Origin of the sequence: Sphaerisporangium sp. NPDC005289 (genome assembly GCF_040607455.1) — a bacterium.
In the GTDB taxonomy this organism is placed as follows: domain Bacteria; phylum Actinomycetota; class Actinomycetes; order Streptosporangiales; family Streptosporangiaceae; genus Sphaerisporangium; species Sphaerisporangium rhizosphaerae.
Map to the genome: position 1 here is coordinate 286,693 of NZ_JBEXGS010000008.1, position 57,525 is coordinate 344,217.

Annotated in this window: 51 protein-coding genes (2 of these 51 cut by a window edge); 39 read left to right on the forward strand and 12 right to left on the reverse strand. The window is 71.0% G+C overall.

The genetic code is table 11. From position 1 onward, the window contains the following. The 3 genes in view from ABZT47_RS17000 to ABZT47_RS17010 are tightly spaced (each overlapping or abutting the next) and all read right to left on the reverse strand, a layout consistent with a single transcriptional unit that may run on beyond the window. Positions 1-158 carry the 5' portion of an ABC transporter permease gene (locus ABZT47_RS17000; protein WP_354842171.1) on the reverse strand. 709 nt of this gene lie to the left of the window's left edge, so only the first 158 of its 867 coding nucleotides appear in the window; it begins with the start codon at positions 156-158; the stop codon falls past the left edge of the window. Further along, entirely contained in the window at positions 155-928 is a 774-nt protein-coding gene (locus ABZT47_RS17005) for an ABC transporter permease subunit (protein ID WP_354842174.1), read from the reverse strand. The genes ABZT47_RS17000 and ABZT47_RS17005 overlap by 4 nt, the downstream gene beginning before the upstream one ends. Beyond that, on the reverse strand, positions 925-1,914 hold the full coding sequence (locus ABZT47_RS17010) for an ABC transporter substrate-binding protein (protein WP_354842177.1): 990 nt from the start codon (positions 1,912-1,914) through the stop codon (positions 925-927). The genes ABZT47_RS17005 and ABZT47_RS17010 overlap by 4 nt, the downstream gene beginning before the upstream one ends. A gap of 544 nt (positions 1,915-2,458) precedes the next feature. Here ABZT47_RS17010 and ABZT47_RS17015 point away from each other — a divergent pair. From ABZT47_RS17015 to dprA, 18 genes are all read left to right on the forward strand, one after another. After that, positions 2,459-5,680, forward strand: coding sequence for a nitrate- and nitrite sensing domain-containing protein (locus ABZT47_RS17015; RefSeq protein WP_354842179.1), 3,222 nt, complete (start codon positions 2,459-2,461; stop codon positions 5,678-5,680). 5 nt (positions 5,681-5,685) lie between these two features. Continuing rightward, a complete protein-coding gene (locus ABZT47_RS17020; protein ID WP_279339489.1) occupies positions 5,686-6,099 on the forward strand; it encodes a roadblock/LC7 domain-containing protein in 414 nt (137 codons plus the stop codon). Between the two features lie 5 nt (positions 6,100-6,104). Continuing rightward, positions 6,105-6,488, forward strand: coding sequence for a DUF742 domain-containing protein (locus ABZT47_RS17025; protein WP_354842392.1), 384 nt, complete (start codon positions 6,105-6,107; stop codon positions 6,486-6,488). 10 nt (positions 6,489-6,498) lie between these two features. Continuing rightward, complete coding sequence (locus tag ABZT47_RS17030) at positions 6,499-7,059, forward strand: ATP/GTP-binding protein (RefSeq protein ID WP_354842182.1); 561 nt, start codon at positions 6,499-6,501, stop codon at positions 7,057-7,059. 124 nt (positions 7,060-7,183) lie between these two features. Then, the gene (gene ffh, locus ABZT47_RS17035) at positions 7,184-8,737 is read left to right on the forward strand and encodes a signal recognition particle protein (RefSeq protein ID WP_354842185.1); all 1,554 of its coding nucleotides are present in this window, start codon (positions 7,184-7,186) and stop codon (positions 8,735-8,737) included. A gap of 242 nt (positions 8,738-8,979) precedes the next feature. Beyond that, positions 8,980-9,447 (forward strand): 30S ribosomal protein S16, encoded by a 468-nt coding sequence (rpsP, locus tag ABZT47_RS17040; protein ID WP_354842188.1) that lies wholly within the window; start codon positions 8,980-8,982, stop codon positions 9,445-9,447. Between the two features lies 1 nt (position 9,448). Beyond that, complete coding sequence (locus ABZT47_RS17045; protein WP_354842190.1) at positions 9,449-9,691, forward strand: RNA-binding protein; 243 nt, start codon at positions 9,449-9,451, stop codon at positions 9,689-9,691. Positions 9,692-9,834: 143 nt separating this feature from the next. Continuing rightward, positions 9,835-10,350, forward strand: coding sequence for a ribosome maturation factor RimM (gene rimM / locus ABZT47_RS17050; protein WP_354842193.1), 516 nt, complete (start codon positions 9,835-9,837; stop codon positions 10,348-10,350). Positions 10,351-10,390: 40 nt separating this feature from the next. After that, the gene (gene trmD / locus ABZT47_RS17055) at positions 10,391-11,236 is read left to right on the forward strand and encodes a tRNA (guanosine(37)-N1)-methyltransferase TrmD (protein ID WP_354842395.1); all 846 of its coding nucleotides are present in this window, start codon (positions 10,391-10,393) and stop codon (positions 11,234-11,236) included. A 378-nt stretch (positions 11,237-11,614) separates the two neighbouring features. Further along, positions 11,615-11,980: a 50S ribosomal protein L19 gene (gene rplS / locus ABZT47_RS17060; protein ID WP_354842196.1), complete on the forward strand. Its 366-nt coding sequence runs from the start codon at positions 11,615-11,617 to the stop codon at positions 11,978-11,980. 268 nt (positions 11,981-12,248) lie between these two features. Further along, entirely contained in the window at positions 12,249-13,070 is an 822-nt protein-coding gene (gene lepB / locus ABZT47_RS17065) for a signal peptidase I (protein ID WP_354842198.1), read from the forward strand. Positions 13,071-13,220: 150 nt separating this feature from the next. Beyond that, the gene (gene lepB / locus ABZT47_RS17070) at positions 13,221-13,997 is read left to right on the forward strand and encodes a signal peptidase I (protein WP_354842201.1); all 777 of its coding nucleotides are present in this window, start codon (positions 13,221-13,223) and stop codon (positions 13,995-13,997) included. Between the two features lie 130 nt (positions 13,998-14,127). Continuing rightward, entirely contained in the window at positions 14,128-14,823 is a 696-nt protein-coding gene (locus ABZT47_RS17075; protein WP_354842203.1) for a ribonuclease HII, read from the forward strand. Between the two features lie 39 nt (positions 14,824-14,862). Beyond that, a complete protein-coding gene (locus ABZT47_RS17080) occupies positions 14,863-15,186 on the forward strand; it encodes a DUF2469 domain-containing protein (protein WP_012888569.1) in 324 nt (107 codons plus the stop codon). A gap of 508 nt (positions 15,187-15,694) precedes the next feature. Continuing rightward, complete coding sequence (locus ABZT47_RS17085; RefSeq protein WP_354842208.1) at positions 15,695-17,866, forward strand: CehA/McbA family metallohydrolase; 2,172 nt, start codon at positions 15,695-15,697, stop codon at positions 17,864-17,866. A 327-nt stretch (positions 17,867-18,193) separates the two neighbouring features. Beyond that, on the forward strand, positions 18,194-18,547 hold the full coding sequence (locus ABZT47_RS17090) for a YraN family protein (protein ID WP_354842211.1): 354 nt from the start codon (positions 18,194-18,196) through the stop codon (positions 18,545-18,547). Then, positions 18,548-20,095: a YifB family Mg chelatase-like AAA ATPase gene (locus ABZT47_RS17095; RefSeq protein WP_354842214.1), complete on the forward strand. Its 1,548-nt coding sequence runs from the start codon at positions 18,548-18,550 to the stop codon at positions 20,093-20,095. A gap of 685 nt (positions 20,096-20,780) precedes the next feature. After that, positions 20,781-21,911, forward strand: a complete 1,131-nt coding sequence (gene dprA, locus ABZT47_RS17100; protein ID WP_354842217.1) for a DNA-processing protein DprA — start codon at positions 20,781-20,783, stop codon at positions 21,909-21,911. A 348-nt stretch (positions 21,912-22,259) separates the two neighbouring features. Here dprA and ABZT47_RS17105 read toward each other — a convergent pair whose 3' ends face one another. Continuing rightward, a complete protein-coding gene (locus tag ABZT47_RS17105) occupies positions 22,260-22,982 on the reverse strand; it encodes a peptidoglycan DD-metalloendopeptidase family protein (protein WP_354842220.1) in 723 nt (240 codons plus the stop codon). A 123-nt stretch (positions 22,983-23,105) separates the two neighbouring features. Here ABZT47_RS17105 and ABZT47_RS17110 point away from each other — a divergent pair, with 123 nt between their 5' ends. Next, positions 23,106-24,929 (forward strand): CoA transferase, encoded by a 1,824-nt coding sequence (locus tag ABZT47_RS17110; RefSeq protein ID WP_354842223.1) that lies wholly within the window; start codon positions 23,106-23,108, stop codon positions 24,927-24,929. Positions 24,930-25,301: 372 nt separating this feature from the next. Here ABZT47_RS17110 and ABZT47_RS17115 read toward each other — a convergent pair whose 3' ends face one another. Continuing rightward, positions 25,302-26,795 carry an MFS transporter gene (locus ABZT47_RS17115; protein ID WP_354842226.1) on the reverse strand — a complete coding sequence of 498 codons (1,494 nt, stop codon included), beginning with the start codon at positions 26,793-26,795 and terminating at the stop codon, positions 25,302-25,304. Between the two features lie 289 nt (positions 26,796-27,084). Between ABZT47_RS17115 and ABZT47_RS17120 the strand changes: the two genes are divergently transcribed. The 6 genes from ABZT47_RS17120 to ABZT47_RS17145 all read left to right on the forward strand — a co-directional run bounded on the left by ABZT47_RS17120 (position 27,085) and on the right by ABZT47_RS17145 (position 32,830). Then, the gene (locus tag ABZT47_RS17120) at positions 27,085-27,663 is read left to right on the forward strand and encodes a helix-turn-helix domain-containing protein (protein WP_354842229.1); all 579 of its coding nucleotides are present in this window, start codon (positions 27,085-27,087) and stop codon (positions 27,661-27,663) included. Between the two features lie 665 nt (positions 27,664-28,328). Next, on the forward strand, positions 28,329-29,318 hold the full coding sequence (gene rpsB / locus ABZT47_RS17125) for a 30S ribosomal protein S2 (RefSeq protein WP_354842231.1): 990 nt from the start codon (positions 28,329-28,331) through the stop codon (positions 29,316-29,318). A gap of 114 nt (positions 29,319-29,432) precedes the next feature. Further along, on the forward strand, positions 29,433-30,266 hold the full coding sequence (gene tsf / locus ABZT47_RS17130) for a translation elongation factor Ts (RefSeq protein WP_354842234.1): 834 nt from the start codon (positions 29,433-29,435) through the stop codon (positions 30,264-30,266). 129 nt (positions 30,267-30,395) lie between these two features. Next, complete coding sequence (pyrH, locus tag ABZT47_RS17135) at positions 30,396-31,094, forward strand: UMP kinase (protein WP_248960581.1); 699 nt, start codon at positions 30,396-30,398, stop codon at positions 31,092-31,094. Between the two features lie 9 nt (positions 31,095-31,103). Then, the gene (gene frr, locus ABZT47_RS17140; RefSeq protein WP_354842238.1) at positions 31,104-31,661 is read left to right on the forward strand and encodes a ribosome recycling factor; all 558 of its coding nucleotides are present in this window, start codon (positions 31,104-31,106) and stop codon (positions 31,659-31,661) included. A gap of 167 nt (positions 31,662-31,828) precedes the next feature. Further along, the gene (locus ABZT47_RS17145; RefSeq protein WP_354842241.1) at positions 31,829-32,830 is read left to right on the forward strand and encodes a phosphatidate cytidylyltransferase; all 1,002 of its coding nucleotides are present in this window, start codon (positions 31,829-31,831) and stop codon (positions 32,828-32,830) included. A gap of 9 nt (positions 32,831-32,839) precedes the next feature. Here the strand turns inward: ABZT47_RS17145 and ABZT47_RS17150 are convergent, their stop codons facing one another. After that, complete coding sequence (locus ABZT47_RS17150) at positions 32,840-33,868, reverse strand: suppressor of fused domain protein (protein WP_354842244.1); 1,029 nt, start codon at positions 33,866-33,868, stop codon at positions 32,840-32,842. A 108-nt stretch (positions 33,869-33,976) separates the two neighbouring features. Between ABZT47_RS17150 and rlmN the strand changes: the two genes are divergently transcribed. After that, entirely contained in the window at positions 33,977-35,077 is a 1,101-nt protein-coding gene (rlmN, locus tag ABZT47_RS17155) for a 23S rRNA (adenine(2503)-C(2))-methyltransferase RlmN (protein WP_354842251.1), read from the forward strand. Between the two features lie 2 nt (positions 35,078-35,079). On the opposite strand, the gene ABZT47_RS17160 is transcribed toward rlmN, so the two are convergent. Continuing rightward, positions 35,080-35,334 carry a hypothetical protein gene (locus ABZT47_RS17160; protein ID WP_354842254.1) on the reverse strand — a complete coding sequence of 85 codons (255 nt, stop codon included), beginning with the start codon at positions 35,332-35,334 and terminating at the stop codon, positions 35,080-35,082. A gap of 312 nt (positions 35,335-35,646) precedes the next feature. Here ABZT47_RS17160 and rnhA point away from each other — a divergent pair, with 312 nt between their 5' ends. From rnhA to ABZT47_RS17175, 3 genes are all read left to right on the forward strand, one after another. Beyond that, positions 35,647-36,132: a ribonuclease HI gene (rnhA, locus tag ABZT47_RS17165; protein ID WP_354842255.1), complete on the forward strand. Its 486-nt coding sequence runs from the start codon at positions 35,647-35,649 to the stop codon at positions 36,130-36,132. A 120-nt stretch (positions 36,133-36,252) separates the two neighbouring features. Further along, positions 36,253-36,402: a hypothetical protein gene (locus ABZT47_RS17170; RefSeq protein WP_354842258.1), complete on the forward strand. Its 150-nt coding sequence runs from the start codon at positions 36,253-36,255 to the stop codon at positions 36,400-36,402. Between the two features lie 38 nt (positions 36,403-36,440). Next, the gene (locus ABZT47_RS17175) at positions 36,441-37,322 is read left to right on the forward strand and encodes an LLM class F420-dependent oxidoreductase (protein WP_354842261.1); all 882 of its coding nucleotides are present in this window, start codon (positions 36,441-36,443) and stop codon (positions 37,320-37,322) included. Here the strand turns inward: ABZT47_RS17175 and ABZT47_RS17180 are convergent. The 3 genes from ABZT47_RS17180 to ABZT47_RS17190 form a co-directional block, all read right to left on the reverse strand. Beyond that, positions 37,306-38,112, reverse strand: a complete 807-nt coding sequence (locus ABZT47_RS17180) for a methyltransferase domain-containing protein (RefSeq protein ID WP_354842264.1) — start codon at positions 38,110-38,112, stop codon at positions 37,306-37,308. The two genes, ABZT47_RS17175 and ABZT47_RS17180, sit on opposite strands and share 17 nt — an antisense overlap. Before the next feature lie 207 nt (positions 38,113-38,319). Continuing rightward, positions 38,320-39,003, reverse strand: coding sequence for a hypothetical protein (locus tag ABZT47_RS17185; protein WP_354842267.1), 684 nt, complete (start codon positions 39,001-39,003; stop codon positions 38,320-38,322). Then, entirely contained in the window at positions 39,000-39,962 is a 963-nt protein-coding gene (locus tag ABZT47_RS17190; protein WP_354842270.1) for an ATP-binding cassette domain-containing protein, read from the reverse strand. Before ABZT47_RS17190 ends, ABZT47_RS17185 begins: the two co-directional genes overlap by 4 nt. A gap of 112 nt (positions 39,963-40,074) precedes the next feature. Here ABZT47_RS17190 and ABZT47_RS17195 point away from each other — a divergent pair, with 112 nt between their 5' ends. Next, entirely contained in the window at positions 40,075-41,208 is a 1,134-nt protein-coding gene (locus ABZT47_RS17195; RefSeq protein WP_354842272.1) for a DivIVA domain-containing protein, read from the forward strand. A gap of 31 nt (positions 41,209-41,239) precedes the next feature. Here ABZT47_RS17195 and ABZT47_RS17200 read toward each other — a convergent pair whose 3' ends face one another. Then, on the reverse strand, positions 41,240-41,740 hold the full coding sequence (locus ABZT47_RS17200; protein ID WP_354842274.1) for an Lrp/AsnC family transcriptional regulator: 501 nt from the start codon (positions 41,738-41,740) through the stop codon (positions 41,240-41,242). Positions 41,741-41,956: 216 nt separating this feature from the next. On the opposite strand from ABZT47_RS17200, the gene ABZT47_RS17205 reads away from it, so the two are divergent. The 6 genes from ABZT47_RS17205 (at position 41,957) to ABZT47_RS17230 (ending at position 49,102) form a co-directional block, all read left to right on the forward strand. Beyond that, positions 41,957-43,390 carry a gamma-aminobutyraldehyde dehydrogenase gene (locus ABZT47_RS17205; RefSeq protein WP_354842277.1) on the forward strand — a complete coding sequence of 478 codons (1,434 nt, stop codon included), beginning with the start codon at positions 41,957-41,959 and terminating at the stop codon, positions 43,388-43,390. A 64-nt stretch (positions 43,391-43,454) separates the two neighbouring features. Then, the gene (locus ABZT47_RS17210) at positions 43,455-44,606 is read left to right on the forward strand and encodes an ABC transporter ATP-binding protein (RefSeq protein WP_354842280.1); all 1,152 of its coding nucleotides are present in this window, start codon (positions 43,455-43,457) and stop codon (positions 44,604-44,606) included. An 8-nt stretch (positions 44,607-44,614) separates the two neighbouring features. After that, entirely contained in the window at positions 44,615-45,886 is a 1,272-nt protein-coding gene (locus tag ABZT47_RS17215) for a spermidine/putrescine ABC transporter substrate-binding protein (protein WP_354842283.1), read from the forward strand. Positions 45,887-45,890: 4 nt separating this feature from the next. Continuing rightward, entirely contained in the window at positions 45,891-46,745 is an 855-nt protein-coding gene (locus ABZT47_RS17220) for an ABC transporter permease (protein ID WP_354842286.1), read from the forward strand. Further along, on the forward strand, positions 46,742-47,641 hold the full coding sequence (locus tag ABZT47_RS17225; protein WP_354842289.1) for an ABC transporter permease subunit: 900 nt from the start codon (positions 46,742-46,744) through the stop codon (positions 47,639-47,641). The genes ABZT47_RS17220 and ABZT47_RS17225 overlap by 4 nt, the downstream gene beginning before the upstream one ends. Positions 47,642-47,707: 66 nt before the next feature. Continuing rightward, entirely contained in the window at positions 47,708-49,102 is a 1,395-nt protein-coding gene (locus tag ABZT47_RS17230) for an FAD-dependent oxidoreductase (protein WP_354842398.1), read from the forward strand. 130 nt (positions 49,103-49,232) lie between these two features. Here ABZT47_RS17230 and ABZT47_RS17235 read toward each other — a convergent pair whose 3' ends face one another. Beyond that, positions 49,233-51,689 (reverse strand): N-acetylmuramoyl-L-alanine amidase, encoded by a 2,457-nt coding sequence (locus ABZT47_RS17235; RefSeq protein ID WP_354842292.1) that lies wholly within the window; start codon positions 51,687-51,689, stop codon positions 49,233-49,235. Positions 51,690-51,945: 256 nt separating this feature from the next. Here ABZT47_RS17235 and ABZT47_RS17240 point away from each other — a divergent pair, with 256 nt between their 5' ends. The 3 genes in view from ABZT47_RS17240 to ABZT47_RS17250 are tightly spaced (each overlapping or abutting the next) and all read left to right on the forward strand, a layout consistent with a single transcriptional unit that may run on beyond the window. Then, a complete protein-coding gene (locus tag ABZT47_RS17240; RefSeq protein ID WP_354842295.1) occupies positions 51,946-54,504 on the forward strand; it encodes a carboxylate--amine ligase/circularly permuted type 2 ATP-grasp protein in 2,559 nt (852 codons plus the stop codon). Then, a complete protein-coding gene (locus ABZT47_RS17245) occupies positions 54,504-56,333 on the forward strand; it encodes an N-acetylglutaminylglutamine amidotransferase (protein WP_354842298.1) in 1,830 nt (609 codons plus the stop codon). The genes ABZT47_RS17240 and ABZT47_RS17245 overlap by 1 nt, the downstream gene beginning before the upstream one ends. Beyond that, on the forward strand, positions 56,293-57,525 hold the 5' portion of the coding sequence (locus ABZT47_RS17250) for a prolyl oligopeptidase family serine peptidase (protein ID WP_354842301.1). The gene runs 555 nt beyond the window's last position; the window shows 1,233 of its 1,788 coding nt (coding positions 1-1,233); the start codon lies at positions 56,293-56,295; its stop codon lies beyond the right edge, outside the window. Before ABZT47_RS17245 ends, ABZT47_RS17250 begins: the two co-directional genes overlap by 41 nt.

Below are 57,525 nucleotides of genomic sequence, written 5' to 3' on the forward strand. Positions count from 1 at the left end.
GCCTGCCGGGTGGCCAGCTCCCAGGCGGCGATCGCCACCGGGATCAGCCAGACCCGGGTCAGCACCGTGGCCAGCGAGAGCCGCAGGCTCCTGGAGCGGGAGGAGGGGGAGGGACCGGTGGAGCCCCGCAGATCCTCGGGGACCGTCGTGACGCTCATGTGGCGCCTCCAGACTTCACCACGTGCCATCGGAACGCCCAGCCGTGCACCTTGACCAGCAGGGCGTTCGCCAGGAGCCCGAGCGTTCCGGTCCAGACCGTGGCCGCGAGCACCAGGTCGGTGCGGAACCCGGACTGGGCGCGGATCATGTAGGTGCCGATGCCGTCCACCCCTCCGGCCAGCAGCTCGGCGCTGACGGTCACGATCAGGCCGATGGAGGCGGCGACGCGCACACCGGTGAGCACGAACGGCGCCGCGCTGGGCAGCGAGACCCGTGCCAGGACGGCGAGCCTGCCGAACCCGAAGCTGCGCAAGGTCTCCTTGGCGACCGGGTCGACGTCCCGCAGGCCGTACATGGTGTTGATGAGGATGGGCCAGATGGCGCCGTACACGACGATCGTCATCTTGGTGCCGTGGTCCCAGGCCATCAGCAGCGTGACCAGCGGCAGCAGGACGACCGACGGGATCGGGCGCATGAACTCGACCAGCGGCCGCACCGCGAGCTCGACCTTGGGAAGGCTTCCGAGCAGCAGGCCGAGGGGGGTGCCGAGCAGCACGGCCACGAGCAGTCCACCGCCCCAGACCTCCAGGGTGCCGCTCAGGTAGGACAGGAACTCCGGGTCGACGATGAGCCGGCCGGCGGCCGGAAGCACCGTGGAGACCCGTGGGAGGAGGGCGGGGTCGACCAGTCCTGACCGCCCCACCAGCTCCGCGACGACCAGAAGGCCCGCGACGCCGATGGCGCCGCGGACCGCTCGTGCTCGGATCATTGAGGCAACGGCACCAGGAGCGGAGCGGCCTCCATCTTGCCCTTGAGGAAGCCGTACTCCAGCATCAGGTCCGGGACCCGCTGGATGCGCGTGGCGTTCAGCGAGGTCGGGAAGACGCCCAGTTTCATGACCGCGGCGACGTCCGGCTTGATCTGGGTGTAGTCGGGCAGCACGGCCTCGACCGCCTTGCGGTCGGACGCGGCGACCTGCTGTCCCTTGAGGATGGCGCGCTGGAAGGCGGCCATGGTCTTCGGGTACTTCTTGGTCCACTCGGCGGTGGCGGCCCAGCCGGCGATCGGGAAGTCCGCCATGGCGCCGGTCATGGTGTCGGCGATCACCCTGGCGCCGTTCTCGCGCTGGATGTTGGACAGGAAGGGCTCGGGCAGCCAGGCGGCGTCGATCTCACCGGAGATGAGCTTGGCCGGCATCTCGGGGAAGGCCAGGGGAACCCAATGGACGCTCTTGTTCGGGTCGAGCCCCGCGGTCTTCAGCGTGGCGCCGACCGCGAGCTGGCCGACGCTGTTCGGCGCCGCGATGGAGACCCGCTTGCCGTCGAGTTCCTTGACCGAGGTGATCTTGGAGTCCTTCGGTACGACCAGGTCGATGACGTCCGGGCCGGCCTGGTAGGCGTCGGCGACCACGCGCCAGTCGCCGGCCTTGGCCTCCTGGGAGGAGAAGATGGAGAAGTAGGCGAGGGCCGCGACGTCCAGGCTGCCGTTGATCAGCCGGGGCAGGGTGGCCGCGGTGCTGGGAGTGATCTCCGTCTTGACCGTCAGCCCTTCCTCTTTGAAGAAACCCTTCTTCTGGGCGATGTAGAGAGCGGAGTGGTCGGCGATCGCCGAGGTCGAGACGTTGATGGTCGTCTTCTCCAGCCCGCTGCCGTTCGCCGGCGCCGCGGAGGATTTCGGCTCGTTGCTCCCGCATGCCGCGAGCGCCAGGCTGGCCAGTAGTCCGACGACGAAGGTACGACCCCTAAGGCTTCTCATTGAGGTGTCCTTTTAGTTGTGGGGGAAGAGTGCCTAGCCCGCCTCTGGGGAAGGCAAAGGTGGCACGGCGAGCGTGAAGCCTAGCGGAGGAAGATCTGCGGTCACACGAAAGCGTGCCCTATGTGGAGGAAGTTGTAGCAAAATCCGCTTTAGCGTGAAAAATTGCGATATGTCTGTTTTTGGGACTTTGGAACGGTGTAGACGGCGATGTATGAGCGTGACGCGGGTCCGGAGGCGCGGCCGGGGCAGTGATCTCGCACGGCCCCTTTGGCGAGGATCCGTCCGGGCCGAATAATGCTTTGGACCGTTCTAATTACCCATAGCTATTGGTCGACCTCGTAGGCTTATGCTCCAATTGCCCCTTGACTTGCCACGTGTAACACGCGCGTGGCCTTCCCCCCCATGAAGCAGACCAGCTGGCGAGAGGTTGCGACCAGTGAGGACAGCAACAATCGAGAGCGGTCGCCGTACCACGCCGGACGCAGCCCAACCGCCTTCGGATCCGGGTGCGCCCACCGACCAAGGAACCAAACCCGAACGGTCGATGGCTCTGCGTAACTGGCGGGTGCGAACCCGTCTCATCGCGCTCATCCTGGTGCCCACCACGGTGGCCGTCCTGCTCGGTGGACTCCGAGTGGCCACCTCCATCCAGAGCGCCACTGAATATGAACGCGTACGGACCGTCGCCGAGTTCGTCACGACTCTGAGCGACCTTGTCCACCAGCTCGACCTCGAACGCGACCTCACCAGCAGGTTCGTCGCCAACGGTCGCCGCGGGACGCAGGCACGCCTGCTCATCCGCGAACAGCAGAACGACGTCGACGTCGCCGTGCAAAGAGTGCTCGATCGCAAGTCGACGGTGCAGCAGGCCCTGGGCGAGGTCGGCAAGCAGGAGTTCTCCCGCGTCCTCGACCGCCTGTCGGAACTGCACACGCTGCGCGACATCGCGGTGAGCTCCCAGCTCCCGCCCCTTCCAAGCCTTAAGAAGTACGACTTCGTCATCGACGACCTGCTCGCGGTGTTCGACGAGACGGCGCGAGGCAGCACCAACGAAACGCTGGGCTCCAGCGCCGCCGCCTTCGCGGCGTTGTCGCGCTCCGCCGAGCAGGCGTCCAGGCAGCGAGGGCTGATGCTGACGGCGCTCGTGGTCCGCGCCTTCGACAAGAACACGCTCAGCGCCTTCCAGACCGCCAAGTCCCAGCAGGCGAGCGAGTACAACTCCTTCCTCTTCCTGGCCACGCCGGCCCAGCGCCAGGCGTACTCCGACACGGTCAGCGGCCGGCAGATCGACCTCGCCGCCGCCATGGTGGACCGCGCCCTGTTCATCACTCAGTCCGGCCCCGTCCGGTCACTGGCGGGAGGCCCGCCGCAACCCGGATCCGCCGCGCTCGACCTCATCGAGGGCGGAAACGACGTGCAGGCCTGGTTCGACGCCGCGAGCGACGGCCTGAACCGCATGCACGAGGCCCAGCGGACGCTGGGACGTTCCATCGTCGACCAGGCCGCCGATCTGGCGCGCGCCGACCAGAGCCAGGCCGCCGTCAACATCGGCGTCGTCGCCCTGCTGCTCATCCTGGTGCTGGTCATCACCACCGTCATGGCGCGGTCGCTGGTCAGCCCGCTGCGCCAGCTCCGCCGCGAGGCCCTGGAGATCGCCGGCCGCCGCCTGCCCGAGATGGTGCAGAAACTGCGCGAGTCGGAGGGCAACTCCGGCCCGCCCGACGTGCGCCCGATCGGCGTCGGCTCCACAGACGAGGTCGGTGAGGTGGCCCGGGCCTTCGACGAGGTCCACCGCGAGGCGATCAGGCTGGCGAGCGACGAGGCGCAGCTGCGGAGCAACGTCAGCGCCATGTTCGTCAACCTCTCCCGGCGCACGCAGACCCTCGTGGAACGGCAGATCACCCTGATCGACGGCCTCGAGCAGGGCGAGCAGGACGACAAGCGCCTCGGCGACCTGTTCCGCCTGGACCACCTGGCGACCCGCATGCGCCGCAACAGTGAGAACCTCCTGGTCCTCGCCGGCCAGGAACCCGCCCGCCGCTGGAGCCAGCCGGTGGCGCTCCTCGACGTCACCCGGGCCTCGCTGTCGGAGGTCGAGAACTACGAGCGCGTCGCCATGAACGTCCCGGGCGGCGTCTCCATCGTCGGCCAGGCCGTCAACGACGTCATCCACCTGCTGGCCGAGCTGGTCGAGAACGCCATCTCCTTCTCACCGCGCGAGACCAGGGTCAGCGTCACCGGCAACCGCATCGACGGCGGCGGCGTGATGATCTCCATCACCGACGCCGGCATCGGCATGACCGACGAGGAGCTCGCCCAGACCAACTGGCGGCTGGCCAACCCGCCGGTCGTGGACGTCTCGGTCTCCCGCCGCATGGGCCTGTTCGTGGTCGGCCGCCTCGCGCTGCGCAACGGCATTCGGGTGCAGCTACGGCGGCACGACACCGGCGGCCTGACCGCCATGGTGCTGCTGCCGGAGTCCCTGATGGGATCTCCCACGCATCTCGGCGGCGCCCCGGGCGCGCATTCCGGAGCGCAGGCCCCGGCCTGGTCCGCGATGGGAGGGCAGCCCGCGGGGCAGGGCATGTTCGGCGCGACCCCGCAGACCAGCGGCGCGTTCGACGTGCCGGCGGGCGCTGGCGCCTTCGGCGGCTCGTTCGCCGACGCGGGGGCCTTCGGCGGCCCCAACGGCGCCGGCCCCATGGGCCCGACCACGGGCGGCGGCTTCGGCGGCCCGAGCACCGGCCCCGGCGCCTTCGGCGGCCCGGCGACCGGCTCCGGCGGGTACTCCGGACCCCCCACCGGATCGGGTGGTTTCTACGGCCCCGGATCCGGCGGCTTCGGCGGCCCTCCCACGGGCGGCGGCTACGGCGGACCGCCGAGCGGCCCGAGCTCCTTCGGCGGCCCGGCCACCGGCGGCGGCTACGGCGGCCCGGCCTCGGACGCCTTCACCCGCGGTCCCGCCCCCGACGCCTTCGGCACCCGTAACGGCCCGCCCTCGGACGCCTTCGGCACCCGTAACGGCCCGCCCTCGGATGCCTTCGGCGCCCCCACCGGCGGGCAGGGGAGCTTCGGCCCATCGGCCTTCGGCGGTCCCCCCACCGGGCCCGGGTCCTTCGGCGGTCCGGCGACGGGAGCGGGGTCCTTCGGCGGCCCGGCGGCCGGAGCGGGCTCCTTCGGCCCGCCCACGGGACCGGGTTCCTTCGGCGGCCCGCCCACCGGGCCGGGCGCGCGGGGCGGCGAGGCGGGCGAACTGCCAGGGCGCCTGCGCCCGCGCCGCTACGACTCCTCCGACCTCGACGCCGTCACCGGCCCCCTGCCCGCCGTGCACACCTCGCCCATGGAGCAGGAGGAGGAGTTCTTGCCGATCTTCGCTTCCGTCGAGTCGGCCTGGTTCCGCAGGGTGGACAGCGAGCAGGAGAAGGACAAGGATCTCCCGGGATGGCAGCAGATCCCCGCCGACGCCGGCTGGCAGGCGGCGGCCGTCGTCCAGGAACCGGTGCGAGACGGCACCACGGCCGCGGGCCTGCCCAAGCGCGTGCCCAAGGCCAACCTCGTCCCGGGGTCGGCGGGCATGCAGGAGGCCGCCGCGTCGCCGCCACCCGCCATGCCGGCGCTCTCACCCGACCGGGCGCGCAGCCGCCTGTCGAGCTTCCAGCAGGGCATCCGGCAGGGCCGGGCGGTCGCCCGCGGCGAGCTGAGCGAGGACGAGGTGGCGTACAACGCCGAGCTGCGGCGCATTCAGGGCGACAAGGAGGACAAGTGAGAGAGCTGAGCCAGGCCGCCCGCGGAGTCAACTGGTTGATCACCGACTTCGTCCGGGGGGTCCCGGGAGTGGCGCACACGGTGGTGGTCTCCTCGGACGGCCTGCCACTGGCCTACTCGGAGGGGTTCCCCAAGGACCGGGCCGACCAGCTCGCGGCGGTGGCCGCGGGTCTGATCAGCCTGACCCAGGGCGCCTCCCGGGTGTTCGAGGGCGGCGCGGTCACCCAGACCGTGGTGGAGATGCAGCGGGGCCTGCTGCTGATCATGTCGATCAGCGACGGGTCCTGCCTGGCCGTACTGGCCGCTCCTGACTGCGACATGGGTCTGGTGGCCTACCAGATGACGCTGATGGTCGAGCGCGCTGGGCAGGTGCTGACGCCGGCCGTGCGCGCCGAGCTTCAGGCGTCGTCCCCGCGGTGACCTCCATGGGCGGCCCGGGCTGGGAGGACGGGTTACGACGCTACCAACAGGAGCCGTCGTCGCCGGTCCGGCCTTTCACGGTCACCGGCGGCAGGACGACGCCGCGGACGCACTTGGCCATGGAGACGCTGGTACATTCCACGATTCCGCCATACCAAGATATTTCCGGCTTGATCCCGGAGTACCAGGCGATCAACACGCTGTGCCGCCAGGTGCGCTCCGTGGCCGAGATCTCCGCGCTACTGCGGGTCCCGCTGGGCGTGGCCCGCGTGCTGATCTCCGACATGGCCGCGGAAAACCTCGTCCAGCTGCACCAGCCGCAGCTCGACGCCGGCAAGCCGGATCTCAACTTGCTCGAAAGGGTTCTCAGTGGACTTCGCAGGCTCTAGCCGTGGCGGGTTGACCTCGACGAAGATCGTCGTCGCCGGCGGTTTCGGCGTCGGCAAGACGACCTTCGTCGGGGCGGTGTCGGAGATCGTGCCCCTCACCACCGAGGCCGTGATGACCGACGCCAGCGCGGGCATCGACGACCTGGGCCTCATCCCGCAGAAGACCACGACCACGGTGGCGATGGACTTCGGGCGCGTGTCGCTGGACAGCGAGCTGATCCTCTACCTGTTCGGCACGCCCGGCCAGCACCGGTTCTGGTTCATGTGGGACGACCTGGTGCGCGGCGCCATCGGCGCGGTCGTGCTGGTCGACACCCGCCGCCTGGCCGACAGCTTCCCCGCCGTCGACTACTTCGAGGAGGCGAAGCTGCCGTTCGTCATCGGACTGAACGGATGGGAGGGGCAGTACCCGCACAGCGAGGAAGAGGTGCGCGACGCCCTCACCCTCGCTCCCCACATCCCGATCGTCCGTACCGACGCCCGTCAGCGGGAATCGGTGAAAAGCACCCTGATCTCGCTGGTCGAGCACGCCCTGACCATGCGGGTCTCGGTGCCCGGCTGGCGCGGCTGACGGCGTCCGGCCTCCCCGCCTCCGCTCGATACGCGTGACCGGGCCGCGGAGCGGATAGGCTGGGAGGTCGAGTCGCAGACGCGAAGACCCCGGACGACCCGTAGCGCAGAGGCTGGCCAATCACGTGTTCGAGACGCTTTCCGACCGGCTGACATCGGTCTTCTCCTCCCTCAGGTCCAAGGGCAGGCTTACCGACGCCGACATCGACGCCACATGTCGAGAGATCCGCATCGCCCTGCTCGAGGCGGACGTCGCGCTTCCGGTCGTCAGGGACTTCGTGTCCCACGTCAAGGAGCGCGCACGCGGCGCGGAGGTCTCCCAGGCGCTCAACCCCGCCCAGCAGGTCGTCAAGATCGTCAATGACGAGCTGGTGCAGATCCTCGGCGGCGAGACCCGCCGCCTGCGGTACGCCAAGACCCCTCCGACCGTCATCATGCTCGCCGGCCTCCAGGGCGCCGGCAAGACCACGCTGGCGGGCAAGCTCGCCCGCTGGCTGCGCGAGCAGGGCCACGCCCCGCTCCTGGTCGCCGCCGACCTTCAGCGGCCCAACGCCGTCCAGCAGCTCCAGGTGGTCGGCGAGCGCGCCCAGGTCGCCGTGCACGCCCCCGAGCCCGGCAACGGCGTCGGCGACCCGGTCGCGGTGGCCCGCGGGTCGATCGACCACGCCCGGCGCCAGCAGCACGACATCGTCATCATCGACACCGCCGGCCGCCTCGGCATCGACCAGGAGCTGATGAAGCAGGCCGCGGACATCCGCGACGCCGTCAGCCCCGACGAGGTGCTGTTCGTCGTCGACGCGATGATCGGCCAGGATGCCGTCACCACCGCCCAGGCGTTCATGGACGGCGTCGGGTTCGACGGCGTGGTGCTCACCAAGCTCGACGGCGACGCGCGCGGCGGCGCCGCCCTGTCGGTGCGGCACATCACCGGCCGCCCGATCATGTTCGCCTCCACGGGCGAGAAGCTCGAGGACTTCGACGCCTTCCACCCCGACCGCATGGCGTCCCGCATCCTCGACATGGGTGACATCCTCACCCTCATCGAGCAGGCCCAGCGCACCTTCGACGAGGAAGAGGCCGCCAAGATGGCGGGCAAACTCGTCTCGGGCGACGGCTTCACGCTCGACGACTTCCTCGAGCAGATGATGATGGTCCGCAAGATGGGGCCGCTCAAGAACCTCCTCGGCATGATGCCCGGCATGGGGCAGATGCGTGAGCAGCTCAACCAGGTCGACGAGCGCGACCTCGACCGCGTCGCCGCCATCATCCGCTCCATGACCCCGGCCGAGCGCCAGGACCCCAAGATGATCAACGGCTCGCGGCGCGCGCGCATCGCCCGCGGCTCGGGGGTCTCGGTCACCGAGGTCAGCAACCTCGTCACCCGCTTCTTCGACGCACAGAAGATGATGAAGCAGGTCGCCGGCGGCATGGGCATCCCCGGCATGCCCGGCGGACGCAAAGGCAAGGCCGCGCAGAAGAAGCCGAAGAAGGGGCGCAGGGTCAGCGGCGACCCCCGCAAGGCCGCCCTCGGCAAGGCGGGCGCGGCCGGCGCAGGGTCCTCGACGCCGCCGCAGCTCCCGCCGGGCCTCGGCGGCCTCGGCGGCGGCACGCTTCCGCCCGGGCTGGAGCTCCCGCCCGGTTTCGACCCCTCCAAGTTCCGCCTGCCCGGCCAGAAGTGACGCCGCTTCCGCCGGCGCCTTCGGTCCGACCGATGCGCCGGCGGGAGAGGTGGTCAGGTGTCATGAGGCGTCGATTCGGACAGGCGTCCAATCATCTGGCACAATGACATGTTGGAACACCGTGACCGTGGGTGCCCTCTCACCCCCGCGCGTCATGCTTGTCCCTCGGGCGGTCATCCCGTCGTGCCCCACTCGACGAGACGCCCGCTCACCCACGCGCGAAATCAGGAGAGACCACACCCGTGGCAGTCAAGATCAAGCTCAAGCGGCTCGGCATGATCCGCAACCCGCAGTACCGCATCGTGGTGGCCGACAGCCGCACCAAGCGTGACGGCCGTGCGATCGAAGAGATCGGCCTCTACCACCCGAAGGAGAACCCCTCCTTCATCCAGGTCGACTCCGAGCGCGCACAGTACTGGCTGGGTGTCGGCGCGCAGCCGACCGAGCCCGTCCTGAAGCTCTTCAAGCTCACCGGCGACTGGCAGAAGTTCAAGGGCGAGCCCGCCCCGCCGGCTCTGCTGGTGGCCGAGCCCAAGGCCGACCGTCACGCCATCTACGAGGCCGCCGCCAAGGAGTCGCTGTCCGGTGACACCGGCACCGGCAACGCGACCACGCAGCGCAAGGCCAAGAAGACCGTGAAGGCCGACGAGACCCCCGCCGCCCCGGCCGAGCCGGCCGCCGCCGAGGAGAAGCCGGAAGGCGAGGCCTGAGGTGCTTGAGGAAGCCCTCGAGCATCTGGTCAAGGGCATCGTCGAGCACCCGGACGACGTCCTGGTCCGCCCCCGCCGCATCCGCAGCGGGCGCGTCCTGGAGGTCCGGGTCCACCCCGACGACCTCGGCAAGGTCATCGGCCGTGGCGGCCGTACGGCCAAGGCGCTTCGCACCGTGATGAACGCCCTGGGCGACGGCAAGTACGTCCGGGTCGACCTGGTCGACCTGAACGAAGCCCGGTAACCAGACCACAGAGGCGAACCACCTCCGCACAGGGGACCCCCGGCACCCGGGCGGTCCCCTGTCGCGGTTGCGGCGTCCCCGCGGGGGCGCCGCGCCCGCCGGCCCCGTCAGGCCGGCCCCTTCAGCCCCTAAGGAGCAGCGACGTGCAGTTGGTCGTCGGCCGCATCGGCCGCCCGCACGGAATCCGTGGTGAGGTGACCATCGAAGTGCGCACCGATGACCCGGACACGCGCTTCGCCCCCGGCAGCGCCCTGGCCACCGACCCGCCGGGCACCGGCCCCCTGGTCGTCGAGAGCATGCGCTGGCACAAGAACATCCTGCTGCTCGGCTTCGACGGCGTGCGCGGCCGCGAGGGGGCGGAGGCGCTGCGCGGCACCATGCTCGTCATCGACTCGGCGGACATCCCGCCGACCGGCGACCCCGACGAGTTCCACGACCACCAGCTCATCGGCCTGCCCGTCGTCACCACCGGCGGCGAGACCGTCGGTGAGATCACCGACGTGCTCCACCACGGCCAGGACCTGCTGGTGATCCGCCGGCGCGGCGAGGAGGTGTTCGTCCCGTTCGTCAAGGCCCTGGTGCCCGAGGTCGACCTGGTCGCGGGGCGCGTCGTCGTCGACGCCCCTCCCGGGCTGCTCGACTCCGAGGAGACCTCGTGACCGGCGCCCGGCGGGCCGCGGAGGCGTGCGGGCGGTGACCATGCGCGTCGACATCATCTCGATCTTCCCGGAGTACTTCGCCCCGCTGGAGGTCTCCCTCATCGGCAAGGCGCGCCACAAGGGCCTGCTGGACGTCCGGCTGCACCAGCTCCGCGACTGGACCCGCGACGTGCACCGCACCGTCGACGACACCCCCTACGGCGGCGGCCCCGGCATGGTCATGAAGCCCGAACCGTGGGGCGAGGCCATCGACGCCGTCGTCGCGGCGGCGAGCGCGCCGCCCCGGCTGATCGTGCCCACCCCGAGCGGACGGCCGTTCACCCAGCAGGTGGCCCTGGAGTACGCCAAAGAGCCGTGGCTGCTGTTCGCGCCCGCCCGCTACGAGGGCATCGACTCCCGGGTCATGGCCGAGTACGGGGCGCGCCTGCGCCTCGACGAGGTCAGCATCGGCGACTACGTCCTGGCCGGGGGAGAGGCGGCGGTGCTGGTCATCGTCGAGGCCGTCGGCCGCCTGCTGCCGGGGGTGCTCGGCAACGCGGGCTCGGTGACCGACGACTCCTTCGCCCCCGGTGCGATGGAGGGCCTGCTCGAAGGCCCCGTCTACACCAAGCCGCCGGTCTGGCGCGGGCACGAGGTGCCGCCCATCCTGCTGTCGGGCAACCACGGGGCGATCGCCCGCTGGCGGCGGGACCAGGCGCTGCGGCGCACGGCCGCCAAGCGTCCCGAACTGGCGGCGCGGCTCGACCGGCGGGCCCTGGACCGGCGCGACCGCGAGGTCCTCGACGAGACGTCCACGGGTCCTGACGGCGCGGTCGTCCCCGAACCCCCTGAAACGTCCACGGGTCGTGGCGACGCGGTCGTCCCCGAACCCCCTGAGACGTCCTGAGGGCGACCACCTGCCGCCGGCCCTCACGTCGATCGGCCCGGTCTTCGCCCGCACCCTTCGCCCGTGCCCCTTCGTTCCGGCCGGCTGGGCTCGTCCGTCGCGCTCTGTCGCGGTCGGCTCTGTGGACGCGCTCAGCGGGCGGTTGTGTGGCCGCGCTTCGCCGTCGGCGCGGTGGTCGCGCTTCGTTTCGCTTCGAGGCGGAAGATATGGCAGACTGAATCGCTGCTGCCAACTGCCCTGTGGTTGGCGTGGTCGGCCCGGGCAGACGGCCCGGCCTTTGGACGTATCCAGCCCAGCGCTCGTGTCTTCCTCGTCGCCGTGCCTCTGGCATGGCCGGGCGGACCTCCGGGCGCTCGCTAAAATCGAGGAACCGCTGTCATGCACACGCTGATCCAGGAGCTTGAGAAGGCCTCCACACGCAGTGACGTCCCGAGCTTCCGCCCGGGCGACACGCTCGAGGTCCACGTCCGCGTCGTCGAAGGCAACCGGTCCCGCATCCAGGTCTTCAAGGGCTTCGTGCTGCGCCGGCAGGGCGGCGGCGCCCGTGAGACTTTCACCGTCCGCAAGGTGAGCTACGGCGTCGGCGTCGAGCGCACCTTCCCGGTGCACAGCCCGGTCATCGAGAAGATCGACGTCGTCACCCGCGGTGACGTCCGCCGGGCGAAGCTGTACTACATGCGCGACCTGCGCGGCAAGGCGGCCCGCATCCGCGAGAAGCGCGACGCGCTGCCCACCTCCAAGTAAGGCCGGGCGCCCGCGACGGCCCGCACCCGCTCAGGGATGCGGGCCATTTCGCTGAAGTCATGCCCACTCGCACCCTGCGGCGGCGTCTCGCCGGGCGTCGGCCTTCGGGCCGGCGCCGGGTCCACTCTTGTTCGGACGCGGAGTTTCTTTGGACGTGATCCCGAGTCGGCGACCCGCCGTGGAGCGCGCATCATTTAGGCTCGACAGCGATGACTAGCGATGGCCAGGGGGCCGGCGTCCGCGCCGCCCCGTCGGGGACGAGGTAGACGTGGTCGCGGAAGACACCAAGCCGTCCGCCAAGGGCGGCAAGGATAAAAAGGGCTCGTTCTGGCGTGAGCTCCCGGTCCTGGTAGTGGTCGCCCTGGTCTTGGCGCTCATCATCAAGAGCTTCGTGATCCAGGCGTTCTACATTCCGTCGGAGTCGATGGAGAACACCCTGCTCGTCAACGACAGGGTGCTGGTCAACAAGCTCGTCTACCACACGCGCGACATCGAGCGCGGCGACATCGTGGTGTTCTCCGGGGTCGACTCCTGGGCCTCCGAGGTCGACGTCCCCGATCCGTCCAACCCGGTCGCGGGCTTCTTCCGCTGGGTCGGCACCGCCTTCGGGGTGGTCCCCGGCGAGAAGGACTACATCAAGCGCGTCATCGGCCTGCCCGGCGACACGGTGAAGTGCTGCGACGCCAAGGGGCGCATCACGGTCAACGGCGTCCCGCTGGACGAGAAGGCCTACCTGTACCCCGACGACCAGCCGTCGCAGAAGTTCTTCGAGATCAAGGTCGAGAAGGACCGCCTGTGGGTCATGGGCGACCACCGCTCGGTCTCCCTCGACTCGCGGTCCCACCAGGGTGACCCCGGTGGCGGGGCCATCCCCAAGGACAAGGTCGTCGGACGGGCGTTCGTCATCGTGTGGCCGTTCGCGCGCGCCACCACCCTGCCGATCCCCGACACCTTCAACCAGGCCGCCCTGAAGACCGTCGCCATGGCGGACGGCGCCGCGCCGCTGCTGCTGGGCTTCGCGGGGGCGTTCCCGCTGTTGGCGGTGCGCCGCCGGTGGGTCGTCCGCAGGGCCCGGGGCCGCGCCGGCTGACCTTCTCCGGCGCCCGCCTCCGCCTCCGTTTCCGCCCGCGGCTTTGACGCGGGCGGCCGGGCGCCGCGCACCGACGTCCCCCCGACCAAGACGAAGGAGACAGGGCCGCTCTCCCCGGGCCTCCCGGCGCCAGGGTGCCCCGCGATTCCGATGAGCGTCAGACAGGACAATCCGGACCCTCAGGACCCGGCTCCCGCTCCGCACTCCGCCGATCCCGCCGGCCGGGGCACCGCCGAGGACGTCCCCAGGCCCGCCGAGGGCTCCGAGGACGGCCCCGGGGCCACGGACGGGGCCGGTGGCGCGGACCGAGGCGGCGGCGCGGACGAAGGCGGCGCTCCCGGCGCTTCCGGTGCTCCCGGCGTGGCGAAGGAGAAGAAGAAGTCCGGCTGGCGCGAGTCCGTCGTCCTGGTGCTCATCGGGGTCCTCGCCGCGGTGCTGGTGCGCCTGTTCGTCCTGGACTCCTTCTGGATCCCGTCGGAGTCGATGGAGAACACCCTGCTGATCGACGACCGGGTGGTCGTCAACCGCATCACCGGCGACATCGACCGCGGTGAGGTCGTGGTGTTCACGGGCTGGGACGGCACCACGCTCATCAAGCGGGTCATCGGCGTCGGCGGCGACCACGTCAAGTGCTGCGACGCCAAGGGCCGCATCACCGTCAACGGCATCGCGCTCGACGAGCGGTCCTACCTCAACCCGCAGGACTACCCCTCCCAGGAGAACTTCGACATCACCGTGCCGAAGGGCCGGCTGTGGCTCATGGGCGACCACCGGGCCGCCTCGGAGGACTCCCGCGCGTTCATGAAGAACCGGTACCACGGCACGATCTCCACCGGCGACGTGGTCGGCAGGGCCTTCGCCCTCTACTGGCCCCTGTCCCGCGTCGGCACCCTCCCCGTCCCGGAGACCTTCGCAAAGGTGCGATAACGTACCCCTCCCTTCGATTGGGGCGTAGGCTTGTGTTCATGGTCGCGCTCGCATCGCCGTTCTCCGGCCGAAGGGCCCGACCCTCGCGCGGGTCCGTTCCCTCGCGGCGGGGCGCCGAGCCGCACGCCTCATGACCGTCACCTACCGCCCGCGCCCGAGCGTCGTACGGCGGGACTCCGGGCTCTACGGCTACGAGCGGGCGCTCGCGCGGCGCGGGCTGTCGCCGATCGCCGGGGTGGACGAGGCGGGCCGAGGCGCCTGTGCGGGGCCGCTCGTGGTGGCCGCCGTGGTCCTGCGGTGCGAGATCGACGGCCTGGCCGACTCCAAGCTCCTCACCCCCGCCCGGCGCGAGGTGCTGTACGACCGCATCCTCGCCACGGCCCGGGCGGTGCAGGTCGTCGTGACACCGCCCGAGGAGATCGACACACGTGGGCTGCACAAGTGCAACATCGCCGGGATGCGGCGGGCCGTCGCCGGTCTCGGGTGTGATCTCGGGTACGTTCTGATCGACGGGTTCCCGGTGCCCGGCCTGCCCGCGCCGTCGTTGGCCGTGTGGAAGGGCGACCAGGTCTCGGCGTGCGTGGCGGCCGCGTCCATCGTCGCCAAGGTGACCAGGGACCGCATGATGACCTCGCTGGACGATCTCTATCCCCAGTACGGCTTCGCCGAGCACAAGGGATACGTCACGGCCGGTCACCGGCGCGCTCTGGCCGCCCACGGCCCCAGCCCGCATCATCGATTCTCCTTTGTGACGGTGAACTCGGTGGTGCGGTCAGGAGCGGGTGGCGAGATAGGCGACAATGAATTGGGGGCCGGTGTCCTCTGATGGGCGGCACCGGGGGAGGAAGGGAAGTGGAGGACCGGGATGAGCGCAGAGGATCTCGAGAAATACGAGACCGAGATGGAGTTGCAGCTCTACCGGGAGTACCGCGATGTGGTCGGTCTCTTCACCTACGTCGTTGAGACCGAGCGGCGCTTCTACCTGACCAACTCCGTCGATCTCGACGTCCGCACGGCGGAGAACGGCGATGTCTTCTTCGACGTCAAGATGCAGGACGCCTGGGTCTGGGATATGTATCGCCCTGCCCGCTTCGTCAAGAATGTCCGAGTAGTCACCTTCAAGGACGTCAACGTCGAAGAACTGGCCAAGCCCGACCTCGAGATGCCCAAGGAAGGCTTCTCCAACTAACACCCGCGAACCACCGGCGAACCCCTCACTCCGCCTCCTCGGCCGCGCTCCCGCGGCCCCGGCGGGGCCACCGGCCGATCCCGGCCGCTGCCGGCCTGACGCTGGTCGCGTCTTCCGTGCCGCGCGGGGCGATCGTCGAACCCCGGCCGCAGCGCCCAGCGCCGGCCATCTGTCCCCACCACGCGGGGCCGCCGGCCTTCCGGCGGCCCCGCGTCTGGCCGTCGACGGGGGTCCGCTCGCCCTCCCCCGCGCATGGACGCGCCTTTCCGTGCCGGCTCTGAGCGGGGGCTACCGACCTCAGCACTTCAGCAGTAGGCAACTCGCTCCGTGTGCTGTCTGCGCGTCGCCTTCCTACGGCTGTACGGCCGCCGGGGATCCCGGCAGCGACTCGCGGCTATACAGAGGCGATCCGAGGGAGGAAGAAACCTCACCTGTCTCCCGGGACCTGCGGCCGGGTCGCCTCCTGTCGATGTGACCATTGCGGCACAACGGTTCCCGGGAGGACGAGTTGACCGACGATCCCCTGCTTCCGCAGGTCGTGGCCAAGGCGCTGCGGGAGTACCGCGATGCGCTGGCCGAGCACGGAATCACCTGGGGTGAGCCCCCGACCGCGTACGTCAGAGCCATGAGCCCGTCGCGGTTCGTCGACGACGAGGCGTTCTCTCGGGCCGCCTCCGACCGCGTGCGAGCCGAGTGTCCGGACGCCACCGCCGCCGAGCAGGAGGCCCTCCTGCGCGAGCTGGACTTCGACGAGGTGCTCAGGGACGCGCTCGACGGAGAGCCGCCCGACGGGAAGCCGGTCATTGGAGAGCCGCTCGATGGGAGGCCGATCAATGGATCGCTCGACGGGAAGCCGCTCGACGGGAAGCCGCCCGGCGGGGACCTGCCCGATGGCCTGGCCGTGCTGCGGCTCACGCACGGAGGCCATCGGCTGGACGGCCGGCCGCGTACCCTGCTCGAACCGGGCGGAAGGCCACTCCCGCTGGCCCTGCTGATCGACAACGGCCGCGCGACCGAGGCCGAGATCCGCGTCGGCGGACGAGCGCACCGCGTCGCCCCCGGCGGGGCCCGGCTGGTCGAGCTCGACACCGCGACCGAGGTGACGGTCGGCGCTGAGCGGGTCGACCTGTCCGATCTGACCCGTCTCGCCCCACGGGCGCGGCTGCGGGTCCGCGCCGGGTTCCCCTGCCGGTGGAGCGTATGGAGCGCCGGCGGCCAGGGTTGGTACCCCGAGGGCGCCCCCGCCAGATACGACCACCACAACGTGCCGTACTTCCATGGCGACGACATCGCCCTCGACGTACCCGCCGAGCCCCTGACCGTCCGCGTGACCCGAGGCATGGAGTACGACTCCGCGGAGACCACGATCACCCCTCGCGGGGAGACCGTGGTCGCGCCCTGCGCGGAGACACTGGTCGAGTTGAGACCGGCGCGGGTCCACGACGCGGCGGCCAAGGGATGGTACGGCGCGGACCTGCACGTCCACCTCAACTTCGCCGGGGACGTCGTCGCCACCCCGGCGATGGCGGCGGCCATGCAGCATGGCGAGGACCTGCACGTGCTCAACCTGCTCGCCGCGAACGTCTCCGGCCGGCGCGTCTATGACCGGGAGGCGCTGGAGCACTGGGCGGGCGAGGACCTGCCGTGGTCGGACGCGACCCACATCGCCCGCATGGGCGTCGAGTACCGCAACGACATGTTCGGGCACCTCCACGCCTTCGGGCTGACCGCCCCGCCGGCCCGCTACCACAGCGGGTTCGACGGCACCGCCGACTGGCCGCCCACCAGCACGGCCTGCGAGGAGCTCCACGACCTCGGCGCGATCGTCGGCTACGCGCACTGCTTCCACTCGCCGATCGATGCCCCGGAGGACATCATCGGCACTGGACGGCCCGCCTGCACGGCGCGGATGGCGGTGGTCGACGCCGCGCTCGGCCTGGTCGACAGCATGGAAGTGCTGCACTTCTCCTCGGCCGCCGGATCGTCGGCGGTGTACCGGAGGCTGCTCGGCGCGGGCAACCGGCTGGCCGCCGTGGCGGGCACCGACTCGATGCTGTCGTTCACCCGTCAGCGGATCGAGCCGGTGGCGAGTCCGCTGGGCTGGGAGCGGACCTACGCCAAGGTGGACGGGCCGCTGACCGCCGCCTCCTACGCCGACGCGGTGCGGCGCGGACGCACGTTCGCCACCACGGGGCCCTTCCTGGAGCTCACCGTGGACGGTCACCACCCTGGGGACACGATCGACCGCGCCCTCGGCGACCGGGTGAGAGTCACGGTCAGGGTGATCGGACCGGAGGTCGAGCGACTCACAATCCGCACCGCGACCGGCATTCTCGCCGAGGGCCCGCCCAACGACCTCACCACCGCGGATTCCACGGCCGAGTTCAGCGTTGAGTTCACCGTCGGTGAGCCCACCTACATTGTTGCCCTCGCCGAGGGCGGCCCGCACCCGCGCTCGCTGTTCACCCACGTGTTCGCGCACACCAGCCCGGTCTACGTGGACGTGCGCGGCCGGCGGGTGTCCCGGGCCGAGGACGTCCACTGGTGCCTCGAGTGGCTCGACCGGCTGGAGCGACTGATCCGAGAACGGGCACGCCTTGACACCAGTGGGCAACTCGACGACCACCTCGGCCGGATCGAAGAGGCCAGACGCGTCTATGCCGCCCGCCTACGCCCCTGACCTTCCTCCACGCCCACCCCCTCGAAGATCGCCCCCACGCCGACCCCCAGTGTCGAAGCCGGTGGCGCGCTGAGTTGTGCTCTGGCCCACAGCAGCGAACTGCCGTCGTCTGTCCACAGCCCCGAAATAGCCTCAAATATCATCATTCGGGATCGTTTCGCCGTGGCGCGGCATTGGAAATCAGCCGCGTATCAGGACATTTCTCTCCTCACTTCGGCGTCTGTGGACGCGTATCCCACCACCCGCGGCGTGGTCTGTCCACAGAAACTCGTTCGGCGAGCCGGGCGGCAGGCGGCGTGCGCGAAGGTCGGGGCCGGAGGTGGTCCCATGGCCATGGCACACGAGCTTGGACGGCACGGCGAGCAGCTCGCCGTCGACTATCTGCGGGCGGCGGGCCTGCGCATCCTCGAGCGCAACTGGTGCTGTCCCGAGGGAGAGATCGACATCCTCGGGCGTGAGGGCCCGGTCCTCGTGGTCGTCGAGGTCAAGACCCGCTCCGGGCGCAGCCACGGCTCCGCCTTCGAGGCGGTGACCGCGGCGAAGCTGGCCAAGCTCCGCACGGTCGCGGCCCGCTGGCTCAGTGGCCAGAGCGAGTGGTTCTCCTCCATCCGCATCGACGTGATCGCCCTTGAGCGCTTCGCCGGCGAGTTCTCGATCAGGCATGACCGGGGGGTGTCGTAGATGGCCGTCGCTCGCACGCGGTGCGTCGCGCTGGTGGGCGTGAGCGGCCACGTGGTGGAGGTCGAGGCCGACGTGGGCCACGGCATCGCCGGCGTCCACCTGATCGGCATGCTCGACACCGCGCTCAGCGAGGCCCGCGACCGCGTCCGCTCGGCCGTCATCAACAGCAGATATCCCTGGCCGGACGCACGGGTCACCATCAGCCTGTTCCCGGCCAGCCTGCCCAAGCGCGGCAGCCTGTTCGACCTGGCCATCGCGGTCGCCCTGCTCGGAGCCGCCGGAGTGATCCCCAGGCAACGCGTCGCACCGCCCTTCTTCCTCGGCGAACTCGGGCTGGACGGCTCCCTGCGGCCCGTGCGAGGCGTTCTTCCCGCCGTGCTCGCCGCGGCGGAGGCCGGCGCGCAGTGCGTCGTGGTCCCCATGGCCAACGCCGAGGAGGCATGCCTGGTCCCCGGGATCACCGTGGTGCCCGTCCTCACGCTCGCCGAATTGGTCGACAACCTCCGCGCCGGTGACGAGGCATGCCTGCCGGTCATGCGGGAGGCAGAGCAACCTCCGCCGGGCGCCGCCCGCGAGGCATTCGAGGGTCCGGCCCTCGATCTGGCCGACGTCGCCGGGCAGGCCATGGCCCGCCGGGCTCTGGAGGTGTGCGCCGCCGGCGGCCACAACCTGTGGATGCTCGGCCAGCCCGGCACCGGCAAGACGATGCTGGCCGAGCGTCTGCCCACCCTGCTGCCGCCCCTCGATCGCGACCAGGCGCTGGAGGTCACCGCCATCCACTCGGTCGCGGGCGCCCTGCCGCCGGGCCGCCCGCTGCTGCGGCACCCGCCGTTCATGGCGCCGCACCACACCGCCACCGTCGCGGCGATCGTCGGTGGTGGAAGCGGTGTCATCCGGCCGGGCGCCGTCTCCCTCGCCCACCGCGGCGTGCTGTTCCTGGACGAAGCACCCGAGTTCCCGGCGCGCGTGCTCGACTCGCTCCGGCAGCCGCTGGAGTCCGGGCAGGTCACCGTCGCACGGGCCATCGGCACGGTCACCTTTCCCGCCCGGTTCATGCTGGTGCTGGCCGCCAATCCCTGTCCCTGTGCCCAGCCGTCAACCCCCGAGAGTCCCTGCCAGTGCACGCCCCACCAGCGGCGACGCTATCTGGCCCGGCTCTCCGGCCCGCTCGTCGACCGCATAGACGTCAAGGTCAAGCTCGCGCGCTCGACCCGGCGTGAGTTGCTGTCCGACCGCCAGTTCATCGAACCGAGCGCCGTGGTGTCCGAACGGGTGGCGCTGGCACGCGAGCGCACGCTCAAGCGGCTCGCGGGCACTCCGTGGAGATGCAACGCAGAGATCCCCACGGCGGCGCTCCACGCCGACTACCGCCTCGCCGCTCCGGCGATGTCCCCCCTGTACCGCTGCCTGGACACCGGCGAACTGAGCGCCCGAGGTCTCGACCGCGTCATCCGCCTGTCCTGGACCCTCGCCGACCTTGTGGGCAAAGACCGCCCCGAGCTCCGAGATACCACCGCCGCCCTCGCGTTATGGCTGGGCACCGACTAACCCCTCCTCCCTCCTCTCCTCTCCAGAGGCCCCAATGCCCACCCCCACCCCCCTCCCGCCCTCACATCCACCCGGCGCACTCCAACCCTCCAGCCACCACCAGCCCTCCGCCGTCTGCTCGGGCAGACCACCCGTCCCGGACTCCGCTCTGTATGCGAGGTCTTTCCATGCCGCTAGAGATGTCGCCCTATGTACCACCGAAGTGGAGCACGGGTCGTGCAGCGTGGGGGGCGGCGGTTCATCGGCCATCGACGCGACCCAAGCCGTGGACGTGCCACAAGCCGCCGGCACGTCGCCGGGAGTCGCCGCGGCATCCTCCGTGCCGGCCGAAGTCATCTCCGCGGATGCCCGGTCGCCCGCGCCGGTCACCGCGGCCCCCGCGCGGTCCCAGGCGGACACCGCCCTCACAATGCCGACCGCCGGGGACATCAAGGGGCCGCCCGGACCGCCACGTGATGGGACCGTCCTCTCATCCATGCCCTCTGCAGAGGGAGCGGTCGAGCTGTCCGTGTCGCCTGGGGGCGAGGCCGTCATCTCGGCTGTACCGGCCGGGGCCGTCAGTGGAGGCGCTGGTGAGTCCCTGGTCGGTCGGTCGTCCCCCGGTCGCCGGGGTGATTCTCCGGGGAGAGGCGGTAAGGGCACCTCCTTCCAGCGTGGTCCCGGGAGGCTGGCGAGGGTCACATTGATGCGTATCTCCGACGCGGGTGACGGTCTCATGGGCAGGCTGATCGCCGCTTACGGGCCCGAGGGCGCGCTGGGGCAGGTGCGACAGGGGCGGCTCGATCCCTGCTTCGTCGATGAGATGACCTCCGGTAGGAGCAGACCACCGGATGTTGACCGTCACCTCAGGGCGTGGCAGGCCAGGCTTCAGGCGGCCGATCCGCTGGCCGACCTCGGCGAGGGCGAACGGCTGGGCGCACGCCTGATCGTTCCCGGAGACCTGGAGTGGCCGACCCAACTGGACGATCTCGGACCTGAACGTCCTGTCGCCCTCTGGCTGCGCGGAGACGCGGATCTCCGGTTCTCCTGCCTTCGTTCGGTGGCGATGGTCGGTTCCCGCGCGGCCACGCCGTACGGCGCTCACGTCTCGGCGGAGATGAGCGCCAACCTGTCGGAGGGGGGTTGGAGCGTCATCTCGGGAGGCGCCTACGGGGTGGACGCCGCCGCGCACCGCGGCGCCCTGGCCGGCTCGGCCTCGAGCATCGCCGTACTCGCGTGCGGCATCGACATCGTCTACCCCGCCGCCAACCATGATCTGTTCGCGGCGGTCCGCAGGAAGGGGGTGATCGTGAGCGAGTGCCCGCCCGGGGTCCGCCCCACCCGGCCGCGCTTCCTCATCCGCAATCGGGTGATCGCGGCGCTGGCCCGAGGCACCGTCGTCGTAGAGGCGGCTCTGCGCAGTGGAGCGCTGAACACCGCCGCGCACGCGGTCGCTCTCCACAGGCATCTCGCCGCGGTGCCGGGTCCGGTCACCTCCGAGATGTCCGCGGGGTGTCACCGGCTGATCCGCAGAGCCGAGGCCGTCTGCGTCACCTCGGCAAGGGACGTGATCGAGCTGGTCGGTGCCATCGGTGATGACCTCGCACCCGAGCCCCGGGGACCGGTGCTGCCACGCGACCGCCTTGACGAGGAGACCCGGGCCGTGCTGGAAGCGGTGCCGGCAAGGTCAGGAGCCGGTCCTGCGACGATAGCCGTAGCAGCCGGCGTGGATCTCGCGACCGTTCTCAGTTGCCTCGGAGCCCTGGCGGCGGCGGGATATGTCGAGCGCTCAGACCGCGGCTGGCGCCTCCGCCGCATGGCTCGAAACGAGCGCTGACCCCGGTCACCTGCACCGACACCGTCCACAACGTCACGTGACAGAAGCTGAGGGGACGTCCACCTTGACGCGCCTCGGCGGGGATCGTCTCCGCTTCCGCGTGACGGGAGGCCGGTCCGAGTGTCCGCGTTGATCGGCCTGGGGAAGGTGCTCGGCGAGGTCACGTGACGGAAGCAGTCGAGTTTCCACCTTGACCGGTCGCCGCTGCACGTGATCGGCGCCGATTGGACCGCCTAGCTCGTCGGCGGCGTGATGCCGAGGTTGCACTGTGGGGCTGTGTGCTCGTGCTTCCGCGAGTGGGAGTTTGGAGTTACCTCTGCCTTGAGCCGCTTCAGGCCATTTTGCTGGTCATGGTCGGGTGGGGGTGTCTGTGGGCCAGTGGGGGAGGAGTCGTACTTGGCCGTGGGCGACGAGGAGCAGTGGATCGAGGTAGCGCCACTTGTCGATCAGGCCCCAGTGCAGGCAGGGGGACGTGCAGTGGGAGGTGGATGCTTCGACGGTGCCGACGGTCTGGCCGAGCGTCACCCTCTGTCCACGCCGGACCGTCGCGTGCACCGGTAGGTACGTCGTGCGCAGCCCGTTCGGATGCACGATCATCACCACGCCACGGCCGGCGAACGGCCCCGCGTAGCCGACGATGCCGGGGCCCACCGCCCTCACCCGCTGTCCAAGGCGTACGGCGACATCGGTTCCTCGGTGCCCGGCGAGCCACGGCCGCGCCGGGGGAGCGAAATGGCGCAACACCCTGACGTGCCCCTCCACAGGCGGGCCCCAACGGGCCTGATCACCAGGGGCGTCTGAGAACGCCGTTCCTCCCTGCGCCGAGGGCGGCGAGGGGGCCGAGGTGGGTTGGGTGGCGAGGAGCGGCGAGACGGTCGAGGTGGGTGGGGTGGCGAGGGGCGACGGCGCCGCCGCAGTGGGTCGTGTGGGGGACGGCGGGGTGGTCGAGGCGGTTCCCAGGGCCATGGCGGTGGCGGCGGTTGGGGCGACTTGCGGGTGGGGTGGGGACGCGGATGCGGCGATGACGACGGTGAGGAACGTCAGGGCCAGGCGGGTGGTCGAAGGGCGCATGGCAGGAGACTGTCCTGGAGGAGGCCGCCATGATGTGGCTGAATCGGATTCTGTGCATAACCGCGCGAGCGCGGTGAGTACGTCGGGTCTGTGGCCGGCGTCGTGTTGGAGTCAGGGGGAGCGGTGGAGGTCAGAGAGATCATCGGTGGCCTGGCGGCGGAGGTCGGGGTGGACCTGCCGGCAGTGCGTGTGGTCGGCGATGATCCGATCCTTCCCTCCGTGTTCCGCGTCGGGGCGGCCGCGGCCGCCTGCGTCGGCGCGGTGACTGGCGCCGTCGCGACGTATTGGTCGCAGAAGCCGGAGACGGTGGCCGGGGCCGCGTCGGGGGAGGTGGCAGTCGACGTGCGGGAGGCGGCGGTCGCGTTCCGGGACGAACGGTATTTCCGCATCGACGGGACGACCCCTGATCTCTGGGCGCCGCTGTCCGGGGACTATCGCACGGCCGACGGCGGATGGGTCCGTCTGCACTGCAACTTCGATCATCATCGGGACGCCGTGCTGCACGCGCTGGAGTTGCCCCGAGGTGCGGACAGGGCCGCCGTGGTCGCCGCTTGCGCCGGGCGCGCGGCCTTGGACGTGGAGGATGTGGTGACCCGGGCAGGGGGATGCGCGGCCGCCATGCGGAGCCGCGCGCAGTGGCGGTCGCATCCACAGGGCAGAGCCGTGGAAGGACTCCCTGTGATCGGCCTCAGTCCCCTTGATCGAAGTCCCGTCATCGGCTCGGTCCGGGGCGTTGAGAGCGCTATCACTGATGTGGTCAGAGGCGGTGACGGTGGTGTCCCTGGCTTGGCCCAGGGCGATGACGGTGTAGCGACCGGTTCGGCCGGGAGTGGTGACGGGGGCGCGACCGGTTCGGCTGGCGGTGATGTCATTGATTTGGCCGGGGGCGGTGATGGTGGGACCGGTGCGGCCGGGGGCGGTACTGCTTTCACTGGCTTGGCCGAGGGCGGCGGCAGTGCGGTGACTGGTTGGGCCGGGGGCGGGGAGGCTGCTGCGACCGGTTCGGTCGAGCGTGGCCGCAGTGCCGCCACGGGTTCGTCCGGAAGTGGTGGGAGTGGTGTCACGGGTCCGGCCCGGGGTGATGGTCGTGCTGTCACGGGTTTGATCCAGGGCGAGGGGAGTGCCGTCGCCGGGGCGGTTCGCAGGTCGGGGGTGCGGCCGTTGGCGGGGGTGCGGGTGCTGGACCTCACTCGGGTGATCGCCGGCCCGGTCGCGACGCGGACGCTGGCGGCGTACGGGGCCGAGGTCCTACGGGTCGGCGCGGCACATCTGCCGGAGGTCCCGGGGCTGGTGATCAGCACGGCGCTGGGCAAGCGATCGTGCGAGATCGATCTGCGTACTGCGGAGGGGGCGGCGGCGTTCAGGGACTTGGTGATGGGGGCGGACGTGGTCGTCCAGTCCTACCGGCCGGGGGCGCTGGCGCGGCTGGGGTTCGGCCCGCGCGAGTTGGCGGCCATCCGGTCGGCGGACGCCGCGGGCACGCCTAGGAGGCCGGGGCTCGTCTGCGTGGACATCTCGGCCTACGGTTCGCGTGGGCCGTGGTCACGGCGACGGGGGTTCGACAGCCTGGTCCAGATGGTCTGCGGTATCGCACACGAGCAGGGACAGGGGGCTCGTCCTGTGCCGCTGCCGGCCCAGGTGCTCGACCATGCGACCGGCTGGCTCGCCGCCCTCGGGGCGATCGCCGGCTTGCTGCGCCGGCAGCGGGAGGGCGGGTCATGGCATGTCGAACTGTCCCTCGCTCGTACCGCCCTCTGGCTCGACCGACTCGGCCGGGTCGACGGCATGGCGGTCGGCGAGCCTGAGGTGGACGACCTGCTGGAGGAGATGGACAGCTCATCCGGCACGCTCACCTACGTCCGTGCCCCTGGGGCGATCGGCGATGTCCGGCCTTCCTGGACCACGCCGCCGCCCCGGCGCGGCGAACACCTTCCCGCCTGGAGGTGAAGAGCTGGGGGCGGTCCGATCCGGACAGGGCTCTTTGCGAGGGCTGAAGTCGGTGCGTGGTAGCGAGATCCGGGCCGAGCCGGAGATGGCTTCGTGGGTGGTGGGCTTCGCCGTGGCAGGCGTTCTGCCGGCGCGCCGGTCCCAGGTGAGCGGATCTCGCCGGGAGCCTCTTGCAAGTGGTGGGTTTCGCTGCCGTGGTGGGGTGGTCAGGGAGGTGGTCGCACCGCCGCGGCGGAGTGATCGGGGAGGTGGCACTTAGGCCGGGATGAGCGGTGGGGTTCATGTTGGTGGGGGCGGTGGGGTTCAAGCCGGGATGAGTGGTGGGCTTCAGGCTGGTGGGGCGATGGGGGTCAGGCTGGTGGGGCGGGGGACTCAGGCCGGGGTGGGGCGGTGGGGTGCGGAAAGGGCGTGGCGGAGGGGTGAGGACCAGACGAGGGACACCGCGAGGAGGACCACGAAGGCGCACGCCCACATTGTGGGACGCAGGCCGAGGAACTCGCCGAGCACGCCGCCCGCGACACCTCCCAATGTCATGACGCCGAGCGTGGAGACGGTCATGGTCGCGTTCACCCGGCCGAGCATGTCGGGCGGGGACTCGCGAAGCTGGATGGTCCCGTAGCAGACGCTGAACAGCACCGCCGCCATGCCGCTGACCGCGAACGCGCCCATCAGCAGCGGGACCAGCACGACGGCCGAGCCGTGGGCGGAGGCGATCGCGACGAACTCGAGGGGGAAGAGAGCGACGGCGATCAGGATGGTGCGGTCTTCGGTGAGACGGCCGGTCAGCCGGGGGGCCGTCACCGCGCCGAGCAGGCCACCGACGCCGGACGCCGCCACCAGCAGCCCGACCGCACCCGGTTGCATCCCGAGAGTCCGCACCGTGAACAGGACCAGAAGCGCCATCTGAGCGGCCGAGGCGAAGTTGATCAGCACTCCCGCGCCGATCAGCGTCCTCAGTGTGCCGTGCCTCATGACGGTCAGCATGCCTTCGCGCGTGTCCTGTAGAAGGCTCGTCCGAGTGCCGATGGTCGCCTCCGCCGCGGCGTCGGTCTCGATCTCGGTGCTGGTATCCGTCCCGCTCGTGGTGTCACGCATGAACTTTGTCGCGGTGGCGCCGCTGGTGGTGCCGGAGGCGGCGCTGCTCCTGGTGCCGGCGCTGTCCCTGCTGTGCGAGGCGGTGGCGCTGCTCGTGGCGCCGGAGGCGGTGCTGTCGCTCGCGGCGGTGGAAGACGTGCTCTCGGGGGTGGTGAGGGATGTGCTCCCGGAGGTTGTGGCGGTTTCGGGGGATCGGAGGGAGTGGAGGAGGAGGGCCGAAACGGCGAACGACGCCGCGTCCGCGACCAGGGCCAGTGGGGCGGTGATCGCCTGAACCAGCAGGCCGGCCAGTCCCGGGCCGCAGATGCCGGCGGTCGAGTAGACCATCTGGAAGCCGGCGATCGCCGCCGTGCGCTGCTCGCGCGCGACGACGCTGGGCAGGTGCGGGAACCAGGCCGCCCGGTAGAAGACCGAGCAGGTGCCGATCACCAGGGCGACCGTGATCAGCCAGGGCACCGTCAGCAGGCCGGCCAGCCAGCCGAGCGGCACGGTGAGCACGGCGGCTCCCGAGACGACTTCGCACAAGACCAGCAGGGGACGATGTCGGCGGAGCCGGTCGGCGTACGCGCCGGCGGGCAGACCGATGAGCAGGTACGGAAGTGACGTCGCGGCCGTCAGCAGGCCCATCTGGACCGGAGTGGCGTTCAGCAGAGCGGCGGCGGTGAGGGGGACGGCCAGGCGGGAGACCTCGGTGCCGGTCTCGGACACCGCACGGGCGGACCACAGCAACCGGTAATCCCGTTGCCGTCGGAGGGGGAGAAGCTCGATCATGAATATGAAAGTAACGCTTCACAACTCTGAAAGCCACCCTTCATGGATGGCGGATTCCGCGGAGTTCCGACCTGAGCCGGGTCGGATGGAGACGGCGGAGGTCCGGGGTGCGCGGCTCGGCGGGTGGTGAGGGGTTCACGGTGGCGGTCATGGTCATGCCGGCCATGAAGGCGAAGGTGGGGGCGTTCTAGGGCATCGCGCCCACGGGGGCGCCGTGGGCGTCGGGCTCGGCGGGGGCGGGGGGCGGGGGCGGGGGCTGTGGGGGTGGGGACGCATTACGGTTCGTTGTATGAGTCAGCGGAACCATCTGGTCGAGGACCCGCGGGCCATGCGGGCGCTCGCGCATCCGGCCAGGCTGGCGATCCTCGGCCGGCTTCAGACGGAGGGGCCCGCGACGGCGACCGAGTGCGCGCGGGTGGCCGGGCTGTCGCCCAGCGCGTGCAGCTACCACCTGCGCATGCTGGCCAAGTACGGGTTCGTCGAGGACGCGCCCCCGCGCGGCGACGGCAGGGAACGGCTGTGGCGCGCCCCGCACCGGGGGATCACCATCTCCGAGCCCGACGAGTTGACCTCCGAACTCGTCGAGGCCAAGAACGTGCTCTCCAGGACCGTCGTCGACCAGATGGTGGAGGAGACGTTCCGCTACTTGGAGTCCAGCGCGCGCGAGTCGAAGCAATGGCGGCAGGCGGCGCTGCTCGCCCACATGCTGCTTCGGGTCAACGCCGAGGAACTCGCCGAGCTCGGTGAGCGGGTGACCGCGATCCTCGAGCCCTATCTCTCCAAGTCGCGCTCCCCGGAGGAGGCTCCGCCGGACGCCCGTCTGATCAGGGGGATCGTCCACCTCTTCCCGCACTCGCCCGCTCCCTGACACGCGACGGGGTCCGGGACGCCTGGGGCGGGACCGAGTTCGATGTCCCTGGCGCAGGGTTCGGTGGGTGTCTTGCGGCGTGGAGTTCGCTGATCGGGGGGCGTCCGCCTCTTCCGGTATTCGGCCGTCCCGTGGCGGGGATGGGGTCCGGGCGCCGTGGGGTGGCACCGAGTTCGATGTCCCTTGGCGCAGGGTTCGGTGGGTGTGTTGCGGCGCGGGGTTCGCTGATCAGGGGGTTAGTCGCTTTTCCCGCGCTCGGCCGTTCCTTGGCGGGGGGCGGGGCCGGGCCCCCTGGGCGGGACCGAGCCTGATGTTCTTGGCGCGAGGTGGGTGCGGTGCCTTCCCGGTGCGAGGTCTGCGTCCTGTCTCTCTGGCGCAGGGCCGGGGGCCGCCTGGCGCGGGCCGGGTCGAAGCGCCCGACGGAGGGCCATGCCGTGTCGCCGAAGAGGAAGCCTGTGCGGTGGGCTGGGGGCGGCCGGGTTCCGGGTACACTTTTGGTGGCTCGCCAAGCGGGCCGACTTCGCACGCCCACAGGCGATTCGTCCTCTCGGTCCGGGTCTCGACTCGGATGGGACGACTCAGGGCGTCAGGGCGGGAGCCATGCGCTTCCGCGGACAACCGAGAAACGCGCCCCTGCGGCGCTCTACCCAGGAGGACCATCACTCATGGCCCCCGTCGTCACCATGCGGCAGATGCTCGAGAGCGGCGTCCACTTCGGGCACCAGACCCGGCGCTGGAACCCGAAGATGAAGCGCTTCATCCTCACCGAGCGCAACGGCATCTACATCATCGACCTGCAGAAGTCGCTGGCCTTCATCGACCGCGCCTACGACTTCGTCAAGGAGACCGTCGCCCACGGCGGCACCATCCTGTTCATCGGCACCAAGAAGCAGGCCCAGGAGGCCATCGCCGAGCAGGCCGCGCGGGTCGGCATGCCCTACGTCAACCAGCGCTGGCTGGGCGGCATGCTCACGAACTTCTCCACCGTGCACAAGAGGCTTCAGCGTCTGAAGGAGCTCGAGGAGCTCGACTTCGACAACGTGGCAGGCTCCGGGCTCACCAAGAAGGAGCTCCTGATGCGCCGCCGCGAGAAGGACAAGCTCGAGCGCACCCTCGGCGGCATCCGTGACATGGCCCGCGTCCCGAGCGCCGTGTGGGTCGTCGACACCAAGAAGGAGCACATCGGGATCAGTGAGGCTCGCAAGCTGAACATCCCGGTCGTCGCGATCCTCGACACCAACTGTGACCCCGACGAGGTCGACTACCCGATCCCGGGCAACGACGACGCGATCCGCGCCGTCAGCCTGCTCACCCGCGTGGTCGCCGACGCCGTCGCCGACGGTCTGATGGCGCGCGCCGGCGCGACGACCCGCGGCGACGACAAGCCCGCCGCCGTCGCCGAGCCGCTGGCCGAGTGGGAGCGCGAGCTGCTCACCCGCTCGGACGAGGAAGCCGCTTCGGAGGCTCCGGCCGAGGCCGCCGCCCCGGAGGCCGCTGAGGCCCCCGCCGCCGAGGCCGAGGTCGCCGAGACCGCCGAGACCGAGGTCGCTGAGGCCGCCGAGACCGCCGAGGCCCCCGCCCAGCAGGACGCCGAGGCCGCTCCGGCCGCCCCCGCCGCCGAGGCCGAGGCCGAGGGCACCGAGCAGCAGGGCTGAGACCCCGTCAGGCCGTACGGGCACGGCGCCGTACGGCGAGCAAGGCTCTTCACGGGTGGGTGTGCCTCACAGGGCGCACCCACCCGATCCACGACGACTCGACGAGGAAAGACAATGGCTTCCGTGAACATGGCCGACGTCAAGCGGCTTCGTGAGCTGACCGCCGCCGGCATGATGGACTGCAAGAAGGCCCTGGAGGAGTCGGAGGGCGACTTCGACAAGGCCGTCGACATCCTGCGTGTCAAGGGCGCCAAGGACGTCGGCAAGCGCGAGGCGCGCACCGCCTCCAACGGCCTGATCGCCGTCAAGCACGAGGGCGAGTCCCTCGCGGCGCTGCTCGAGCTCAACTGCGAGACCGACTTCGTCGCCAAGGGTGACCGCTTCCAGGAGCTGGCCGCCCGGGTCGTCGAGCACATCCTCGCCACGCGGCCGGGCGACGTGCCGAGCCTGCTGGAGTCCGACCTGGACGGCAAGAGCGTCAAGGAGCACCTCGACGAGGCCAACGCGGCGCTCGGCGAGAAGATCGAGATCCGTCGTTTCGTCGTGCTCGACGGCGGCTTCGTCGCCTCCTACATGCACAAGACCGACCCGCAGCTTCCCCCGGCCGTCGGCGTCCTGGTGCAGCTCGACACCCCGAACGCCGAGCTGGCCAAGGACATCGCGCAGCACACCGCCGCGATGGCCCCCAAGTACCTCAGCCCCAACTCCGTCCCGGCCGACGTGATCGAGAAGGAGCGCACGGTCTTCGAGCAGATGACCCGCGAGGAGGGCAAGCCGGAGGCCGCCATCGGCAAGATCGTCGATGGTCGCATCAACGGCTGGTACAAGGACTTCACCCTCCTGGAGCAGGCGTTCGTCAAGGACAACAAGAAGACCATCGGCAAGCTCGCGGCCGAGGCCGGGGTGAAGGTCCTGGGCTTCGCCCGCTACAAGGTCGGTCAGGCATAGGCTTAGCCCCGAGAGGGACCTGACCAGCTCATCATCACCACCGAGGAGGCCGCCGTCGTGCAGGAGAACCATCGATCCGCTACGCCGGCGGCTTCGTCGTACGACGGGCCGCTCCGCTGGAAGCGCGTCATGCTGAAGTTGTCGGGCGAGGCGTTCGCGGGCGCCGAGCCGCTGGGCATCGACCCGGTGGTGGTCGCCAAGCTCGCCGACTCCGTCGCCGAGGCCGTGCGCGAGGGCGTGCAGGTCGCGGTGGTCGTCGGCGGCGGCAACATGTTCCGCGGCGCCGCGCTGTCCGAGCGCGGCATGGACCGCGCCCGCGCCGACTACATGGGCATGCTGGGCACGGTCATCAACTGTCTCGCCCTGCAGGACTTCCTGGAGAAGCGCGGCGTCGAGACGCGCGTGCAGACGGCCATCACGATGCAGCAGGTCGCCGAGCCGTTCCTGCCCCGGCGCGCCATCCGCCACCTCGAGAAGGGGCGGGTGGTCATCTTCGGCGCCGGCCTCGGCTCGCCGTTCTTCTCCACCGACACCTGCGCCGCGCAGCGCGCGCTCGAGGTCGGTGCGGAGGCCGTGCTCAAGGGCACTCAGGTCGACGGGGTCTACGACTCCGACCCGCGCAAGAACCCCGATGCCGTCCGCTTCGACCAGCTCGACTACAGCGAGGTGCTGACGCGGGGCCTTGGAGTCATGGATGCCACCGCGATCAGCCTGTGCATGGACAACGGCCTGCCCATCGTGGTCTTCGACCTGATGGGCGAAGGGAACATCCTGCGGGCTGTCCGCGGTGAGAAGATCGGCACGCTGGTGAGTCCGGCAGGGAAATAGGGAGCCGCTGTGATCGACGAAACCCTCTTCGAAGCCGAGGAGAAGATGGACAAGGCGGTCGCGGTCGCCAAGGAGGACTTCGCGGCGATCCGCACCGGCAGGGTCAGTCCCTCGATGTTCAACAAGATCAATGTCGACTACTACGGGTCGCCGACCCCGGTGCAGCAGCTGGCCTCGTTCCACGTCCCCGAGGCCCGCATGGTCATCATCCAGCCCTACGACAAGGGTTCGATGAGCGCCATCGAGAAGGCGATCCGCGACAGCGACCTCGGGGTCAACCCCGGCAACGACGGCGCGGTGATCCGGGTGGTGTTCCCCGAACTGTCGGAGGAGCGCCGCCGCGAGTACATCAAGGTCGCCAGGAACAAGGCCGAGAGCAGCAAGGTCTCGGTGCGCAACATCCGCCGTCACGCCAAGGAGACCCTCGACAAGATGGTCAAGGACGGCGACACCGGTGAGGACGAGGTGCGGCGGGCCGAGAAGGAGCTCGACGACCTCACTCAGAAGCACGTCGCCAAGATCGACGAGCTGCTGAAGCACAAGGAGTCCGAGCTGCTCGAGGTCTGAGCAGGACGGCGGTTCACAGGTCAGGTTGGGGCGCTTCCACTCCGGTGTTGGCCGTGGGGGAGCGCCCTTGCCTCGTTCGACGCCCATCGCGCCCCCTCCCCGCCTCGCGGCGGCGCCGGCGGGAACGGGCGGCCGAGCGTGGTCGTGCCAGGAGAGTTGGGATCACTGTGGAAGGTACGGCGGCGGACGGTACCGAGCCGGCCGGCGGCCAGAGGCCCGACGAGCGTCCGTCCGCGCCTCCGGGCGCCGCACATCGGAACGCCACCGCCGAGGCCGCGGGCTCCGCGCAGGACCTCGGGCCGCAGGGCCCGCGCCCGGCCGGCGAGCCCGCCGGTGGTTCGCAGGGTGGTGGGCGGCCGAAGGGCATTCGGACCGGGCGTAATCTGCCCGCCGCGATCGGGGTGGGAGTCGTCCTCGGGGCGCTCGTGCTGGTGTCCCTCTACACCGTCAAGGCGCTGTTCCTGCTGGTGGTCCTGGCCGCGGTGGGCATCGGCGTCGTCGAGATGGCCCGCGCGCTCGCCACCCGCGATGCCCAGGTGCCGATGCCGACCGTACTGACCGGCCTGGTCGCCATGCTGGCGGGAGCATATTGGGGCGGCACGATCTGGCTGCTGGGCGCCTTCACGCTGACGGTGCTGGTCCTGCTCGTCCAGCGCATGCTCAAAGGCGCCGAAGGGTACGTCCGCGACGCCTCCGCCGGTGTGCTGACCGCGGTGTACCCGGCGCTGATCGCCGGGTTCGTGCCGCTCATGCTGAGCCATGAGGATGGCGCGGACCGGGTGGTGATCTTCGTCGCCGTCACCGTGTGCAGCGACATCGGCGGCTACTTCGCGGGCATCCTGTTCGGCAAGCACAAGATGTCGATCATCAGCCCGAAGAAGACCTGGGAGGGTTTCGCCGGGTCCGTGCTCGCATGCGTGCTGTGCGGGGCGCTGCTGGTGCGCTTCCTCTTGGAGGGCCAGTTCTGGCAGGGCGCCGTTGTGGGGGCGGTGGTCGCCGTGTGCGCCACGCTGGGCGACCTCGTCGAGTCGGTGATCAAGCGCGATCTCGGCATCAAGGACATGGGGAACGTGCTGCCGGGCCACGGCGGGCTGATGGACCGCCTGGACTCGCTGCTCGCCACGCTGTTCCCCATCTGGCTGCTCCTGGCGATCTTCATCCCCTCCTGACGGCCGCCGTCAGGGGACGCGTGCGGACAGCGGCAGCGCCTGGTGGCCGTGCTCGGCCACGGCGTGCAGCTCCTGTTCGGTGACCGGGGCGAGCCAGAGCCACCGCACCTCGTCGCCGCTGAAGGCGAACCCCGACAGATCGGGCAGCCCCGGCACGGCGTCGATCAGCACCACCCCCTGGTAGGCGGATCCGAGCGGGAACGACGCCGCCTCGCGGTACCAGCGCGCCGTGTGGCCGTGTCCGAGCCAGGTCACCGAGTGCCACGGGTAGCGCGCCAGCCACAGCAACAGCTGCGCCGCCTCGGTCGCCTCGCTCCGCGTGGCGACGGCGAGCTCGATGCGCGCGTGGGTGTCCGGCCGGTCGTACTGCTCGACGGTGGGCATGCGCTGGCAGCTCATCCCCACGGTGGACAGCACGGTGTATCCGTCCTGCGGGCGTTCGGTGATGCCCACGGCCGGCAGGCGGTCGCCGCCGACGTCCCAATATCGCGCGGCCGGGCCGACGCGGGCGTCCAGGTGGCTCATCACGAACTGCTGGAACGACGGCCAGGCGGCGTCGCCGTGCCGCCATTCCCAGTACGAGCGGGCTTTGGCGATGCGCGGGGCCAGCCCTTCGAGGGCCTCGGCCAGCGGCCAGGCGAACGGCGACTCGCTGACGACGTCCCTGGCGTAGCCGGGCATGCCGCGTTCGAGGTCGGCCCACCCGGGAATGACGGCCAGCAGGTCGCCGTTGCGGTACAGGGCGGCGCCGTCGCCCTCCTCGAACCACAGCACTTCGAGCTCCTCCGCCGTGAACGGCGGGGTGCCTTCGGGGACGCGGGTGGTGCCGAGCGGCATGACGGGGGTCTGTCCGGACTCGATGCGCACCAGATCGACCGAGGAGGGTGCGGGGCCATGGTTGGCGAGCCACACGGCTCCGTGGATCCCGCCTTCGGCGTCGCGCAGGTAAGCTACCGAGGACAGCCCGTCGTGTTCGACGGTCACCACGCGGCTACCGTAGGGGCTGGTGTCGGTGAGGACGACATCGGTGGTGCCCAACGCATATCCGCCTTTCCGGTGAACGTCTCCCCGTTCGGCCGACGATCGCAATAGATCACACGGAATGGCTGTCCGCTGCAGCTTCCGGCAAACCGTTAAGAGAAGGACATGTCCGCCGAGCTAACCTTTGTCGCCCCCCGACGGGCGAAGCCGTCACGCCACCTGGCCGACCTGTCCATGGCGGAGCGCCGCACGGCCGTCGCCGAGCTGGGCGAGAAGCCCTTCCGCGCCGACCAGTTGTCCCGGCACTACTTCGAGCGGCTGACCACCGACCCCGAGCACATGACCGACCTGCCGGCGTCGTCGCGCGACCAGCTCGTGACGCGCCTGATGCCGAATCTGCTGACCTCGGTGCGCGAGATCACCTGTGACGAGGGCATGACGCGCAAGACGCTGTGGCGGCTGTTCGACGGGGCGTTGGTCGAGTCGGTGCTGATGCGCTACCCCGACCGCGTGACGATGTGCGTGTCGTCCCAGGCCGGGTGCGGCATGAACTGCCCGTTCTGCGCCACCGGGCAGGCCGGTCTGACCCGCAACATGTCCACGGCCGAGATCGTCGAGCAGGTCGTTTCCGGTGCCCGCGCCCTGGCCAGGGACGAGGTGCCCGGCGGGCCCGGGCGGGTGAGCAACATCGTCTTCATGGGCATGGGCGAGCCGCTGGCCAACTACAAGGCCGTGATCGGCGCCGTGCGCCGCATCGTCGATCCCGCTCCCGAGGGCCTCGGCATCTCCGCCCGTGGCGTGACCGTCTCGACGGTCGGGCTGGTGCCCGCCATCGACAAGCTCGCGAACGAGGGGCTGCCGGTGACGCTGGCGGTCTCCCTGCACGCCCCCGACGACGAGCTGCGTGACACGCTGGTGCCGGTCAACACCCGCTGGAAGGTCGGCGAGGTGCTGGACGCCGCCTGGAAGTACGCCGCCACCACCAAGCGGCGCGTCTCCATCGAGTACGCCCTGATCAAGGACATCAACGACCAGGAGTGGCGGGCCGACCTGCTCGGCCGCCTGCTCAAGGGCAAGCTGGTGCACGTCAACCTGATCCCGCTCAACCCGACCCCCGGCTCCAAGTGGACGGCCTCCCGCCCGGAGGACGAGCGGGCCTTCGTGCGCCGCCTGGAGTCGCACGGCGTGGCCGTCACCGTCCGTGACACCCGCGGCCGCGAGATCGACGGCGCCTGCGGCCAGCTCGCGGCCGCGCCGGAGGCCTGAGGTCACATATACCTGATCGTGTTCGCCAGCAGCGCGAGCAGGAGCAGGGTGCCGGCGCCGATGACGACCATGCGCCAGAACGCCGCCCACGCGGCCGACTTGGCGCCGGGGATCTTGCCGGCGGCGTCGGCGGCGGCCTTCGCCGCCTTGCCCCAGCCCGCCCAGGTGTCGAGCGCGCGCTGGAAGTTGCGGCCGACGATGAACAGGATCGTCGCGATGACGATGATGATCAGAATGCGGCCGTCCGAACTTTCCATGGCGTACTCCCGCGGGGACGATTCCTGGCCCAGGTATGCCGAATTTATGGCAAACGCCTTGGCCGTGTGAGCGAAAGCCGGCGAGGACATCGGCCCAGGTCCGCTCGGCGAAGTAGCCATATACTGAAATATGCTCTTCATTCAGGTGAAGGCTTGCTTATCGGTTGATCTACGGATAATTGCCGTCATATCCGCCATATTCTGGCCGTCAGGTGAAGAGCCGAGAACTCATCGCCCTGTTCGCCGGACGGCGCGGCGGGAGTGGTAAGACTGGTGCCGACCGTGAGACGTGATGGGCGGGAGCGCGCGGCTGTGCAGGATGACGGGAAGACGGCCGGGCGGGCCGTGGACATCTACACCGACGGCGCGTGCAGCGGCAATCCAGGGCCCGGCGGCTGGGGGGCGGTGCTGCGCTACGGCCGCACCGAGAAAGAGATCTTCGGCGGCGAGGCCGGCACCACCAACAACCGCATGGAGCTGATGGCCGCCATCATGGCCCTGGAGAGCCTCACCCGGCCGGTCACCGTGCGCCTGCACACCGACAGCACCTACGTGCGCAACGGCATCACCCAGTGGCTGCGGAGCTGGAAGCGCAACGGCTGGCGGACGGCCGGCAGGCAGCCGGTCAAGAACGTGGACCTGTGGCAGCGGCTCGACGCGGCCGCCGCCCGGCACACCGTCGAGTGGCTCTGGGTGAAGGGCCACTCCGGTCACCCCGAGAACGACCGCGCCGACGCGCTGGCCCGCCGCGGCGCCGAGCAGGCCCGCGCCGATCAGGGCGCCCCGCACCCCGCCTGACGGGTCCCCGCGCGGGAGGGGGCGTGAGAAAACATCCTTAATGCGGCTTTTTGCGTAGTTCGCTGGACGACCCGCTGGGAACCTCGGAGCAACTCACACCGATCGTCCGAGGAGGCCGACATGCGCGCCCTGATCCCCACCGGCCCCCGCCAGTTCGCCGCGGCCTTCGTCGAAGGGCTGCGGGTCATCGCCCGCCACACCCGCGCCTCGCGCCAAACCGGCCGAGACCGGAGGGCGCGAGGGGTTGAGGCGTCACGGGGCACGGAATGATGGCAGCGAGTCAACCGGACGGCCGACGGGAGCCACGCATGCGCATCGGTGTTGTCTTTCCCCAGACCGAGATCGGCTCGGACGCCGGCGCGGTGCGGGCGTACGGGCAGGCGGTCCAGGAGCTCGGCTACCGGCACGTAATGGCCTACGACCACGTCGTCGGCGCCGACCCCGAGGTGCACCGCGACTGGCGCGGCGTGTACGACGTGCACACCACCTTCCACGAGCCGATGGTGCTGTTCGGGTTCCTCGCCGCGCTGACCTCGCTGGAGCTGGTCACCTCCATCATCATCCTGCCGCAACGGCAGACGGCCCTGGTGGCCAAGCAGGCGGCCGAGGTCGACCTGCTCACCTCCGGCCATTTCCGGCTGGGCGTTGGCCTGGGATGGAACGCGGTCGAGTACGAGGCCCTCGGACAGGACTTCGCCGTCCGCGGCAGGCGCGTCGAGGAGCAGGTGGGCCTGCTGCGCCGGTTGTGGACCGAGCGCACCGTCACCTTCCACGGCGAGTACGACCGGATCACCGGGGCGGGTCTCGCGCCCCTGCCGGTGCAGCGGCCGATCCCCCTGTGGTTCGGCGCGCAGTCGCCCCCGGCCTATCGGCGCGCCGGACGGCTGGCGGACGGCTGGTTCCCGCAGATGGGTCCCGGGCCGAGGCTGGTGGAGGCCAAGGCGGTGGTCGACGAGGCCGCGCTGCGGGCGGGGCGCGACCCCTCCACTCTGGGCATGGAGGGACGGGTGAGCTGGCAGGGCGACCCGGAGGAGGTGGCCGGCCTGGCCCGCCAGTGGCGGGAGGCCGGCGCCACGCACATCGCCGTCAACACCATGAACGCGGGCCTGGCCGGGGTGGACGGACACCTCGCGGCGCTGGAGACCGTCGCCGCGACGCTCGGACTGCGCGAGGTCAGGCCCGGCAGATGATCTCGCCGTGGACGACGGTGAACCAGGCGTCCTCGTGAGTTCCCCACTCCTGCCAGGCCTCGCTGATGCGTTGAAGGTCGCTCCGCGTGGCGCCGTAGGCCAGGGCGTGGTCGGCGAAGGCGGAGGCGACGACCCGTTCGGCCCACAGGCCGCTCCACCAGGCGCGGTCCGCCGGGGCGGCGAAGCACCAGACCGACGCGGTGGCGGTGACGTCGGTGAAGCCGGCCTGGCGTGCCCATGAGAGCAGCCGCCGGCCGGCGTCGGGCTGTCCGCCGTTGGCCGCCGCGACCCGCCGGTACAGCTCGCGCCACTCGTTGAGCACCGGCGACTCCGGATACCAGGTGAAGGTCGCGTAGTCGGAGTCGCGGGCCGCGACCACCCCGCCGGGGCGGCAGGCCCGGCGCATGGCGGCCAGGGCGCCGACGGGGTCGGCGACGTGCTGCAGCACCTGATGGGCATGCACCACGTCGAACGAGCCGTCGGGATGGTCCAGGTCGTGCAGGTCGCCGGTCTGGAAGGTGAGGTTCGTCAGGCCGGAGGATGCGGCCGCGTCCCTGGCCTGGGCGACGATGCCCTCGCTGGTGTCCATCCCGACGACGCGGCCGGGGGCGACCAGGTGGGCGAGGTCGGCGGTGATGGTGCCCGGGCCGCAGCCGACGTCCAGCAACGACATCCCGGGCCGCAGGTGCGGCAGCAGGTAGGCGGCGGAGTTGGCCGCCGTCCGCCAGGTGTGGGAGCGGAGCACCGACTCGTGGTGCCCGTGGGTGTAGACGGCGCGTGGTGCCGGCATGTCGATCAGTCTCCTCGGTAGCGCGATACCCGGAGACTATGCGGTCATCCACATCGTGAACATATTCGTCTTGCATCGCGAGACAAGATGGCATCGCCGCCAGCGGTGAAGCAGGTGGCGGCGGGCGAGCGCATGAGTACGCCGGGCATGGCGGTCAGGCCGCTCGCCACGGTGAGGTGGGCGGTGCGGGCGTGAGGGCCTGGTGGGCTAGGGCCGGGTGCGGCGCAGGCGGATGTAGGCGACCAGGGCCAGCGCGCACCAGAAGGCGGTGATGACGGCCAGTCCCGGCAGATGCCCGCCCAGGAAGCCGGGCCGGCCGGCGGCGTGCATCCAGCCGATGATCGGGACGGTCAGCCAGGCGATCGGGGCGAGGCTGACCAGCAGCATCGCCACGTACCCGCCGAGCAGGGCCAGGGCCGAGACCCCCGGGTCGGGCAGGATCGGGCGGCTGGTCAGCGCGCCGAGGGCGGTGCCGGTGACCAGCGACAGCACGTGCAGCGCGAGCCCGCCGAGCAGCACGGCGGGGCCGGGCGTCGCGGCGAAGCCGATGACCAGCGGGACGGCCAGGGCGAGCGCGGCCAGCATGGCGTTCACGGCCGCCGAGGCGGCCAGGCCGCCCGCCACCTCCCGTCCGGGGCGCCCGGCGGCGGTGGCGGAGATCAGTCGTTGCACGTCCGGCTCGGCGTCGAGCAGCCCGCGCGCCGCCCAGGCGAAGACGGGGACCAGCAGCGCCGCCGAGTCGGCGTAGGAGGACAGCTCCGTCCCGGGCGTCACCCGCACGGAGTACAGCACGATCATGATGGCCAGCAGCCCGGCGAACGGGTGGAGGACGCGGTGTGACCGCACGTAGGTGGCGATCTTGAACTGGGTGAGGGAGACCGTGGCTCTCATCGCGCCTCGCTTCCGGCGTGCGGCAGGGGGCGGACCACGGCCGGGTAGCCGTCGGCCCGGAGCTTGCGGACGACCGCCTCGGCCTCGCCCGCCTCCACCGCGATCTCGATGACGACGGTCGCGGCACCCATGGCCCCGGACGGGACGCCGGCAGGCGCGACCGGCGGGGACGGGGCGCCGGCAGGCGTCACAGATGGCGACGGTGACAGTGTGGCCGGCGGGGACGGCGCGTCCGCCGTTGCGGCCGGCGTGGGGAAGGCGTCGGCGGGGGCGACACGTGGGGACGGTGTGCTGGTGGACGCGGTCGGCGGGGACAGGGCGCCGGCGGCGGTGGAGAGGGTGTCGGACGGGGCGTCGTGGCCGAGGGGGCGGACCGTCCGGTCGCCCACGTGCAGGCGCAGGACGCCCCGGTGCCCGGCCAGGCCGTTCTGGTGGTCGCTGACCACGACGATGCCGCCCGTCGCCACGACCTCCTCCACGATGGCCGGCAGCTCGGCGCGGGCCTGCGCGTCCAGTCCGGAGAACGGCTCGTCGAGGATGAGCAGGCCCGGCGGGGCCAGCAACGCCTGCGCCAGGCCCACCTTGTGGGCGCTCCCCTTGGACAGATCGCCGAGGGGCACTTCCAGCAGCGCCGCCATGCCCAGGCGCTCCACCCACGGGTCGATCGCCGCCGGGGTGAGGCCGCGGACGCCGGCCATGCGGGCCAGGTAGGCGGCCACCGTGAACGGCTGCTCGACCGGGAAGATCTCCGGCGCGTACCCGACGACCGGCGGGCGGCCGGTGACGTGGCCCCGCGTCGGGGGCGTGGTGCCCGCGAGCAGTCTCAGCAGTGTGGACTTGCCGGCGCCGTTGCGCCCCGTGACCTCGGCGATCGTGCCGGGCGGGAGGTCCAGGCCGACCTCGTGGAGGACCCAGGGGGCGCGACGGGCGTAGCGGAAGGAGAGGTTCGCGAGCCGCATAGGTCGGCAAGCCTACCGGTCGGCGGCTAACTTCCTGGATTTCCCCATGTCATACGTTCAGAATGGTAAAGGAGGGAAATAATGGCCGGGGTGTGAACCTGGAGGATGTGGCGTGAACCGCTTTCCCCGCGTGCTCGGCGTGCGGACCGGCTATGACCCTGACCAGGTCGACGCGCTTATTCAGCGCATTGAGGCGACCCTCGGCCGCGGTGTCCTGGACGGCCCGCCGATCACCGCCGAGGAGATCCGCTCGGCTCGCTTCAACGCCAAATTGGGGGGATACAACGAGACGGCCGTCGATTACGCGCTCGACGCCTTCGTGATCGCGGTGGAGATCCGCGGCGATACGGCCGCGACGGGGGCTCCGGGCTCCGCGCCTTCACCGTCCGCCGCCGCTCCCGTGGCCGCGTCGCCCGCCGCCGCGGAGTCCGCCTGGCCCAAGCCGGTCGCCGCTCCGGAGTCGGCCTGGCCCAGGCCGGCGGCCCCTTCGGAGTTCGCCCGGCCCAAGCCGGCCGCCCCGTCCGACCCCGCCTGGCCGAAGCCGCCCGGTCCGCCGGAGCCGGCCCGGCCGAGGCCGGCGTTCGAGCCGTTCCGTCCCGCTCCGGCGTCCGGCACGCCGAGGCCGGCCTCCCTGTTCGAGCCGGCCGACCCGCTGTCCGCGCCGGCCTTCTCCGCCCCGCAGGCCGCCCCGGTGCCCGAGCCCTCCGTGGCCGCCCCGATGCCCGGGCCGTCCGTGGCCGCGCCGCCGTCCGGGGCGCGGGACGGCCAGGCGACCGCGGAGGGCGCCACAAGCAGGGTGGGCGTCAAAGGCGCGAAGGGTTCCAGTGGTTCGGAGGAAGACGACGACGCGCCGACGCTGCCGGGAATGCCCAAGGTGACGGCACGCGGCCCGGCCGCGCCGGAGGCGGGGGAGGCGTCCTCCGAGCGGTCCGGGACGGGCCCGCCGGCCGCGGCCTGGCTGGAGGAGCAGGCGGCGCGGGTCGAGCGCGTGCTGTTCCGGCCCGCCCGGCTCGGGGCCGGCTACAACGAGGACGAGGTGGACGTCTTCCTCGACCACGTGGTCGCGACCCTGCGCGGCACCGGTGACCACCCGTTGACGGCCGAGCAGGTGAGGAAGGCGACCTTCTCCACCGTCGTGTTCAAGACCGGCTACGCCGTGACCCAGGTGGACGCGTTCCTCGCCGAGATCGCCGGCGTCCTGGACCGCCGTGAGGCGCTGGTCGGGGAGCAGGGCCAGCCCGTGTGACGCCGTGCGGCGGTGGCGGGCCCCGTGCCGGTCAGCGGGTGCCCCAGGAGTAGGTTTGCTTGCGCAGCTTGAGGTAGACGAAGGTCTCGGTGGCGCGCACGGTGGGGATGGCCCTGATCTTGCCGAGGATCTCCAGCAGGTGGCTGTCGCCCTCGCAGACGACTTCGACCATGATGTCCAGCGAGCCGGCCGTGAGGACGACGTAGTCGATCTCGTCGATGGACGACAGTTTGTCGGCGACCGTCTCCAGGTCGCCCTCGCACTTGATGCCGATCATGGCCTGGCGCGGGAAGCCGAGGGTGAGGGGGTCGGTGACGGCCACGATCTGCATGACGCCGGTGTCCAGGAGGCGTTGCACCCGCTGGCGCACGGCGGCCTCCGAGAGCCCGACGGCCTTGCCGATGGCGGCGTAGGGCTTGCGCCCGTCGGTCTGCAACTGCTCGATGATCTGCTTGGAGATCTCGTCCAGCACCACCGGACCCGGCTTGGCGTCGTGGTTGTTGTCCCGTCGCGCCTTCGGCGGCGTCGTCATCTCCGCGTCCTTCCTCAGCACCCGAGACCGCTACAGCGCGGCGATTACGGAGTTGTTCCCGCCATGTTGCGGTCCTGGTGCGACATGTTGTCAGCTCGTCGTGCCCTGTCAAGCGAATTCGTAGCAATTTGATATATTCGCGACGAAATCCCTTGTCGTAGCCCCTGGCCTCTGTCAGAGTCGCGACAACTCAGCCACCTCCAGAGGAGGTCAACGTTGACCAGCCGTCTGCAGAACTTCATCAATGGTGAGCTCGCGGACGCCAAGAGCGGCCAGTTCTCCGACGTGATCGACCCGAGCACGGGGGAGGTCTACCTCCAGGCGCCGGTCTCCGGGCAGGAGGACGTGGACGCGGCCTACGCCGCGGCGCTCGCCGCGTTCGAGTCGTGGGGCCAGAGCACCCCCGGCGAGCGCGCCGGCCACCTGCTGAAGATCGCCGACGCCATCGAGGCGCGGGCCGACGAGCTCGTCGAGGCCGAGTGCCGCAACACGGGCAAGCCGCGTGTGCGCATGGCCGAGGACGAGATCCCGCCCGCGGCCGACCACTTCCGCTTCTTCGCGGGCGCCGCGCGCACGCTGGAGGGCCCGACCTCCGGGGAGTTCCTCGCCGACCACACCTCGGTGATCCGCCACGAGCCGATCGGCGTGGTGGGCCAGGTGACCCCGTGGAACTACCCGATGATGATGGCGGTCTGGAAGATCGCCCCGGCCCTCGCGGCCGGCAACACGGTCGTGCTCAAGCCCTCCGACACCACCCCGGTGTCCACGGTGAAGCTGGCCGAGATCATCGGCGAGATCCTCCCGCCCGGCGTCTTCAACGTCGTCGTCGGCGACCGTGAGACCGGCGCGAGGGTGGTGGGCCACCCGTCGGCGTCGATGGTGGCGATCACCGGCTCGGTGGGCGCGGGCGTCCAGGTCGCCAAGTCGGCGGCCGACGACCTCAAGCGGGTGCACCTGGAGCTGGGCGGCAAGGCGCCGGTCGTCGTGTTCGAGGACGTCAGGGACATCCCCGCGGTGGCCGAGGCGATCGCGGGCGCCGGCCTGTACAACGCGGGCCAGGACTGCACCGCGGCCTGCCGGGTGCTGGTCCACGAGAGCATCCACGAGCCGTTCCTCGCCGCGCTGGCCGAGGCGGCGGCGGCCACCAGGACCGGCGGCCTCGAGGTCGAGGACGCCTTCTACGGCCCGCTCAACAACGCCGGCCAACTGGCCAGGGTCGAGGGCTTCCTTGAGCGCGTGCCCGGTCACGCCAAGGTCGTCACCGGCGGGCGGCGCGTGGGCGACAAGGGGTACTTCTTCGAGCCGACGGTGGTCGACGGGCTCCAGCAGGACGACGAGATGATCCAGACCGAGGTGTTCGGGCCGGTCATCACGGTGCAGACCTTCTCCGACGAGGCCGAGGCGCTCACCAAGGCCAACGACGTGAAGTACGGCCTGTCGGCGTCGGTGTGGACCTCCGACCACGGCCGGGCCATGCGGATGTCGCGGCGGCTGGACTTCGGCGTGGTGTGGGTGAACACCCACATCCCGTTCGTCTCGGAGATGCCGCACGGCGGGTTCAAGCACTCGGGCTACGGCAAGGACCTGTCGGTCTTCGGCCTGCACGACTACACCCGGGTCAAGCACGTCATGCACTACATCGGTGAGTGATCACCGAGCACCACACGCACTACATCGGCGCACGCCGCCGACATAGGTAAGGGATAAGCCTGGAATGACGGATATCCAGGCGGGCAAGGAGGCGGCCTCCGCGGTCGCCTCCGACATCTCCACGGTGCCCGCCATCGAGCTCGACGGGGTCGTCAAGGAATACCAAGCGCACGGGGAGATCGTCCAGGCCGTCAAAGGGGTCAGCCTGTCGATCTCCGAAGGCGAGTTCTTCTCCATGCTGGGGCCCTCGGGCTGCGGCAAGACAACCACCATGCGGATGATCGCCGGGTTCGAGGACCCCACGCGGGGCGCCGTACGGCTGCACGGGCAGGACGTCACCGACGTCCCGCCGAACAAGCGCGACGTGAACATGGTCTTCCAGTCCTACGCGCTGTTCCCGCACATGAACGTGTGGGAGAACGTGGCCTTCGGGCTGCGGCGCAGGCGCGTCCCCGACCAGGAGCTCAGGCGGCGGGTCGGCGAGATGCTGGAGATCGTGGACCTCACCGGCCGCGAGAAGCGCCGGCCGCGCGAGATGTCCGGCGGTCAGCAGCAGCGGGTCGCCCTGGCCCGGGCGCTGGTGAACCACCCCAGGGCGCTGCTGCTGGACGAGCCGCTCGGCGCGCTGGACCTCAAGCTGCGCCAGGCGATGCAGATCGAGCTGAAGCGCATCCAGCGCGAGGTGGGCATCACCTTCGTGTACGTGACCCACGACCAGAACGAGGCGCTCACCATGAGCGACCGCATCGCCGTCATGAACGACGGCCTGGTCGAGCAGCTGGCCGGCCCGAGGGAGATCTACGAGCGGCCGGCGACCAAGTTCGTCGCCGGGTTCATCGGCACCTCCAACCTGCTCGCCGGCACGGCCGAGCGGGTCGACGGGGGCATGGCGATGGTGCGGCTCGGGGAGCGCGACCGCGTGCTGGTGCCGGTCGCCGAGGGGACGGGGCTGGACGGCCCGGTCGAGGTGACCGTGCGGCCCGAGAAGATCAGGATCTCGCGGGAGGAGCCCGTCGCGGACCTCAGCGCCGTACGGGGCACCGTGGCCGAGGTGGCCTATCTCGGCACCTACAACAGCTATGCCGTGAACCTGGCGGGCGGGGCGGAGTTCACGGTCTTCGAGCAGAACGCCAACGACAGCAGCATCACGGCGGAGCGCGGTGACTCCGTCTGGCTGTCCTGGCAGCCGCACCACTCGTACGCGATAGGAAGTTGAACCACCTCATGACCCCTCCTCGTGATCTCGCGTTCCTGCGTGGCCTGACCCAGCGTCGCGGCCTGCCCCCGAACCGTGGCGGCGACGGCGTCAGCCGGCGTGACGCCCTGCGCCTGGCGGGCCTGTCGGCCGCCGCGATGGGCCTGGCGGCCTGCGGCGTCCAGGGCAAGAAGGTCGAGCCGCCCAAGCCGAGCGCGGCCGTCGGCTACTGGGCCGACAAGACCAAGAACGGGACGCTGCGCTTCGCCAACTGGCCGCTCTACATCGACAAGGACGGCAAGAAGTACCCGACCCTGGAGAAGTTCACCAAGGAGACGGGCATCAAGGTCACCTACCAGGAGGCCATCCAGGACAACTCCACCTGGTTCGGCAAGATCCAGCCGCAGCTCGCCGCCGGCCAGGACATCGGCTACGACCTGATGGTGATGACCAACGGCATCCAGCTGACCCGGGCGATCGCGCTCGGCTACCTGGTGGCGCTCGACCACGAGAAGCTGCCGAACTTCGCCGCCAACGCGGGCGCCAAGTACAAGAACCCCACCTACGACCCGGACAACACCTACACGATTCCGTGGCAGTCGGGCATCACCGGCATCGCCTACAACCCCAAGTACGTCGACGGGGAGATCGCGAGCATCCAGGAGCTCTGGAACCCCAAGTACAAGGGCAAGGTCGGCATGCTGCTCGACACCCAGGAGATCGCCAACTTCGGGCTGTTCGCGCTCGGCATCGACCCGGACAAGTCCGCCCAGGCCGACTGGGAGAAGGCCGGCCAGAAGCTCCAGCAGCAGCGCGACGCCGGGCTCGTGCGCAAGTACTACGAGAACGACTACGTGGACGCGCTGGTGCGCGGCGACATCTGGATCTGCATGGCCTGGTCGGGTGACGTGTTCCAGCAGATCGCCGAGGGCCAGGATCTCAAGTTCGTGATCCCCCAGGAGGGGGGCACGATCTGGACCGACAACATGTGCATCCCCAAGACCGCGCAGAACCCGGTCGACGCCCTGGCCATGATGGACTACGTGTACAAGCCCGAGGTGGCGGCGGCCCTGGCCGAGTACATCAACTACATCACCCCTGTGCCCGGCGCCCAGCAGGTCGTCAAGGCCGACGCCGCCAAGGCGACCGGGGAGGACAAGAAGTCGCTCGAACTGCTGGCGAGCAGCCCGCTGATCTTCCCGTCGGAGTCCGACCTGGCCAAGCTGCGCACCTACAAGACCCTGACGCCGGCCGAGGAGAAGGTCTTCGAGCGCATCTTCCAGCCGATCGCCCAGGGCTAGCGCCATGAGACGCAAGCTCGCGCCCTACCTGCTCATCCTCCCGGGCGGGCTGTGGCTGGTGCTGTTCCTGGTGGTCCCGCTGGTGTTCATGGCCTCGGTCTCCACCCAGGAGGGCGACGTCGTGTACGGCTTCGTCCAGACCTTCCACCTGGCCAACTACACCGACGCGCTGGTGCAGTACAAGACGCAGTTCCTGCGGTCGGTCGGCTACGGCCTCATCGGCACGGTGGCGGCCATCGCGCTCGCCTACCCGGTGGCGTACTGGATCGCCTTCAAGGGCGGCAGCCGCAAGTCGACCTACCTGCTGCTGGTGCTGCTGCCGTTCTTCGTGTCGTTCGTGCTGCGCACGGTGTCGTGGAAGTTCCTGCTCGCCGACGACGGCATCCTGCTGCAGCCGCTGAAGGACGCGGGGATGTTGCCGGCCGACTTCCACATCCTGGCGACCTCGGTCGCGGTCATCTTCGGCCTGACCTACAACTACCTGCCGTTCATGATCCTGCCGATCTACGTGGCGCTGGAGCGGGTGGACCCCCGCGTCGTGGAGGCGGCCCACGACCTGTACGCCACGCCCCGGGAGTCGTTCACCAAGATCGTGCTGCCGTTGTCCCTGCCGGGGGTGTTCGCCGGAGTGCTCATGACCTTCGTCCCGATGACCTCCGACTACGTCAACGCCGCGATCCTCGGCGGCCCGGCCAACACGATGATCGGCAACATCATCCAGACGGAGTACCTGACGAACAACAACTACCCGGTCGGCGCCGCGCTGTCGTTCACGCTGATGGCGGTGATGCTCGTCGGCATCTTCGTCTACGCCCGGGCCCTCGGCACCGAGAACGTCCTCGAGGCGGCGGCCCGATGAGCGGCCCGGCGAGCATCCCTCCGAGCCCTCCGGCGGGCATCCCGGCGGGCACCCCGGTGAGCACCGCGACCGCGCCGCGGGCCGAGGCGCCCGCGCCGGGGCCGCCGCGCCGCGGACGTTCCCGCAAGGGCGACCGCGTGCTGTTCGCCTACACCTGGCTCGTGCTGGTGTGGCTGTTCCTCCCGATCGCCGTGATGATCGTGTTCGGGTTCAACGACACCAAGAGCAAGTCGAACGTGAGCTGGCAGGGCTTCACCTTCAAGTGGTGGGGGCGGCTCGGCGACTACCCCGAGCTGACCGGCGCCCTGTGGAACTCCATCTCGATCGCGCTGATCGCCACGGCCGTCACCACCGCGCTCGGCACGCTGATGGGCATCGCCCTCGGCCGCTACCGCTTCCGCGGGCAGGGGGCCACCAACCTGGTCATGTTCGCGGCGATCTCCTCGCCCGAGCTGGTCATGGGCACCTCGCTGCTGTCGCTGTTCATCAGCATGGGCGTGCAGACCGGCTACTGGACCGTCGTCATCGCGCACGTGCTGTTCTCGGTGTCGTTCGTCGCGGTGACCGTGCGGGCCCGGGTCGTCGGCCTGGACGGCTCGGTGGAGGAGGCCGCGCGCGACCTGGGCGCGTCGACCTGGATCACCTTCTGGCGGGTCACCTTCCCGATGATCCTCCCGGGTGTCATCTCCGGGGCGCTGCTGGCGTTCGCGCTGTCGATCGATGACTTCGTCATCACCCAGTTCACCAGCGGCACGACCACCACCTTCCCCCTGTGGATCTACGGCGCCGTCCGCATCGGCGTCCCGCCACAGGTCAACATCCTCGGCACGCTGATCTTCGCGGTCGGCGTGGCGATCGCCGTGATCAACACGGTGACCTCCCGCCGTCGCACCTGACGCGGGAGACCATCACCCGGCCACCCTGTCGGGACATACGACGCAGTTCGTAGGGACGTGAAATTCGTGGATCCGCTGAAAGCACTGGCTGACGCGGAGCGTAAGCCGTACTGGTTGGACAGTCCGGACAAACCCGAGCCGCTGCGGCGGCTCTTCGAGGAGACGGCCGCCGACCTGGCCGTGGTCGGCGGCGGGTTCTCCGGCCTGTGGGCGGCCCTCATGGCCAAGGAACGCGATCCCTCGCTCGACGTCGTCCTGCTCGAGGGCCGGCGCGTCGGCTGGGCCGCCTCCGGGCGCAACGGCGGCTTCTGCGTCGCCAGCCTCACCCACGGGCTCGCCAACGGCCTGGCGCGCTGGCCGCAGGAGATCTCCACCCTCGTGCGGCTCGGCCGGGACAACCTCGACGAGATCGAGCGGACGGTGGCCCGGTACGGCATCGACTGCGCCTTCGAGCGCACCGGCGAGCTGCACGTGGCCACCGAGCCGTGGCAGCTCGACGGCATGGCGCAGGACGTGGAGATCGCCCGCGAGCTGGGCATGGACCACCGTTTGCTCGACCGGGACCAGGCGCGCGCCGAGGTGGCCTCGCCCACCTACGCGGGCGGGCTGTGGGACCGTGACGGCTGCGCGATGCTCGACCCGGCGCGGCTCGCCTGGGGTCTGCGCGAGGCGTGCCTGTCGCTCGGGGTGCGCATCTACGAGCGCAGCCCGGTGCGCTCGCTCAGGGACGACGGGACGGCCATCGAGCTGACCACCCCGCACGGCAAGGTGCGCGCCGCCAAGGTCGCCCTCGGCACGGGGGTCTTCCCGCCGCTGCTCGGCCGGCTGAAGAACTTCGTCGTGCCGGTGTACGACTACGCGCTGATGACCGAGCCGCTGTCACCCGAGCAGCTCGCCTCCGTCGGCTGGCGCAACCGGCAGGGCATCGGCGACGGGGCCAACCAGTTCCACTACTACCGGCTCACCGAGGACGATCGCATCCTGTGGGGCGGCTACGACGCCGTGTACTACAACGGCGGCCGGGTCAGGCAGGAGTACGAGCAGCGCGACGCGACCTTCGCCACGCTGGCCTCGCACTTCTCCACGACCTTCCCCCAGTTGGAGGGAATCCGCTTCACCCACCGCTGGGGCGGGGTGATCGACACCTGCAGCCGGTTCAGCGCGTTCTTCGGCAAGGCGCACCGGGGACGGCTGGCCTACGCGGTCGGCTACACCGGGCTCGGGGTCGGCGCGACGCGGTTCGGCGCCAACGTGATGCTGGACCTGCTGTCGGGGGAGCCGACCGAGCGCACCGAGCTTCGCATGGTCCGCGAGAAGCCGGTGCCGTTCCCGCCGGAGCCGCTGAGGTCGGGCGTCATCCAGCTCACCCGCTGGTCGATCGCGCAGGCCGACGCCCACGAGGGCCGCCGCAACATCTGGCTGCGCACCCTGGACCGGCTGGGGCTCGGCTTCGACTCCTGAACGCGAGGCGGGCGACCGGTCATCGGCGAACCGGCGGCCGGTCGTCCGCGCTCGGCGGCCGGTCGCCGGCGGACCGGCACCGGCACCGGCTCCGGCCCCGGCTCGCGAGGGCCGGGGCCGGTACCGGAGATCAGTGCCCTGAGCGCACCTTCGCGGTGGGCGCGGAGGTCGCGGTCGCGGGGTTGTAGCCGGTGGCCGACACCGTCACCCGGACCGAGATCCTGGCCCCGCGGTCGTGTCCCGTGAGGTGGTAGGCGTGGCCGGTGGCCCCCCTGACGGGGACGCCGTCGCGCAGCCACCGGTAGGCGACCTTGTCGGGGGACGGCGTCCAGGTGCCGGGGGAGGCGGTCAGCGTCCGGCCGACCTTGGCGGCGCCGGTCACGGCCGGCGCCCGGCCCGGGACGATCGTCCCGCGCGCGACCGGCGCGGTGGGCTCCGAGGTCGCCGACGCCGGGGCGAGGTAGGGGTCGTCGGTGCTCACCGTGACCGTCACGGCCTTGCCGAGGTCGGCCGGGCGCGGACGGAACGTCGGGCCGGTCGCGCCGGAGACCGGCGCCCCGCCGACCGACCACTGGTAGGTGAATCCCGCCACCTGCCGCGACCAGGAGCCGCTGGAGGCGGTGAGCTCGGCGCCGACCGCGGCGGCGCCGCTGATCACCGGGGCCGCGGTGACGGTCACCGCGGGCCTGCGGGCATCGTGCAGGTCCACCTCGGCGGCGCGGACGAACACCTGCCGGTGGGCGTACCAGAGCTGGTAGTACCGGTCCTGGCCCTTCAGGTCGGTGCGGTCTCCGGGCGCGGACCCGTCGAAGGTGGTCGCCCGGTAGTAGTCGGTGACGACGTCGTCGTCGCTGACCGCGTACTCCTGCCCGGCGGGGATCTTGTACTCCAGCGGCGACAGCGCCTGCACCGGGATGCCGGTGCCGGTGTAGGCCGAGGTCTCGGGATAGGCGCGGCCGTAGATGTTCGCCGGGGTCGTCGCCGGGGCGGCCGTGACGGTCTTGGCCAGGGCGCGCACCGCGACGGGCCTTTCGGCCGGGTTGTGCAGCCAGGTCAGCGACCCGGCCCACCACACGCCGAGCCAGTCGCCCTGCACCTGCGCCACGACGAGCTTCTGCCCGGAGGTCACGCGCGCGCTGACATCGCTGGCGTAGGTCGTGCCGTCCGCGCCGGCCGGCTTCCAGCCCGGGTCCCTGGCAAGCGGCGCGTCGTCGGAGGGGGCCTGGTGCAGCGGGACGAAGTTGGTGCCCGCGCCGGGGACGCATTCGGGTGAGTTGGGGGAGGCCGCGGCGCACCCGGTGACGGTCTGCGGGTTGCCGGCGTAGCCGGTGCGCACCTCGACCACGTCGCCGGGCGCGACGTCGGCCGTGGCCGGCCGCGCGCCGCCGACCGGGGCTCCGAGCAGCTCGAAGTAGTGGTCCCAGTCCCAGTACGGCCCCGGGTCCCAGTGGACGCTCTTGGTGGCGCCGAGCACGGTCCCGGGCACCTGGTCGTGGCCGATGACGTGCGCGCGGTCCAGCGGGATGCCGTACTTGGCCGCCAGGTGCCTCACCAGCGCGGCCGAGGTCTGGTACATCGACTCGGTGAACCACGCGGCGGTGCCGGCGAAGCCCTCGTGCTCGATGCCGATCGAGTGCATGTTCACATACCAGTTGCCGGCGTGCCAGCCCACGTCCTTGGGGTCGAGGTGCTGGGCGATGTGCCCGTCGGAGGAGCGGATGGTGTAGTTCCACGCCAGGTAGGTCGGGTCCTGGACCAGCCGGATGGAGGGGTCGTAGTAGCCCTCGGTGTCGTGGATCACGATGTACTTGAGCTTCGGCCCGCCCGGTCCGGTGCGGTCGGCGAGGTCGTGGTTGCCGTAGGCGGTGGTGCCGTCGGGGTCGGTGGCCTTCGCCTTGGCGTACGGCGCCTCGATCCACTCGCAGTCCAGCCCCGCCGGGCAGTCGATCTCCACGGCGGCCGCCTGGGCGGGCACGGGGACCGAGGCGTCGGCGGGCAGCGTGACCCGCTGGCCGTCCTGGGTGAGGCGGGTCTGCCCGTCCTTCAGCGTCCGGTACACCTGCGGGACGAAGTCCTTCTTGCCGCCGAGGCGGGCGATCGCGTCGCGCCAGCTCCCGAGCCCGTCGCCACCCTGGTGGTAGGAGGCCAGCACGGCCGCGCCGCCGCAGACGCCCGCGTTGGCGTCCTGCCGGAGAGCGGCCGGGGACAGGCCGGTCAGGGCGGCGGCGGTGTCGATCTGGCTCGCGGGCGCGGCCGTGCGGCCCTTGCCGGCGCCGTCCTGGGCCGGGGGCGCCTGCGCGCTCAGACCGAACAGCCCGTAGCCGCCGTCGCCGTTCGGGCGGCCCTGGTGGTCGTCCCAGCGGGACTGCATGTAGGACACGGCCTTCAGCAGCGCCTCGGGCACGCGGGAGGCCTTGGCGGCCTCCGCGAACGCGGCCTCGCGCGTCGGCGCGGCCACCGTCGCGGCGCAGGAGACGGAGGGGGCTGAGGCGGGGCCGGCGCTCGTCGCGAGGGCGGCGGAGCCGGCCGACAGCAGAAAGGCCGTGGCCACGCCCGCCACGGCCATGCTGCGTGCTGGAGATATCACGGATGTGACTCCTTTTCGACCGCCCGGGAGTGGAGGCTCCCGGGCCTGAGCCATCACATCGCCGCGACGTCGCTTCGCGCCAGGGGATCGAGTAAAGAAACGGTTAAGATCGGCAGCAAAGTAGTAGTACGGCACACTCTGGGCGTCTTCCCCCGAAATCACACCCTGCGAGTTGCGGTGTGACGTGCATTTTGCTCCGTTATGGGCAGTAGGCCATCAATCAACCCCTGCTAGAGGGCGTAATAAGGATGGTGGGATGTCCGGTCTCGGGGAATCGATCGCCGTAGGTGTCGAAGAGGAATTCCACGTCGTGGACCTCGAGACGCGCCACCTGGTGCCTCGCGCCGAGAGCCTGCTGGAGCGTTTACCGCAGGAGCGGTTCACCCATGAGCTGCAGCGTTCGGTCGTGGAGTCCAACAGCCGTCCCTATGTCCGTCTGGAGGACCTCGGGCAGGACCTGACCGCGCTGCGCCGCACGGTCGTCGAGGCGGCCGACGGCCTCGGGCTCGGCATCGTCGCCGCCGGCACGGTGCCGCTGGTCGACCGGGCCGCGCTCAAGGTCTCGCCGGACGCGCGGTACGAGAAGATGCTGGAGGACTACCAGCTCCTCACCCGCGAGCAGCTGATCTGCGGCGCGCAGGTGCACGTGGACGTGGCCAACCGCGACCTGGCCGTCGAGGTGGCCCACCGCGTCGCCCGGTGGCTGCCGCCGCTGCTCGCGCTCAGCGCGAGCTCCCCGTACTGGATGGGCGCCGACAGCGGGTACGCCAGCTCCCGCACCCTGGTCTGGCAGCGCTGGCCCACCACCGGGCCGGTGCGCCGGTTCTCCTCGGCCGCCGAGTACGACCGGATGGTCGCCGACCTGGTGCGCTCCGGCGTGATCAGCGACCCCGGGATGATCTACTTCGACGTCCGCCCCTCGGCGCACGTGTCCACGGTCGAGATGCGCATGTGCGACGCCTGCCCCCGGGTGGAGGACGTCCTGCTGCTGGCCGGGGTGTTCCGCGCGCTGGTCATGCGCGAGCTTGCGGCCATCGAGAACGACGGGCCCGTCCAGCAGGAGATCCCCATGGAGCTGGTGCGGGCCGCCACCTGGCGGGCCGCCAGGTCAGGCATGGAGGGGGCCCTGGTCGACCCGGCCGACGGCACGGCCAGGCCCGCCGCCGAGGTGATCAGGCGGATGCTCGACGGCCTGCGCCCCCAGCTTTCCGCCACCGGCGACTGGGAGGCCGTCACCACGCTGGCCGAGTACGCGATCGGCCGGGGAAGCTCGGCCGAGCGCCAGCGTCAGATCCTCGCGCACGGCGGCACCTTCGCCGACGTGGTGGACCGGCTGGTGACCGCCACCCGCTCCGACGGCTGGCAGGCGGAGTTCGGCGGCCCCATCCCGCGCCTGACCACCGAGTTGCTGGAGGACTACCGGGCGGTGCAGGACGAGGCCGTGATCGAGGGCATCGTGCGCGAGCCCTACCAGCCGGTCTTCCAGATCCTCGACAAGCTCGGTTCGGCGGAGCTGTACCGGCGCGAGGTCATGCGCGACGCCTACATGAACGAGACCGGCATGATCTTTGGCGCCGAGGGTCAGGACGGGCTGCAGGACGGGCTCGACTGGGACGGCACGGGCAGCGGGCGCAAGATGCCCCTGGACCTGGTGCCGAGGCTGATCGCCGGCGACGACTGGGCCAAGATCAGCGGCGGCCTGCCGCAACGGGTCCGCGCCCTGGAGGCGTTCCTGCGCGACGTCTACGGCCGGCGCGAGGTGATCAAGGACCGGGTGATCCCGGCCTGGATCGTGGACGAGTCCCCGGGCTACCGCCCCGCCGGCTGGCGGGTGCACAGCGCCGCGATCAGGGCCTCGGTCGCCGGCCTCGACGTCGCCCGCGACGGGGCCGGACGCTGGGTCGTCCTGGAGGACAACCTCAGGGTGCCCTCTGGCATCGGCTACGCGGTCGGCAACCGCCGCACCGCCGTCCACGCCCTCCCCGAACTCGACCGTGCCGGCGTCCTGGACCCCGAGGGCGCCGCCGGGCTGCTGCGCGAGGCGCTGCTCGCTGCCTCCCCCGCCCCCGACCCGGTCCTCGGCGTGGTGACCTCCGGGCCCTCCGACCCCGCCTACTACGAGCACCGCGCCCTCGCCGAGGAGATGGACGCGGTCCTGGCCGAGCCCGGCGACCTGTCGGTCCGCGACGGCGCCGTGTACGCCGCGGGGCGGCGGGTGGACGTGCTGTACCGCAGGATCGACGAGGACGACCTGCTCGGCGGCCCGCTCGGCCCCGCCCTGCTGGAGGCCGTCGAGAGCGGCGCCCTCACCCTGGCCAACGCGCCGGGCAACGGCGTGGCCGACGACAAGAGCCTGTACCGCTACGTGCCCCGGCTCATCGACTACTACCTGGGAGAGCGCCCGTTGCTCGCCAACGTCCCCACCTACCTGTGCCGCGAGACCGAGGACCGCGAGCAGGTCCTCGACCGCCTGCCGGAGCTGGTGGTCAAGCCGGTGGACGGCTACGGCGGCCAAGGGGTGATCATCGGTGAGCACGCCTCCGCGCGGGAGCTGGAGCAGGTGCGCGAGCGCATCCTCGCCGAGCCCGAGCGGTGGGTCGCCCAGGAGACGATCGCCCTGTCCACCCACCCCACCTTCGACGGCGAGCGGATGCGCCCGCACGCCGTCGACCTGCGCGCCTTCGTGTTCCTGGGCAAGGACGCGGTCGTCCCGCGCGCGGCGCTGACCCGCGTCGCCCCCGCCGGGAGCATGATCGTCAACTCCTCGCAGGGCGGCGGGGCCAAGGACACCTGGCTGCTGAAGGAGGCCCTCTGATGTGCGGTCTCGCCGGAGAGATCCGGTTCGACGGTCGCGCGGCCGACATCGGCGCCGTCCAGCGCATGACCGAGACCATGACCGACCGGGGGCCGGACGGCACCGGCCTGTGGTCCCTCGGCCCGGTCGCCCTCGGGCACCGGCGGCTGCGCATCATCGACCTGTCCGACCGGGGCGCCCAGCCCATGGTCGACGCCGAGGCCGGCCTGACCGGGGTGTTCAACGGCTGCCTGTACAACTACCGGGAACTGCGCGAGGTGCTGCTGGCGGAGGGCTACCGGTTCTTCTCCACCTCCGACACCGAGGTGCTGCTGAAGTCCTACCGCCACTGGGGCCCGCGCTGCGTCGAGCGCTTCAAGGGCATGTTCGCCTTCGCCGTCGCCGAACGCGACACCGGCCGGCTCGTCCTCGGCCGCGACCGGCTCGGCATCAAGCCGCTCTACCTCACCCGGGACGCCGCCCGGCTGCGCTTCGCCTCCACCCTGCCCGCGCTCCTGGCCGGCGGTGGCGTGGCCACCGACATCGACCGGGTGGCGCTGCACCACTACATGACCTTCCACTCGGTGGTGCCCTCGCCCCGCACCATCCTGACCGGCGTGGAGAAGCTGCCGCCCGCCACGGTCCGCACCATCGAGCCCGACGGCACGAGCAGCGACGACCACTACTGGAACCCGTCCTACGCCCGCCCGACCGGCGGCGCCCCCGGCAGCGGCGAGGTGCAGCTCGACGTGCTGCGGGCCGGGCGGGAGGAGATGGGCCCTGGCGAGTGGCGCGAAGCCGTGCTGGACGCCCTGCGGGCCGCCGTGCGGCGCCGCATGGTGGCCGACGTGCCGGTCGGGGTGCTGCTGTCCGGCGGCCTGGACTCCAGCCTGATCGTCGCCCTGCTGGCCGAGGAGGGCCAGCGGGACCTGGCGACCTTCAGCGTGGGCTTCCACGCGGCGGGCGGGGAGTCCGGCGACGAGTTCGCCTACTCCGACCTGGTGGCCCGGCGCTTCGGCACCGACCACCACCGCATCATGGTCGACGACCTGCGGCTGCTGCCGTCCCTTGAAAGAGCCGTGGCGGCGATGAGCGAGCCGATGGTCAGCCACGACTGCGTCGCCTTCCACCTGCTGTCGCAGGAGGTGTCCAAGCACGTCAAGGTGGTGCAGTCCGGCCAGGGCGCGGATGAGGTGTTCGCCGGCTACGACTGGTACCCGCCGCTTGAGGACGTGGCGCGCGAGGACGCCGCCGAGGTGTACGCGAAGGTCTTCTTCGACCGCCCGCACGAGGAGCTCGCCCGCATCCTCCAGCCGGACTACCTGCTGGAGGAGGACGTCAGCGGCGACTTCGTCCGCCGCCACCTCGCCATGCCCGGCGCCGACACCGCCCTGGACGCCGTCCTGCGCCTGGACACCGGCGTCATGCTGGTCGACGACCCGGTCAAGCGGGTCGACAACATGACGATGGCCTTCGGGCTGGAGGCCCGCACCCCGTTCCTGGACCACGAGCTGGTCGAGCTGGCCGCCACCTGCCCGCCGGAGCTGAAGCTGGCCTCCGGCGGCAAGGGGGTGCTCAAGGCCGCCGCGCGCGGCCTGGTCCCCGACGAGGTCATCGACCGGCCCAAGGGCTATTTCCCCGTCCCGGCCATCCGCCACATCCACGGGCCCTTCCTCGACCTGGTCGGCGACGCCCTCACCGGGCAGGTGGCCCGCGACCGCGGCCTGTTCCGGCCCGCCATGGTGGACAAGCTGCTCGCCGCGCCCGGTGAGCACCGAACGACCCTGGGAGCCAACGCGTTGTGGCAACTTGGACTCCTGGAGTTGTGGTTGCAAGCACAAGGAGTCTGACGTCGACATCTCATGGATCTGCCGATCGCCCGCCCTGTCGCCCGACAACAGGTCGGTCGCCTACGTCAGCGACCGCGACGGCTCCCCACGCGTGTGGGTCCAGCCGCTCGAACGTGACGGCGCGCGGCGCGCACGGGTGCTCGACACCGGCCCCGAGCCGGTCGGCGACGTGCTGTGGTCGCCGGACGGCGAGTGGCTGGCCGTCACGGTGTCACCCGGCGGGGGAGAGCACACCCAGGTGTGGGCGATGCGGCCGGACGGCGCCGACCGCCGCCTGCTCGCCGGCCCGACCGGCAGCCCGGCCAGGGGCTCGGCGGTGTTCGTCCGCTGGACCGGGCAGGGCTCGACGCTGCTGGTCGCCGAGCTGTCGGGCTCCGGCGCGACCGAGGCGGTGCTCATCGACGCCCGCCTCGGCCACCGCGACACCATCGCGGCCGGCCCGCTGATGTGGCCGAGCGCGGTCAGCCGCGACCATCGCCGGGCCCTGCTGCGCCACGGCCCGCGCGGGATGCGCGAGATGGCGGTCGCCGACCTGCCCTTCGGCGAGGAGCGGCCGCTGCTGCCGCCCTCGACCGACCTCGGCGCGCTGTCCCCGGACGGCGAGGTCGCCTACATCCGCTCCAACGCCGGCCGCGACCGCACCGCCCTGATCGCCATGCCCGTCGGCGGCGCCCCGCGCGTCGTCGCCGAGCGCCCCGACGCCGAGCTCGACCGGTTCGCGGTGAGCATGGACGGCACCGTCGCCCTGCTGGCCTGGAACCTCGCCGGGCGCTCCGAGCTGGAGGTCGCCGACCTGATCGAGGGCGCCACCCGGCCGCTCCCGCCGCCGCCGGTGGAGGTGGTCACCTCCGCGCGGCTGTCGCTGGACGGCGCGCTGGCCGTCATGGCGGGGGAGTCACCGGACACCCCCTCCCACGTGCTGCTGTGCGACCTGGCGACCGGCGTCTACCACCGGGTGGCCGGGGACGAGCCGCTGCCCCACAAGGTGGACGCCGAGCTGGTCCGCTTCGCCGCCAGGGACGGCCTGGAGCTCACCGGCTGGCTCTACCGCGCCGGGCGCGGCGCGGGGCCGTGCGCCATCTGGCTGCACGGCGGTCCCGAGAGCCAGGAGCGGCCGGGCTTCAACCCGCTGTTCCAGCGGCTGCTCTCGGCGGGCGTCAGCGTCTTCGCGCCCAACGTGCGCGGCTCCTCC

Bases quoted from the DNA above. Each gene is read 5' to 3' on its own strand.
- ABZT47_RS17005 (WP_354842174.1), bottom strand. From the start codon at position 928: ATGATCCGAGCACGAGCGGTCCGCGGCGCCATCGGCGTCGCGGGCCTT.
- ABZT47_RS17010 (WP_354842177.1), bottom strand. From the start codon at position 1,914: ATGAGAAGCCTTAGGGGTCGTACCTTCGTCGTCGGACTACTGGCCAGC.
- ABZT47_RS17015 (WP_354842179.1), top strand. From the start codon at position 2,459: ATGGCTCTGCGTAACTGGCGGGTGCGAACCCGTCTCATCGCGCTCATC.
- ABZT47_RS17025 (WP_354842392.1), top strand. From the start codon at position 6,105: ATGGGCGGCCCGGGCTGGGAGGACGGGTTACGACGCTACCAACAGGAG.
- trmD (WP_354842395.1), top strand. From the start codon at position 10,391: ATGCGCGTCGACATCATCTCGATCTTCCCGGAGTACTTCGCCCCGCTG.
- rplS (WP_354842196.1), top strand. From the start codon at position 11,615: ATGCACACGCTGATCCAGGAGCTTGAGAAGGCCTCCACACGCAGTGAC.
- lepB (WP_354842201.1), top strand. From the start codon at position 13,221: ATGAGCGTCAGACAGGACAATCCGGACCCTCAGGACCCGGCTCCCGCT.
- ABZT47_RS17075 (WP_354842203.1), top strand. From the start codon at position 14,128: ATGACCGTCACCTACCGCCCGCGCCCGAGCGTCGTACGGCGGGACTCC.
- ABZT47_RS17080 (WP_012888569.1), top strand. From the start codon at position 14,863: ATGAGCGCAGAGGATCTCGAGAAATACGAGACCGAGATGGAGTTGCAG.
- ABZT47_RS17090 (WP_354842211.1), top strand. From the start codon at position 18,194: ATGGCCATGGCACACGAGCTTGGACGGCACGGCGAGCAGCTCGCCGTC.
- ABZT47_RS17095 (WP_354842214.1), top strand. From the start codon at position 18,548: ATGGCCGTCGCTCGCACGCGGTGCGTCGCGCTGGTGGGCGTGAGCGGC.
- dprA (WP_354842217.1), top strand. From the start codon at position 20,781: ATGCGTATCTCCGACGCGGGTGACGGTCTCATGGGCAGGCTGATCGCC.
- ABZT47_RS17105 (WP_354842220.1), bottom strand. From the start codon at position 22,982: ATGCGCCCTTCGACCACCCGCCTGGCCCTGACGTTCCTCACCGTCGTC.
- ABZT47_RS17115 (WP_354842226.1), bottom strand. From the start codon at position 26,795: ATGATCGAGCTTCTCCCCCTCCGACGGCAACGGGATTACCGGTTGCTG.
- ABZT47_RS17120 (WP_354842229.1), top strand. From the start codon at position 27,085: ATGAGTCAGCGGAACCATCTGGTCGAGGACCCGCGGGCCATGCGGGCG.
- rpsB (WP_354842231.1), top strand. From the start codon at position 28,329: ATGGCCCCCGTCGTCACCATGCGGCAGATGCTCGAGAGCGGCGTCCAC.
- tsf (WP_354842234.1), top strand. From the start codon at position 29,433: ATGGCTTCCGTGAACATGGCCGACGTCAAGCGGCTTCGTGAGCTGACC.
- pyrH (WP_248960581.1), top strand. From the start codon at position 30,396: ATGCTGAAGTTGTCGGGCGAGGCGTTCGCGGGCGCCGAGCCGCTGGGC.
- rlmN (WP_354842251.1), top strand. From the start codon at position 33,977: ATGTCCGCCGAGCTAACCTTTGTCGCCCCCCGACGGGCGAAGCCGTCA.
- ABZT47_RS17160 (WP_354842254.1), bottom strand. From the start codon at position 35,334: ATGGAAAGTTCGGACGGCCGCATTCTGATCATCATCGTCATCGCGACG.
- ABZT47_RS17170 (WP_354842258.1), top strand. From the start codon at position 36,253: ATGCGCGCCCTGATCCCCACCGGCCCCCGCCAGTTCGCCGCGGCCTTC.
- ABZT47_RS17175 (WP_354842261.1), top strand. From the start codon at position 36,441: ATGCGCATCGGTGTTGTCTTTCCCCAGACCGAGATCGGCTCGGACGCC.
- ABZT47_RS17180 (WP_354842264.1), bottom strand. From the start codon at position 38,112: ATGCCGGCACCACGCGCCGTCTACACCCACGGGCACCACGAGTCGGTG.
- ABZT47_RS17185 (WP_354842267.1), bottom strand. From the start codon at position 39,003: ATGAGAGCCACGGTCTCCCTCACCCAGTTCAAGATCGCCACCTACGTG.
- ABZT47_RS17190 (WP_354842270.1), bottom strand. From the start codon at position 39,962: ATGCGGCTCGCGAACCTCTCCTTCCGCTACGCCCGTCGCGCCCCCTGG.
- ABZT47_RS17200 (WP_354842274.1), bottom strand. From the start codon at position 41,740: ATGACGACGCCGCCGAAGGCGCGACGGGACAACAACCACGACGCCAAG.
- ABZT47_RS17210 (WP_354842280.1), top strand. From the start codon at position 43,455: ATGACGGATATCCAGGCGGGCAAGGAGGCGGCCTCCGCGGTCGCCTCC.
- ABZT47_RS17215 (WP_354842283.1), top strand. From the start codon at position 44,615: ATGACCCCTCCTCGTGATCTCGCGTTCCTGCGTGGCCTGACCCAGCGT.
- ABZT47_RS17220 (WP_354842286.1), top strand. From the start codon at position 45,891: ATGAGACGCAAGCTCGCGCCCTACCTGCTCATCCTCCCGGGCGGGCTG.
- ABZT47_RS17225 (WP_354842289.1), top strand. From the start codon at position 46,742: ATGAGCGGCCCGGCGAGCATCCCTCCGAGCCCTCCGGCGGGCATCCCG.
- ABZT47_RS17240 (WP_354842295.1), top strand. From the start codon at position 51,946: ATGTCCGGTCTCGGGGAATCGATCGCCGTAGGTGTCGAAGAGGAATTC.
- ABZT47_RS17245 (WP_354842298.1), top strand. From the start codon at position 54,504: ATGTGCGGTCTCGCCGGAGAGATCCGGTTCGACGGTCGCGCGGCCGAC.